The organism is Pseudomonas sp. R38(2017) (assembly GCF_002112395.1).
Lineage (GTDB): Bacteria > Pseudomonadota > Gammaproteobacteria > Pseudomonadales > Pseudomonadaceae > Aquipseudomonas.
Genome location: NZ_NEHN01000002.1, coordinates 282,682 through 340,352, shown reverse-complemented (window position 1 = coordinate 340,352; position 57,671 = coordinate 282,682). Strand labels below are relative to the sequence as shown.

The 57,671-nt window shown below is 59.4% G+C and carries 46 protein-coding genes, 1 tRNA gene and 2 pseudogenes (2 of these 49 only partly in view); 21 read left to right on the top strand and 28 right to left on the bottom strand.

What is annotated here, in order from left to right:
- Both CAF87_RS05165 and CAF87_RS05160 read right to left on the bottom strand, forming a co-directional pair.
- Window positions 1-331 carry the beginning of an MFS transporter gene (locus CAF87_RS05165; RefSeq protein ID WP_085730958.1) on the bottom strand. The gene continues 911 nt to the left of window position 1, outside the view, so the window shows 331 of its 1,242 coding nt (coding positions 1-331); it begins with the start codon at window positions 329-331; its stop codon lies beyond the left edge, outside the window.
- Window positions 332-417: 86 nt separating this feature from the next.
- The gene (locus tag CAF87_RS05160; RefSeq protein WP_085730960.1) at window positions 418-1,095 is read right to left on the bottom strand and encodes an RraA family protein; all 678 of its coding nucleotides are present in this window, start codon (window positions 1,093-1,095) and stop codon (window positions 418-420) included.
- A gap of 229 nt (window positions 1,096-1,324) precedes the next feature.
- Between CAF87_RS05160 and CAF87_RS05155 the strand changes: the two genes are divergently transcribed.
- On the top strand, window positions 1,325-2,302 hold the full coding sequence (locus CAF87_RS05155; protein WP_085730962.1) for a hydroxyacid dehydrogenase: 978 nt from the start codon (window positions 1,325-1,327) through the stop codon (window positions 2,300-2,302).
- 79 nt (window positions 2,303-2,381) lie between these two features.
- Window positions 2,382-3,704, top strand: a complete 1,323-nt coding sequence (locus tag CAF87_RS05150) for an MFS transporter (RefSeq protein WP_085730964.1) — start codon at window positions 2,382-2,384, stop codon at window positions 3,702-3,704.
- Window positions 3,705-3,862: 158 nt separating this feature from the next.
- Here CAF87_RS05150 and CAF87_RS05145 read toward each other — a convergent pair whose 3' ends face one another.
- Window positions 3,863-4,576: an IclR family transcriptional regulator gene (locus CAF87_RS05145; RefSeq protein WP_085730965.1), complete on the bottom strand. Its 714-nt coding sequence runs from the start codon at window positions 4,574-4,576 to the stop codon at window positions 3,863-3,865.
- 236 nt (window positions 4,577-4,812) lie between these two features.
- Between CAF87_RS05145 and CAF87_RS05140 the strand changes: the two genes are divergently transcribed.
- Window positions 4,813-5,424 (top strand): DapH/DapD/GlmU-related protein, encoded by a 612-nt coding sequence (locus tag CAF87_RS05140; RefSeq protein ID WP_085730966.1) that lies wholly within the window; start codon window positions 4,813-4,815, stop codon window positions 5,422-5,424.
- Between the two features lie 23 nt (window positions 5,425-5,447).
- Here the strand turns inward: CAF87_RS05140 and CAF87_RS05135 are convergent, their stop codons facing one another.
- Together CAF87_RS05135 and CAF87_RS05130 are read right to left on the bottom strand one after the other, a co-directional pair.
- The gene (locus CAF87_RS05135) at window positions 5,448-5,972 is read right to left on the bottom strand and encodes a nuclear transport factor 2 family protein (RefSeq protein WP_085730967.1); all 525 of its coding nucleotides are present in this window, start codon (window positions 5,970-5,972) and stop codon (window positions 5,448-5,450) included.
- Window positions 5,973-6,134: 162 nt separating this feature from the next.
- Complete coding sequence (locus CAF87_RS05130) at window positions 6,135-6,893, bottom strand: SDR family NAD(P)-dependent oxidoreductase (RefSeq protein ID WP_085730968.1); 759 nt, start codon at window positions 6,891-6,893, stop codon at window positions 6,135-6,137.
- A gap of 331 nt (window positions 6,894-7,224) precedes the next feature.
- Here CAF87_RS05130 and CAF87_RS05125 point away from each other — a divergent pair, with 331 nt between their 5' ends.
- Window positions 7,225-8,679: an MFS transporter gene (locus CAF87_RS05125; RefSeq protein WP_085730969.1), complete on the top strand. Its 1,455-nt coding sequence runs from the start codon at window positions 7,225-7,227 to the stop codon at window positions 8,677-8,679.
- Here the strand turns inward: CAF87_RS05125 and CAF87_RS05120 are convergent.
- Window positions 8,659-9,519 carry a LysR family transcriptional regulator gene (locus CAF87_RS05120; RefSeq protein ID WP_085730970.1) on the bottom strand — a complete coding sequence of 287 codons (861 nt, stop codon included), beginning with the start codon at window positions 9,517-9,519 and terminating at the stop codon, window positions 8,659-8,661. The genes CAF87_RS05125 and CAF87_RS05120 overlap by 21 nt on opposite strands.
- Before the next feature lie 121 nt (window positions 9,520-9,640).
- On the opposite strand from CAF87_RS05120, the gene CAF87_RS05115 reads away from it, so the two are divergent.
- Both CAF87_RS05115 and CAF87_RS05110 read left to right on the top strand, forming a co-directional pair.
- Window positions 9,641-10,519, top strand: coding sequence for an NAD(P)-dependent oxidoreductase (locus CAF87_RS05115; protein ID WP_085730971.1), 879 nt, complete (start codon window positions 9,641-9,643; stop codon window positions 10,517-10,519).
- Window positions 10,520-10,797: 278 nt separating this feature from the next.
- Complete coding sequence (locus CAF87_RS05110) at window positions 10,798-11,460, top strand: hypothetical protein (protein WP_139831706.1); 663 nt, start codon at window positions 10,798-10,800, stop codon at window positions 11,458-11,460.
- Between the two features lie 120 nt (window positions 11,461-11,580).
- Here CAF87_RS05110 and CAF87_RS05105 read toward each other — a convergent pair whose 3' ends face one another.
- The gene (locus CAF87_RS05105) at window positions 11,581-12,090 is read right to left on the bottom strand and encodes a hypothetical protein (protein WP_085730973.1); all 510 of its coding nucleotides are present in this window, start codon (window positions 12,088-12,090) and stop codon (window positions 11,581-11,583) included.
- A 123-nt stretch (window positions 12,091-12,213) separates the two neighbouring features.
- Between CAF87_RS05105 and CAF87_RS05100 the strand changes: the two genes are divergently transcribed.
- The gene (locus tag CAF87_RS05100; RefSeq protein WP_085730974.1) at window positions 12,214-13,098 is read left to right on the top strand and encodes an AraC family transcriptional regulator; all 885 of its coding nucleotides are present in this window, start codon (window positions 12,214-12,216) and stop codon (window positions 13,096-13,098) included.
- Window positions 13,099-13,134: 36 nt separating this feature from the next.
- Here CAF87_RS05100 and CAF87_RS29465 read toward each other — a convergent pair.
- Window positions 13,135-13,429: pseudogene (locus CAF87_RS29465) on the bottom strand (hypothetical protein); the annotation flags it as partial.
- A gap of 134 nt (window positions 13,430-13,563) precedes the next feature.
- On the opposite strand from CAF87_RS29465, the gene hchA reads away from it, so the two are divergent.
- The gene (gene hchA / locus CAF87_RS05090; RefSeq protein ID WP_085730975.1) at window positions 13,564-14,442 is read left to right on the top strand and encodes a glyoxalase III HchA; all 879 of its coding nucleotides are present in this window, start codon (window positions 13,564-13,566) and stop codon (window positions 14,440-14,442) included.
- Window positions 14,439-15,158, top strand: coding sequence for a PA1136 family autoinducer-binding transcriptional regulator (locus CAF87_RS05085; RefSeq protein ID WP_085730976.1), 720 nt, complete (start codon window positions 14,439-14,441; stop codon window positions 15,156-15,158). Before hchA ends, CAF87_RS05085 begins: the two co-directional genes overlap by 4 nt.
- Before the next feature lie 282 nt (window positions 15,159-15,440).
- On the opposite strand, the gene CAF87_RS05080 is transcribed toward CAF87_RS05085, so the two are convergent.
- Together CAF87_RS05080 and CAF87_RS05075 are read right to left on the bottom strand one after the other, a co-directional pair.
- Window positions 15,441-16,100, bottom strand: coding sequence for a carbonic anhydrase (locus CAF87_RS05080; protein ID WP_085730977.1), 660 nt, complete (start codon window positions 16,098-16,100; stop codon window positions 15,441-15,443).
- 125 nt (window positions 16,101-16,225) lie between these two features.
- A pseudogene (locus CAF87_RS05075) lies at window positions 16,226-16,863 on the bottom strand (dTMP kinase).
- A gap of 148 nt (window positions 16,864-17,011) precedes the next feature.
- Between CAF87_RS05075 and CAF87_RS05070 the strand changes: the two are divergent.
- The 4 genes from CAF87_RS05070 to CAF87_RS05055 all read left to right on the top strand — a co-directional run bounded on the left by CAF87_RS05070 (window position 17,012) and on the right by CAF87_RS05055 (window position 24,894).
- Complete coding sequence (locus CAF87_RS05070) at window positions 17,012-18,145, top strand: aminotransferase class V-fold PLP-dependent enzyme (protein WP_085730978.1); 1,134 nt, start codon at window positions 17,012-17,014, stop codon at window positions 18,143-18,145.
- Between the two features lie 271 nt (window positions 18,146-18,416).
- Window positions 18,417-20,822 carry a glucose/quinate/shikimate family membrane-bound PQQ-dependent dehydrogenase gene (locus tag CAF87_RS05065; protein WP_085730979.1) on the top strand — a complete coding sequence of 802 codons (2,406 nt, stop codon included), beginning with the start codon at window positions 18,417-18,419 and terminating at the stop codon, window positions 20,820-20,822.
- A gap of 83 nt (window positions 20,823-20,905) precedes the next feature.
- Window positions 20,906-22,192 carry a carbohydrate porin gene (locus CAF87_RS05060; protein ID WP_085730980.1) on the top strand — a complete coding sequence of 429 codons (1,287 nt, stop codon included), beginning with the start codon at window positions 20,906-20,908 and terminating at the stop codon, window positions 22,190-22,192.
- Between the two features lie 101 nt (window positions 22,193-22,293).
- A complete protein-coding gene (locus tag CAF87_RS05055) occupies window positions 22,294-24,894 on the top strand; it encodes an EAL domain-containing protein (RefSeq protein ID WP_085730981.1) in 2,601 nt (866 codons plus the stop codon).
- Here the strand turns inward: CAF87_RS05055 and CAF87_RS05050 are convergent.
- Both CAF87_RS05050 and CAF87_RS05045 read right to left on the bottom strand, forming a co-directional pair.
- Window positions 24,887-25,561: a DUF3313 domain-containing protein gene (locus CAF87_RS05050; protein WP_085730982.1), complete on the bottom strand. Its 675-nt coding sequence runs from the start codon at window positions 25,559-25,561 to the stop codon at window positions 24,887-24,889. The genes CAF87_RS05055 and CAF87_RS05050 overlap by 8 nt on opposite strands.
- Complete coding sequence (locus CAF87_RS05045; RefSeq protein WP_085730983.1) at window positions 25,561-25,887, bottom strand: hypothetical protein; 327 nt, start codon at window positions 25,885-25,887, stop codon at window positions 25,561-25,563. Before CAF87_RS05045 ends, CAF87_RS05050 begins: the two co-directional genes overlap by 1 nt.
- 146 nt (window positions 25,888-26,033) lie before the next feature.
- On the opposite strand from CAF87_RS05045, the gene CAF87_RS05040 reads away from it, so the two are divergent.
- The 3 genes from CAF87_RS05040 to CAF87_RS05030 all read left to right on the top strand — a co-directional run bounded on the left by CAF87_RS05040 (window position 26,034) and on the right by CAF87_RS05030 (window position 29,465).
- Window positions 26,034-26,759 (top strand): response regulator, encoded by a 726-nt coding sequence (locus tag CAF87_RS05040; RefSeq protein WP_085730984.1) that lies wholly within the window; start codon window positions 26,034-26,036, stop codon window positions 26,757-26,759.
- The gene (locus CAF87_RS05035; RefSeq protein ID WP_085730985.1) at window positions 26,756-28,090 is read left to right on the top strand and encodes an ATP-binding protein; all 1,335 of its coding nucleotides are present in this window, start codon (window positions 26,756-26,758) and stop codon (window positions 28,088-28,090) included. The genes CAF87_RS05040 and CAF87_RS05035 overlap by 4 nt, the downstream gene beginning before the upstream one ends.
- Window positions 28,091-28,169: 79 nt before the next feature.
- Entirely contained in the window at window positions 28,170-29,465 is a 1,296-nt protein-coding gene (locus CAF87_RS05030; RefSeq protein WP_085730986.1) for an OprD family porin, read from the top strand.
- Window position 29,466: 1 nt separating this feature from the next.
- Here CAF87_RS05030 and CAF87_RS05025 read toward each other — a convergent pair whose 3' ends face one another.
- From CAF87_RS05025 to fdnG, 9 genes are all read right to left on the bottom strand, one after another.
- Window positions 29,467-29,838, bottom strand: coding sequence for a phospholipase D-like domain-containing protein (locus CAF87_RS05025; protein WP_256575999.1), 372 nt, complete (start codon window positions 29,836-29,838; stop codon window positions 29,467-29,469).
- 39 nt (window positions 29,839-29,877) lie between these two features.
- Entirely contained in the window at window positions 29,878-33,096 is a 3,219-nt protein-coding gene (locus tag CAF87_RS05020) for a DEAD/DEAH box helicase (protein ID WP_085730988.1), read from the bottom strand.
- An 89-nt stretch (window positions 33,097-33,185) separates the two neighbouring features.
- Window positions 33,186-33,281 (bottom strand) — tRNA-Sec (locus CAF87_RS05015).
- Window positions 33,282-33,287: 6 nt separating this feature from the next.
- On the bottom strand, window positions 33,288-35,207 hold the full coding sequence (gene selB, locus CAF87_RS05010; protein ID WP_085730989.1) for a selenocysteine-specific translation elongation factor: 1,920 nt from the start codon (window positions 35,205-35,207) through the stop codon (window positions 33,288-33,290).
- On the bottom strand, window positions 35,204-36,610 hold the full coding sequence (gene selA, locus CAF87_RS05005) for an L-seryl-tRNA(Sec) selenium transferase (RefSeq protein ID WP_085730990.1): 1,407 nt from the start codon (window positions 36,608-36,610) through the stop codon (window positions 35,204-35,206). The genes selB and selA overlap by 4 nt, the downstream gene beginning before the upstream one ends.
- 48 nt (window positions 36,611-36,658) lie before the next feature.
- The gene (gene fdhE, locus CAF87_RS05000) at window positions 36,659-37,585 is read right to left on the bottom strand and encodes a formate dehydrogenase accessory protein FdhE (RefSeq protein ID WP_085730991.1); all 927 of its coding nucleotides are present in this window, start codon (window positions 37,583-37,585) and stop codon (window positions 36,659-36,661) included.
- Window positions 37,586-37,588: 3 nt separating this feature from the next.
- Entirely contained in the window at window positions 37,589-38,242 is a 654-nt protein-coding gene (locus CAF87_RS04995) for a formate dehydrogenase subunit gamma (protein ID WP_085730992.1), read from the bottom strand.
- Window positions 38,239-39,174, bottom strand: a complete 936-nt coding sequence (gene fdxH / locus CAF87_RS04990; RefSeq protein ID WP_085730993.1) for a formate dehydrogenase subunit beta — start codon at window positions 39,172-39,174, stop codon at window positions 38,239-38,241. The genes CAF87_RS04995 and fdxH overlap by 4 nt, the downstream gene beginning before the upstream one ends.
- Entirely contained in the window at window positions 39,175-42,240 is a 3,066-nt protein-coding gene (gene fdnG, locus CAF87_RS04985; RefSeq protein ID WP_139831707.1) for a formate dehydrogenase-N subunit alpha, read from the bottom strand.
- A gap of 219 nt (window positions 42,241-42,459) precedes the next feature.
- On the opposite strand from fdnG, the gene CAF87_RS04975 reads away from it, so the two are divergent.
- From CAF87_RS04975 to CAF87_RS04960, 4 genes are all read left to right on the top strand, one after another.
- Window positions 42,460-43,614 carry a MalY/PatB family protein gene (locus tag CAF87_RS04975; RefSeq protein ID WP_085730995.1) on the top strand — a complete coding sequence of 385 codons (1,155 nt, stop codon included), beginning with the start codon at window positions 42,460-42,462 and terminating at the stop codon, window positions 43,612-43,614.
- A gap of 90 nt (window positions 43,615-43,704) precedes the next feature.
- The gene (locus CAF87_RS04970) at window positions 43,705-44,562 is read left to right on the top strand and encodes an SDR family oxidoreductase (protein WP_085730996.1); all 858 of its coding nucleotides are present in this window, start codon (window positions 43,705-43,707) and stop codon (window positions 44,560-44,562) included.
- Window positions 44,563-44,584: 22 nt separating this feature from the next.
- The gene (locus tag CAF87_RS04965; RefSeq protein WP_085730997.1) at window positions 44,585-45,928 is read left to right on the top strand and encodes a sodium:proton antiporter; all 1,344 of its coding nucleotides are present in this window, start codon (window positions 44,585-44,587) and stop codon (window positions 45,926-45,928) included.
- Window positions 45,929-45,981: 53 nt separating this feature from the next.
- A complete protein-coding gene (locus CAF87_RS04960) occupies window positions 45,982-46,419 on the top strand; it encodes a hypothetical protein (RefSeq protein WP_256575982.1) in 438 nt (145 codons plus the stop codon).
- 59 nt (window positions 46,420-46,478) lie between these two features.
- Here CAF87_RS04960 and CAF87_RS04955 read toward each other — a convergent pair whose 3' ends face one another.
- The 3 genes from CAF87_RS04955 to CAF87_RS04945 are packed head-to-tail and all read right to left on the bottom strand — an operon-like array spanning window position 46,479 to window position 52,376.
- Complete coding sequence (locus tag CAF87_RS04955) at window positions 46,479-48,398, bottom strand: PAS domain-containing sensor histidine kinase (protein ID WP_085730999.1); 1,920 nt, start codon at window positions 48,396-48,398, stop codon at window positions 46,479-46,481.
- Window positions 48,399-48,408: 10 nt separating this feature from the next.
- Window positions 48,409-50,727: an ATP-dependent DNA helicase gene (locus tag CAF87_RS04950; RefSeq protein WP_085731000.1), complete on the bottom strand. Its 2,319-nt coding sequence runs from the start codon at window positions 50,725-50,727 to the stop codon at window positions 48,409-48,411.
- Complete coding sequence (locus tag CAF87_RS04945; protein WP_085731001.1) at window positions 50,724-52,376, bottom strand: VRR-NUC domain-containing protein; 1,653 nt, start codon at window positions 52,374-52,376, stop codon at window positions 50,724-50,726. Before CAF87_RS04945 ends, CAF87_RS04950 begins: the two co-directional genes overlap by 4 nt.
- 197 nt (window positions 52,377-52,573) lie before the next feature.
- On the opposite strand from CAF87_RS04945, the gene CAF87_RS04940 reads away from it, so the two are divergent.
- Window positions 52,574-52,798 (top strand): YgdI/YgdR family lipoprotein, encoded by a 225-nt coding sequence (locus CAF87_RS04940; protein ID WP_085731002.1) that lies wholly within the window; start codon window positions 52,574-52,576, stop codon window positions 52,796-52,798.
- Between the two features lie 46 nt (window positions 52,799-52,844).
- Here the strand turns inward: CAF87_RS04940 and CAF87_RS04935 are convergent, their stop codons facing one another.
- From CAF87_RS04935 to CAF87_RS04920, 4 genes are all read right to left on the bottom strand, one after another.
- Window positions 52,845-53,219: a hypothetical protein gene (locus tag CAF87_RS04935; protein ID WP_085731003.1), complete on the bottom strand. Its 375-nt coding sequence runs from the start codon at window positions 53,217-53,219 to the stop codon at window positions 52,845-52,847.
- A gap of 163 nt (window positions 53,220-53,382) precedes the next feature.
- Window positions 53,383-55,236, bottom strand: coding sequence for a polyurethanase (locus CAF87_RS04930; RefSeq protein ID WP_085731004.1), 1,854 nt, complete (start codon window positions 55,234-55,236; stop codon window positions 53,383-53,385).
- Between the two features lie 150 nt (window positions 55,237-55,386).
- Window positions 55,387-57,075, bottom strand: coding sequence for a polyurethanase (locus CAF87_RS04925; RefSeq protein WP_085731005.1), 1,689 nt, complete (start codon window positions 57,073-57,075; stop codon window positions 55,387-55,389).
- Window positions 57,076-57,134: 59 nt separating this feature from the next.
- Window positions 57,135-57,671 carry the 3' end of an autotransporter domain-containing protein gene (locus CAF87_RS04920; RefSeq protein ID WP_085731006.1) on the bottom strand. 2,550 nt of this gene lie beyond the right edge of the window, so 537 of the gene's 3,087 nt are visible here — the last part of the coding sequence; its start codon lies beyond the right edge, outside the window; the stop codon is at window positions 57,135-57,137.

The window sequence follows — 57,671 nt, the reverse complement described above, 5'->3', positions numbered from 1 at the left end:
CGAACTGAGTCATGACGGCAAGTGTGAGCGATTGGGCTATCAGCATTATCTGGACGCCGATCAGTAGTCGTTTTTTGTCATGACGATCGATCCAGGCACCCGCGAGCGGTCCGATGAGAAGTTGAGGTGCGAGGGAAAGAAAAGTGATCAGACCGAGCAGTACCGCCGAGCCGGTCAGATGATAGGCCAGCCAGGCCAGAGCGACCTGCTGCACCCATTTGCCCAACGTCGAAATGCCTTGCCCGACGAAATAGATCTGGAAATTTCGACTGGCCAGCGCCCTGACCGGAGCCGGCCAGCGTGTAGAGCGGGAAGAATGCGGGTTGGACAAGAGTACGTTCCTTAAAAGGCCCCGCGACACTCCTGGCACAAGGTCTACCGCGCATCGCAGGGCTGGATGCGCGGTAGTCGCATGGATCAGAGCGGCAGTTGGCAGCCTTTCTTTTTCAAAGATTCCAATACCCAAGAGCGATCGTTTTTGCCTTGGGCGATTTGCTCCATCTGTTTGTGCTCGGCTGCGTATTTCGCCGTCGCACGTTCAAAGACTTCATCGACATGGTCAAACGGTATGCACAGCAAGCCGTCCTCATCGCCAATGACCAGGTCGCCCGGTTCGATCACCATACCATCGATAGCAATCGGCACGTTGATCTCCCCAGGGCCGTCCTTATAAGGGCCTCGATGCGATACGCCGGCAGCGAACAGCGGAAAGTCACCGCTACCAATGTTGGCTGCATCACGAATGGCACCATTAATGACGATCCCGGCGATGCCGCGTTTTACCGCGTAAGCGACCATCATTTCACCGATCAGCGCATTGGTTAAATCGCCACCCGCATCCACCACAATCACATCGCCAGGTTCAGCGATATCGATCGCGTAATGCACCATCAGGTTGTCTCCCGGACGCGCCTTGACAGTCACTGCGGGACCAGCAAGCACGCCTTCGCGGTGCATGGGACGCAGGCGAGAACCGCCTGCCGTCATGCGATTCATGGAGTCGCTGACGTTGGCTACCGGCAGCTCACGATAGCGTGCAACCCATACTGCGCTGACTTTGCGTGCGCGCTCCAGCACCTGAAATCCAATGCTCATGTGACATACCTCTGTTTGATTTTATTCGATCACATCGAATGGCGCCGATGCGTTTTTTAGAATTGCATTTCATTTTAAGAAGCGCAACGGTGATTTTCACGGCCAAAGCAAGATCTGAAGAACGCTCAAATATCTATATTGCAACGTCGTTTCATTATGCTAGGGTTGTCACGTCGCAATCTCTGCACACGCCAGCGTTTGTCTCCACGATAAAAACAAGGTAATGACGATGTCCCTGACCCTTCTGCTGACCGGCCCTGAACTTGCCCCGGAAGCCATGAACCTGGCCGCCGCCTCTGGCGTGCGGGTTATTCCAACCACGCCCTATCTGCCGGCCGAAGAGCTGGAAGCCATCATTCGCGAGCAGCAACCTGATGCGATCATCGTCCGCCAGGGGCAACTGACCGGGTCGATGATCAAAGCCTCGAAAAACTTGAAAGCAATTGCCAAACACGGCGTCGGCTACAACACCATCGACATCGAAACCGCTGCCGCTTGCGGTATTCCGGTCAGCATTGCCGTTGGCGCCAATGCCCAGTCAGTGGCCGAGCACGCCTTCGCCTTGATTTTCAGTGTCGCTAGACAAACGGCGCTGCTGGATGCGCGGATGCGCGACGGTCATTGGGACAAGACCGAGGCGAACGGTGTGGAGTTGTTCGGCAAGACACTGGGCCTTGTCGGGCTGGGCTCGATCGGCAGCATCCTGATGGATTTGGTCGCGCCCCTGCGTATGAAGGTGAAGGTCTTTGACCCCTACCTCAAAGAGCTGCCAGCGCGCGCGCACGTGGAACGCGAGGAAGACTTCAATCGTTTACTGGCCGAGAGCGATGTCATCAGCCTGCACTGCCCGCTGACCGAGACCAATCACAATCTGATCGGCGCGGCGCAACTCGAACTCATGCGTCCCGGCAGTATCCTGATCAATACCGCAAGAGGTGAACTGATTGATACCCAGGCACTGGTGCAAGCACTGAGCGAGCGTAAAATTGCCGGTGCCGGACTGGATACTTTCAATCCCGAGCCACCACCTGCAGATAGCCCTTTGTGGGGTCTGCCTACGCTGGTGGCGACTCCCCATGTCGGCGCCAACACCTCGGAGGCCCGTGATCGCGTCGGTGTTGTCGCGTTGCGCCAGATCCTGGACGTCTGCGCAGGTCGGCCATTGGAGCCACGCAGCGTGGTCAACCGACACCTGCTCAACTGCTGATTGATTGCGTGCTCCTTTGCAGTCAGAAGGAGCCCATCCGTAACGCGACACTCCACAAAAAGAACAAATGGAGAGCCTTATGACTTCCACCGCTTCCACCGTGAGCGAACTCGAACGCAAAACGATGCATCGGGTTGCCTGGCGCTTGCTGCCCTTTTTGATCATCTGTTATCTGATCGCGATCATTGACCGCGGCAACATCGGCATGGCCTCGCTACAGATGAACGAAGACCTCGGCCTGACTGCAAAAGTCTTCGGTTTTGCCAGCAGCCTGTTTTTCTTTGCCTACTTCCTGGTGGAAGTGCCCAGCAACCTGGCGATGCAGAAATTTGGTGCCCGGATCTGGATCGCGAGAATCATGATCACCTGGGGCATCATTTCGGCGGGTACCGCTTTCGTCACAGGGGCCAACTCTCTGTACGTCATGCGTTTTCTGCTGGGTGCGGCGGAGGCCGGTTTTTTCCCGGGTGTGCTTTTGTACCTCACCTACTGGTTGCCGTCGGCCTATCGTGCCCGCATGGTTGCACTGTTCATGGTGGCCATTCCGGCGGCCAACTTCATCGGTTCTCCGCTTTCCGGGCTTTTGCTCAGCCTCGATGGGTGGATGGGCATGCGGGGCTGGCATTGGTTGTTCATCATCGAAGCGATTCCGGCCGTGATGCTGGGCATCGCTTGCCTGTTCGTACTCACTGATCGACCCGAGCATGCCAAGTGGTTGACCGATGAACAGCGCAATTGGCTCACCCGGCGACTGGCAGAGGAGTCGTCGAAGAAAACCGCCATCGGCCATATCTCGTTGTGGAAGCTGTTGCGCCACAAGGATATCTGGGTGCTGGCACTGATCTATTCCGGAGCTTCTGCGGCCGGGAGCACCATGAGCGTGTGGGCGCCTCAATTACTCAAGACTTTCGGTCTCAACTCCATGGAGATCGGCCTGGTCAACGCCATTCCGTACGGCGTCGCGTCGGTGCTGATGATTCTTTGGGGCCGCAGTTCTGATCGTACAGGCGAGCGTCGCTGGCACACGGCAATGACCTTGTTGCTGATTGCGGCAGGCTTGCTCATGACCCTGTTCACTTCAGCTTTGCCGGCCACTATCGTCATGCTGACCATGGTTTTGGTGGGTGCCTATTCGATGAAGGGGCCGTTCTGGGCGCTGGTGTCAGGCTGGTTGTCGTCATCTACTGCAGCAGCTGGACTGGCAGCCGTTGGCGCCATGGCCAACCTGATCGGTGGCGGACTGATGGTGAACGCCTACGGTGCTATTCATGATGCGACAGGCAGCTATGCATTGGCACTGATGCCGTTGGCGTCGCTGTGCACGTTGGCTGGCGTCATGGTTCTGTTCATCGGTCGCAAACGTCAGCGTGAGCGAGGTGATCTGGCAGTCAGCGTCAAATAGAGACGGCTCTGCCTTACGACGATGCCCATTTTCCTTTTTGGGGGGGACATGGGCATCGTTGTTTCAATCGAAGACCAATCGACGCCCCGCTGGACCTGCTTGAAGTTTGGAAGTCGGACAAGAACAAACTCACCTTGATCCTTCGCGACAACGCCGTCTTACTTCAAGGGCGCTGATTCGTCCGCTGGCTTCAGGCCCAGGCTGCGCATCAGTTCACGGGCGGTATCGAAAAAGGTCGTTTTTATGCTTTCGGCGGCTTCCTCAGTCAATCGGCTCGAGGGGCCGGAGATGACCAGCGCGCCCATCAGCTCTTTCTGAGCGCCATATATCGGCAGTGCAATGGAAGACGCATGGGGATCCGTCGCGCCGCGCGAGTAGTACGGTTTTTCCAGCGCGATGCCAACCTGAAACGGTGCCCGCAATGCCTGTGCTCCCGCCGCTTCGTCCATGGGACGCATATCACCTGGCTGCATGTTGAGTCGCAGTCGATGGGAGGAATTCACTCGGTACTGGCACATCCGATAGGCGCCATGGCGCACATAAAATGATGCGGTTTCGCCGGACTGCTCGGAAAGATACTGGAGCCGTGGCATCACATGACGCTCAAGATCCAGGGCTTCCTGATAAACAGCATTAAGCCTCATGACTTCGCTGGCCAACTGATAACGGCCATCGGCCATTCGGTTGATCAGTCCATGATTTTCCAGCGAGACCATCAAGCGCATGACAGTGCTTTTAATCAGCCCGGTACGTTCAACCAGCTCCACCAAACTCAATGCCGTATCGCCGACCTGAAAAGCCGTGAGCACGGTCAAGACCCGGTCAGCCGAAGCCACACCGTTTACCGCTGGACGCGGCCGCGCATTCGCCATCAGAAAAAACCTCTACTATTGGGACCGTTATACAAATCATTGTGAGGGCCGGAAATCCGATTATCCGGCAAGGGCGGTTTTCTAGCCATCCTTGTGACGAATGTATTCGCAAGCTGATGCGCCCATCCTGCGCTGCGAAGCCTTCATCTGCGCTACAGCTGGATTGATCGCCTGATTCCACTACAGCTTACGCGGCAACGTTCATCCGCTCGAGCAACCTGTACAGGGGAATAATTGTGAAGCTACCTGAGATCAGTACGTTTATTGCCCGATGGTCCCTGCTGGGCTCGCTACCACCAGCTGCTTGGCTGATTACTCATGACTGCGAAAATCAGATTCTGGCCTTGCTTGATCGCCTCGGTGCGGGTTATCGACGCAACGGTAGCTGTGCGATTCACGAAAGTGCCTTTGTGGAAGACGGGGCAGTGCTTAAGGGGCCGATCATCATCGGAGAAGGATCATTTGTGGCGGCGGGAGCTTACCTGCGTGGCGGAGTTTATCTCGGCGACAATTGTATTGTTGGCCCAAGCTGCGAAGTTAAAAGCAGCATCCTGCTTGCAGGAAGCAAGCTTGCACACTTCAACTTCGTCGGCGACTCACTTATTGGCGAGCGCGTAAACATTGAAGCAGGTGCAATTATTGCCAACTACCGCAACGAACTGGACGGCGTGGATATCAAAATCCGTTACGCAGACAGTGTGATCGAGACGCGGGTCAACAAATTCGGTGCCTTGGTAGGTGACGACTGCAAAATTGGGGCAAATGCAGTCATAGCTCCCGGAGCAATACTACACCCCCACACCCATGTTCCACGCCTGGGGCTGATTGACCATTTCGCCTACGATTGAACCCGGCCAGAAGTCGATAGCGCTCAGTCGCGCCTGATCGAGGCGCCCTGTTGAACTGCATCTGTCGTTGGCTGTTCAGGATGCGAGTACTGTTCATTACCCGCCACGGGAACCCAGTCTTTTAGAGGTGTCAGGTAATGGAGTTCAAAACGTCTTGATTTGAACGCCCATTTGCCATCACGGCGTTCGAATTTGTCGTGGTACAACCCGCTGACTTGAACCGGACCTTTTTCAATGTCATGGAACAGGCAATTCGCGGCTACGGTTCCCGTTGCATTATCACCTTCGATTTCGAGCATAGGGTTGGCCATCCAATGGTGCATATGCGGCATTTGCCGCCAACTATTTTCAGCCATCGCCAAGATTTCATCTCGATTCAAAGCACTTCCGAAGCCTGGTAAATCCAGCGATGAATCTGCGTGCCAGATTTCCTTCAAGAGAGACGCATCAATGCGGTCAAATGCGTTTGCGTAAGCGGCTATAAGCGTCTCTATGGCGGCACGACTTTCCAATGCTTCAAGTCGTGCGATTAAAACTTCAATATTCATGATGATGTTTCCTGTTTGATCACACCGGGTGCCAGTTGACCGGTTACAAGCGATGGTTAACGGACGATGCACCTGCGCATAAGCACAACTCCCTATCTGAAAATTGCACCGGGGTTGAACCTGAACAGCCCTCGACGAAGGCTGATCAGGTCAAACAACCATTCAGATCTGCGAAAGGCCGCCATCGACCATCAGCTCTACCCCGTTGACATACCTGGCATCGGCAGATGCCAGGAACAGTGCTGACGTGGCGATTTCTTCGGGCTGGGCCATGTAGCCAAGCGGCGTGATCTGCTCGACGTGTTGGCGAAGCGCTGCAATGTCGCTTTCGCTCATCTTCAAGCCGTTGTCCATCAGAGGGGTGCGGGTGAAGCCCGGACTCAATACGTTCGCTCGAATTTTTCGGCCTTTGAGTTCGTTGGCCCAGGTTCGTGCGAAGGACCGCACCGCTGCCTTAGAGGCGTTGTAAAGGCTCAGCCCTTCCATGCCGTTGCTGGAGCAGATAGAAGCCGTCAATACGATTGACGAGCCGTCTTTCATCAACGGCATAAGCGTTTGAACAGTAAAAAAGACACCCTTCACGTTTATGTCAAACATGGTGATGTATGCGGTTTCGCTGGTCTCGCCAACAGGGTTTTTTTCGCAAATTCCCGCATTGGCAAACACTGCATCCAATTGATCATTTCGAGCTTCTATTGTCGCCTTGAGCTTATCAAGGTCCCCTTGGCGCGAGACGTCGGAAACGACTGCGACCGCCTTGGTGCCCAGTTTGGCCACAGCGGCCTCCAGCGTGCCCGTTGAACGGCCAGTGATGTAAACACGTTTGGCGCCCTCGGCAATTAAACCCTGCGCAATCGAAAATCCGATTCCGGTGGATGCACCTGTGACAACTGCGACTTGATTAGCGAATTTACCTGACATGTCTGACTCCTCGGTCCTCGATTTGGATCGTTTGAAACCACGCCGGGACCATTGTGAGAGTTACCGGGGAGACAGCGGCACTGCCATAAATGAACGTTGGTCGTTCATTTATGTGAGGCGTAAGACGGAGTTGAATCGTTTAGTTTGAAGGTGACCGATTCAGTCCAGCTCCATTCTCAGGAAGCCAGATCAGCGCCCCTCAACGGGCCAGTGTGTCCGCAGACGTTTGAACTGGAAGTGGCATCCGGAATGTGATGAGCGCCTGTGGGGTTCGACTGATTTCTAACATACAGAAACGTTGGGACCGAACGGCCCCGTATAGGACTTCCGCATGAACAAGAACGAAGTGGTGCCCCTCGAACGGCGACGCTGGTTGATGTTCGCAATACTTCTGGTCGGCGCGTTTCTCCCGCCTCTGGATTTTTTTATCGTTAACGTTGCCCTGCCCTCAATCCAGGCGTCATTGGGTACGTCCTCTTCCGCCGAACAGTTAATCATCTCCTCTTACGCAGCACTTTATGCCGTGACACTGATCACCGGTGGACGGCTTGGCGACCTTTACGGTCGCGTAAGAATGTTTTTCCTGGGACTGGTGGGTTTTGCAGTCGCGTCACTGCTCTGTGGCCTCGCGTCGACGCCCTGGGCGTTGGTTGCCGGGCGCGCGCTGCAAGGCATCACAGCCGCCGTAATGGCGCCTCAAGCGCTGGCCTCGGTGCAAACCATTTTTCCCGAGTCCGAAAAATCTTTGGCGCTCAGCCTGTATGGGGCGGTGTTTGGGCTGGCTGCCGTAGTCGGACAGGCGCTCGGCGGAGTTCTGATTTCGCTGAATCTGATGGACATGGGTTGGCGGGCTATTTTTCTGGTGAACTTGCCAATTGCTTTGCTGGTGATTGTGTTCGGGATTCCTGTGATAAAGGAGACCCGCGCGCAACAGACCATCAAGCTTGACCTTGGCGGGACCGCGCTGTCGATGGCAATGATTGGCGCATTGATTGTGCCATTGATTGAGGGGCGTGAGACGGGCTGGCCTTGGTGGGCCTTGCTTTCGCTTGCCGCGGCACCGTTGTTGGCGTGGCTGTTCTGGCGGTACGAAACCCGCTTGCATATGGCCGGCGGTGTGCCGTTGTTCAACCCTGCCGCATTGCGGGCGCCAGGCATCGGCCGAGCGTTGGTGGTCGCCCTGACTTTCTATGCGATCGGCGTGTTTTTCTTGCTGCTTTCGATCTATTTGCAGGCGGCCCTGCATATGAGCGCACTCGATGCAGGTCTTGTGTTCCTGCCTTTCGGTGCCGGATTCCTGCTGGGACCACTGTCGATTCGTCAATTCGCACGCGTGTTCGGTGCTTACGTGAATCCCGTTGGCATGACACTGGAGGTCGTGGGGTTCCTGCTTATGGCCTGGCTGATAACCGTGACGCCGACAGCCGCCCCTCCAGCGCCCCTGCTGCTTGCCGTCATCCTGTTTCTGATTGGTTACGGGCAAGGACTGGCCCTGCCGACATTGATGAGAATGATCACAGGGCGAGTCGCGCCAGCCTTCTCTGGCATGATCGCCGGCATTACCAGTTCCACGCTGCAAATCAGCACATCGCTGAGCGTCGCGATAATCGGCGGAGTTTTTTATACCCTGCTCGGAACTCAATCTGATGCAGCTACGATCACACGCGCTTTTACCGCTTCCATACTCTGCATCGCCGCGAGTCTGGCTCTGGGCGCTGGACTTAGCCTCACAGTCGTGCGCCAGCCCACCGTGCCTCGTGAAGCATCAGCCATAAGCCCGACCTGAGCCGATCATGCTGGACGCAAGATCTGCAAGAGCGCGAAGACTGTCCATCTGCCGCATGTCCTGGTGATATCCCATCCATATATCGCGCCCCGGCGGTTCTTCTGTATCAAGCATCCGCAGCGCCGGTAGCTGGTCTCCCAGGACGCGCGGCAATACAGCGACGCCTTGGCCTTTCGCACATAGGTGAGCCTGTACCGTGCGGCTGCTGCTGGTGAACACAGTACGCGCCAGCGGGTAACGCTGCTGCAACCACTGCACATCAGGATAGTGGGCCTGGGCAACGCTCATGGTGATCAAGCCGAGACCTTCACCCTGGGGATGAGGATCAGGTGCTTCAAGGCCTGCGTATACGCCATAACTCAGCGTGGTCAGTTTGCGGTGAACGATGTCGGGCTCGGTGAATGGAATGATGCGAAAGGCAATATCGGCGTCGCGACGAGAAAGGTCAGAAAGGCGATGCCCGGCGATTACCTCAGGCACGATCAACGGGTAACGCCGTCCGAGCTCGCTAAGGACCGGAGACAATACGTAGCAGGCGAACCAGTCAGCCGATGAAATCCGCAACAGGCCCTCCGGCTGGGCGCTGTCGCCCGCAAGACGCCGCTCGATCGCCAACGCACTTTGCTCCATCTCTTGCGCCAGGCTGAGGATCTTCTCACCGCTGTCGGTCAGAACCAGCCCTTGAGCCGTGCGCAGAAAGACGGGCTGGCCACTGGACTGTTCAAGCACCTGCAGGCGCCGCCCCACGGTCGGGTGGCTGACTCCCAACTGCTTGGCAGCCGCCCCCAGCGAGCCGCTTCGAGCAATAGCCAAAAAGACCCGCATATCACTCCAGTCCATGCTGTACCCCGTACAAAAATGAACGATGAGAGTGCAGCAATGGCACTGCCGTAGCAATCCCGCGCCCTACATACTCGATTGCATATATGACCGTGTCACATAGCAATCGGGGGACTGGAAAATGAATATCGGCTTTATCGGTGTGGGAAGCATGGGACGAGCGATCATTCCTTTGCTCGTCCGGGCCGGCCATCGCGTATCTGTCTGGAACCGTAGCCGTGATGCGCTTGCCGGCCTTGAAGGTATTCACATCCTTGAGTCTCCGGCCACGGCATTTCAAGAAGCGGTCGTCATCAGCATGCTTGCCGATGACACTGCCGCAAGAGAAGTGTTGCTCTCCTCCACTGTGCTGGAGCGTGCAAACAAGGCTTGCGTTCACATCGTGATGTCAACGCTGTCACCCGTGATTATGGAGGAGCTGCAAGCCGCCCATGATGACTTGGGCGTCGCACTCGTCGCCGCGCCGGTTTTTGGCGTGCCGGCAGTAGCCGCGAAAGGCGAACTGAATATCCTGACGGCAGGACCACAGTCCGCCATCGCGATGGCACAGCCGCTCTTTGACGTGCTGGGGAAAAAACACTGGCCCCTGGGCGATCATCCCATCCAGGCGTGTATCGCGAAAATCGCCGGCAACATGATGATCACTCAAGCTATACAGTCATTGGGCGAAGCAACCGCACTCGTCCAACGCTATGGCATGAGTTCGGGGGCTTTCGTCGAACTCATGTCACAAACCCTGTTCGCTTGCCCGAGCTATCAACGGTATGGGAAGAACATCATCAACGGCAGCTTTGAACCGGGTTTCAAACTGTCTCTGGGTCTCAAGGATATAAATCTGGCCATCGATGCTGCCCACATCAAGGATCTGGAATTACCTGCCGCCGATGCTGTGCGATCAAAGATGATGGCAGCCGTGGCCCGGGGTGCCGGGAACAAGGACTGGTCTGTTTTTGCCTCGGAGACAGTCATCCGCTCAAATGGGAATGCCCGGCAACCCTGACTAACGACGCCGGCGACACGCTCTCGCCGTGGCATTGTGACGCTACCTTCGAGGTAGTCAGTCATGGCTAAACCGTTGTGTGAGCGCAAAACGTTCAGGAGCGGGATCGTGAGCTATCAGACAAAGACGATTTGTACAGCCCGTTACGAGGACATTGTCCAGCGTCACAGGCAAATCGCGGCAAGGCTTGAGTCTTGCTCACCGACCGGTACCTGTGCATCAAGCGACTTTTGATGTTTTGCATAGCAATCGAACAACCTAACGATGAGAACAACTGCATGAGATGGCCAACGATCGATCAGGTACGCAGCTTTACCGTTCTGCCCTCTGGCTATACGTGGGATTACCTGTCTCACGATGAAATCGATGTCGCGACAGGCTTTTTCAAGACCTGGTTTCCCTCCATCTCGGTCGGGTCTGCAAGCTCATTCATGGATAGGAAGTTTTATGAGGAGCAAGTGGTTCTCGACGATCATGCTGAGCGTGCGGTCTTCGCGGCAGTGGTTCGCTATAACCATGAAATTGTCGCGATTGCGACGTGGGAAAAAATCGACGGTGCCGATGTGCTCTCCGGCCGGGTAGGTGCTGTGGCGAAACCTCATCGACAGTTCAATCTGGCGGTAGCGGCCCAAGAGCTTGGCGAAAAAATGGGTAAGCACATGGGAGCGGGGCTGATCTATGGCATGGCGACCACCCGGGCGCCTTATATGCAACAAGCGCTGGAACACGCCGGGTACACGGCAGTGGGGATAATGCCTGGCTTTGATCGTGAGGAAAGCGAGCCCGGCGTGGTGCACAGGGTTTACGAAGTCATCTATGCAAAACGGCTCGCCCCCCACTCAGACTTTCTGATGCCGTCGGTGCAAAATCTTACCCCGACCGTCGCACGGCTCTATGCAGAAATTTTCCACAGTGAAAAACAGACAACCTTGGTGGATTGAAAACAGGCGAAGGCATTCTGCTCCATAAATACGTTTATCGCTTATCCAGTCATGTTCCCGCTCAGACTGGTGGGTGAGCGAGAACACTGCCTTACTGACTCAACGTTTAAATGTCGCGGCTCAGGACTTGCGTTCGAACCGGGCAATGCATGTGCCTTTCGTCTCTCTACGCAGCGCGAACATCTGGGCTATCACGCCTACAACCAGCACGAGCGCTATCAGGCCCAGAACGCCTTTGAGCAATGGAGAATTCGGATCAGTCACGATGGGGTGGCCATCCGGAACCCGGCGCAATGTCTCCGAGACGGCCGGAACCATCAGGAAGAAGGCGGTCAAGCTCAACAGGATCGTTTCAAGGTACACCCCTGCCCGCCCCAACCAGTTAGCGAATCCAATTCCGTAACCGGCGAGAAGCAATACAAGGGTTATGCCACCGATCACCGGGCTGATCGGCTGATGAGCCACCAAAAACACCGTGCAACTGCCGATCAGCATAAAAATGAAATACGCAAGCCCCGCCCGCGACCGAGGTACGATGCGCCCGTGTTTGATGAACATATAAGCGGCCAGCGGAATGGCTGGCAGGCTACCTAATGTGTGTACCCAGCCAAGGGCAGAGATCCCGAACATGCTGTGGTTCCTTATGTGGTCGGATGATGTGTTAAATACAGTCCACGCTCTGGAAAGCTGATTGATCGCTTCGAAGCGTTTTGATTTACGGGCTCAGACTATTAAAGGAATGACCGTACCGACATGACCGATTCACTGGAAAACTTGACCATTCTTCCGGAAATGAAACTGGAGGGGCTGGCCACGGGGGATCTGCTGTCGCAGGTATTGGCCAATATCCGCTTGACGGGGGATCGCTTCTATTCGGTAACACTTGCCCAGGGCGAACGCCTGAAACTGGATGCGAAAAGCTCACACATCTGCGTCTTGAAACTGGGCAAGGTTCATATCGAAGATGCCAACGGCCAGACCGTCAACATCGAACAGGGGGACATTCTCCTGCTACCCCACGCCCCGTCGTCGATGGAGATAACGGCTTCCCTGGGATCCGCGACCGTCATCCTTTGCCGCTTCTGGTTCGATGCCAACAGTTTCCAGGCGATGCTGTTCGCCCTGCCATGGCTGATTCATATCAAGCGGATCGAAGCGGCGGCCTGGGCGGAAAACATTCTGCATTTCATGCAGATTGAGTCCAATGACACACAGCCAGGCGGTGCATTGATGATTTCGCGCCTGATTGACCTCATCGTCATTCGGATCCTCCGTACCTGGGTTCAACAGGGCATGGCCTCGGGTTGGCTCGGAGGCTTGTCTGACGAGCGTATCGCACGAACCCTGCGAGCCATACACGAAAAACCGGGGAAACAGTGGCGGATCGATGCACTTGCGACGGTCGCCGGGATGTCACGCTCCAGTTTCTGCGAGCGATTCAGCGCATTGGTCGGGCGCTCACCGCTGCGCTACCAGAATGAGTGGCGTCTGGGCCTGGCGAAGTCGATGCTGGCCAAAAAGGACAGCCGTATAGGCGAAGTGGGCTTCGCAATAGGCTATGAATCCGAGGCTGCTTTCAGTCGCGCCTACAAAAGTCATTTCGGCCGTTCGCCTCGAGACGATAAAAATCAGGACTGAGCTTACGCTGCCAGTTCTTGTCAGGCTGTCACGTTCGGCCAGTGCGATGGCCGCCATGATCAGCGGGATGACTGTCAGCGTGCGGTAAAGACCGCCACCGATGAATCGTTCAATCAGAAAGGTGCCGATAAAACCTGCAAGTCCGAGCCCCAGCAGCATGAAAGACAATAGCGTTGCCACCATTGACGATGGCCAGCGCGCGGGAAACCTGATCAGGCGGCACCAGACGCATTGCAGTCGCCGTCGACAATGACCAGAAGCCACCAATTGCAATCCCGATCAGTGCACGTCCAAACATGAATGACGGGTAGCCCGGCGCGATCGCGACGACCACCCTCGGCCAATAGCAGCCGATCGGAGCAGTGTAGTGTGCGGGAAATTTCTTGAGGGAAAACCCTCATTGCCGGGCCTGCGTCACGCTACTAGCATTGACCTCGGCAATCTGCCCATTCATAGGAGAAACCCATGACTACCTTGCAGAGTGACGACAAGCGCCCCACTCCGGATCAGGCGGAGGACAATGCCTTTTTTCCCTCCCCATACTCGCTTAGCCAATTTACCTCGCCAAAATCTGATCTAAGTGATGCGGATTACGCTGATCCCTATAAAGGTGGCCGCTGGAAGATTTTGCTGATCGGCGCCGATGAGCGCTATTTACTGACCGACAATGGAACAATGTTTTCCACCGGTAATCACCCGGTCGAGACGTTGCTGCCCATGTATCACCTCGACAAAGCCGGTTTCGCGTTCGACGTTGCGACCCTTTCAGGCAATCCAGTGAAATTCGAGTTCTGGGCCATGCCTTGCGAAGATACCGAGGTAAAGGATTTCTACGCCAAATACCGGGAGCAGTTCAAAAAACCTTTGAAGCTGTGCGAAGTGGTTGAGAAGGCGCTGGGCCAGGACTCGGATTACATTGGTGTTTTCATACCTGGCGGGCACGGCGCGCTGATTGGACTGCCGGAGAGTGCCGACGTGAAAGCGGCTTTGCATTGGGCAATCACCAACGACAAATTTGTGATTTCCCTATGTCACGGCCCAGCAGCAATGCTCGCGGCTGGCATTGGCGAGTCGAGGGACTCCTACATTTTCAACGGCTACAAAATCTGCGCATTTCCAGACAGTCTCGACGCAAAGACGCCCGACATCGGTTATATGCCTGGGCATCTGACCTGGAAATTTGGTGAGCAATTGAAAGCCCTCGGAGTTGAAATCGTCAATCAGGATATTACGGGTGCAACGCTCCAAGACCGCAAGCTGCTGACCGGCGACAGCCCATTGGCAGGCAATAATTTGGGCAAGTTGGCAGCTGAAGCATTGTTGAAAGAGGTCGCATCGAAGTGAGCGACGGGCCGGCCGAAACAGCGATGCGAGCGGCTCTGGAGATAGAGACGGCGCGTACGCTTGAATCAATCAAGAAAGCCGTCAGGGGTTTCGCCACACCCTACGGCTATGATCGATTCGTGCTGTTTTCTGCATCGACGGCAAGTGAAGAAGTGGTTGAGCATATCTACTGGGTCGAAGGCGATTGGTTCGATAATGGTCAAGCGGTGGACGCCGAGACTTATGTTCGACATTGTCCGGTGACTCGCCACCTTCTGAATGCTCGGCAATCCTTCTTCTGGCAGAAAGAACAGGTCAAGGGAGAAGAACGCTACCGGGTGATTCGTTCTCCAGGTGACCCAGGAATTCAGGGGTTGCAGGTACCAGTTTTCGGCCCGCTGGGGCTTGAGGGTGCGATGAGCTTGGGGGGTGAGCCGGTGGATGGAAGCGCGCGGGTTCGCTTGGGACTCAGCCTGGTTGCGACGGCCGCTTTTTTCGCGGCTCGGCGGTTGCTTGAGGCGCCACTGGACGAAGCGTTAAGAAGCCTTTCCCCGCGAGAGCGCGAAGTCATGGAATGGACGGCTGCCGGAAGACGGCAAGCGGATATTGCAGCAACTCTCGGTTTGTCGGAACGTACGGTTGAAAATCACCTGCGCTCAGCGCGCCGACGTCTGGGCGTGACAACGACAGCACAAGCCATCAGGATGGCCATTCGTAACGGCGAGATCGATGGCTAAGGACGAGGCGAGATCGAGTGCGGGACGGTTTGGACCTCCAAGTAATTTCCTCAATCGGCTGAGCTGAATGTCGGCTATTGGCTGTGGATTCAACCGGTCGATGCAACACAACTAAATTCTGCACGCTGAAGACTGAGCGTTCCTCATCTTGAGACAAGCTCTCATGGATAGGTTGCAGTGAGTCACCATGTCTGACCGCATTACCGGCCGGCTCGCTTCGACCAAATCCCGGGACTGGCTGGCCAGGACGAAGATATCTCCGTCCTGACTCGTCCGTCGCCGTTACACCTGATCAACGTTGCGCGCAGCGACGGCAACGGTGGTCGGTGAATCAGAAAGCTTAACGAAGCGTCGAGTGGCGCCATCCAGCGCATCGATACAACCCGCCTCGATGTCATAGACCCAGCCATGCAGATTCAAGCGCCCCTGCTCGAGTGCCAGTGCCACCGATGGATGAGTCCGCAGATTGGCCAGCTGTGCGATCACGTTTTCACGCACGAGGCCGTCGAGCTTGTCACGTGGCGTATCGAATTCATGCGCAGCATTGATCGCTTTCGCGGCGTCCGAGTGGCGAAGCCAGTTGGCAACGGCCGGAAGATGATCCAGGCACGTGCAGCGTGAAATCGCGCCCATCGCCCCGCAATCCGAGTGGCCACAGATCACGATGTCCTTTACGCCGAGCACGGCAACCGCATATTCGACGGTGGCCGAAACACCACCTGGTTCAGGACCGTACGACGGCACGATGTTGCCGGCGTTACGGATCACGAACAGCTCGCCAGGTTCGCGCTGTGTGAGAAGTTCAGGCACTACACGACTGTCCGAGCAGGTGACGAACAATGCCTTTGGGTTTTGTTCTGTCGCGAGCTGCTTGAAAAGCTCGACACGTTGCGGATAGACCTCGCGCTGGAAACGCAGAAAGCCATCAATGATGTCACGCATGGAATCCTCCAAATCAAAATGCCGGATACCGACACGAGCACTCGACATGCCCTCGCGCCGCAATGGTGGTCATTATTGCAGACGTCGTGCGCGTTAGGTGTACTTGATCGTGGGCTCGCCCCGGCTCAGGCCGAGAAAAAGCCTAACGACGTGTCAGCCAAACAATTACGGATCTCGGTAACCACCTGCATCGTTGCGTCTTCGATCGTGCCTTCATTTCGGCATAAAACCCAGCCGTGATCGAAAGCCGCTTGCTCGAACATCTCCGTACACGCGACATGTTCAGCGTGCTTCTGGATCACCGTACCGCCCAGTCCTCTGGATCGTGCCTTAGCCCTGGCCCATGAAATATCCGGCGCGGTGACGACGCCAACATGCAGGTCAGGCACCCGCACATTACGTCGATATTCAACTGGAGAATCTCTGCAAACGGGACGGTCTGGCGAAACGCGGCGTCCGACGGATACCAGCGATCAATCAATATAATGCTGCCCGGCGGCTGTTCAGTCAGCACGTGCCGGGAGATCCAGCTACGGCTATCAGCAAAGCGCTGACACACCGTCCATTCCAGATCCCGGGAGTGATTTCTGGCAAGTTCGTTGACGAGGGCCATGGTGGCACCCCGGTCCGGATCGCTTTTCCTCTCGCAAAGCCGGATGACTTTCTTGTTGTCGGCCCTCAGTACTGCCGTCACCGCTTCCAGTAATGTGGTTTTGCCGGTTCCTTTTGGCCCATCCAGAGAAACAAACAGCGGACGATTCATTTTTCACACAACGATTGAGGCATTGATGACCACTCTATCCTCATTTCTGCATTTCACTCAGCTCATCCCTGCCCTTTGCCTAAACTTGCTTCCCGATGATGTTCGCCAGACCTTTTGACTGCCAGGGAATCACAGAAGGAGTCACCCCATGTCAAAGCTATACCCCAGTATCGATCCTGAGGGGTTGGTCGAGTACTCCGTGGTCTACACCGACCGCTCGCTCAACCACATGTCGCAGTCATTTCAAGCGGTGATGAAGAACATTTCCAGGACCCTGAAACAGGTCTACAACGCCGAGGCGGTTGCGGTGGTTCCGGGCAGCGGCACCTTCGGCATGGAAGCGGTGGCGCGACAGTTCGCCACCGGCCAGCAATGTCTGGTGATACGCAACGGCTGGTTCAGTTATCGCTGGAGCCAGATCCTTGAGACGGGCAACATCCCGGCGGCTACTACGGTGCTGAAAGCCCGACCGGTCGAAACGGGTCGCCAGGCTGCCTACGCCCCGCCCCCTCTGGACGAAGTCCTGGCAGCCATTCACACGCACAAGCCACAGATTGTCTTCGCCCCCCACGTTGAAACGTCATCAGGGATTATCCTGCCCGACGAGTACCTGCGGGCCGTCGGCGACGCCGTGCATGCGGTCGGTGGCCTGTTTGTGCTGGACTGCATCGCTTCCGGCACGCTTTGGGTTGATATGCACAAATGTGCCGTCGACCTGCTGATCAGCGCACCGCAAAAAGGCTGGAGCGCCTCCCCTTGCTGCGCCCTGGTGATGTTCAGTTCTTTGGCCCTCGAGCGCATCGAGCAGACGCAAAGCAGCAGCTTCGCCTGCGACTTGAAGAAGTGGCTGCAGATCATGCAGGCCTACGAACAGGGCGGACATGCCTACCACGCGACCATGCCCAGTGATTCCCTCGCGCGGTTCAACGACGTAATGAACGAGACGCAAGCCTACGGTTTCGAAAAAGTCCGCAGTGAACAACAGGTTCTGGGTGATCGGGTGCGCGCATTGTTGACCGGCAAAGGCTTCAAAAGCGTGGCCGCAGCCGGCTTTCAGGCCCCAGGCGTCGTGGTGAGCTACACCGATGATGCTGATATCAAAAACGGTAAGAAGTTTGCCAGCCACGGCCTGCAGATCGCCGCCGGGGTGCCGCTGCAATGCGACGAACCGGCTGACTTTCAGACCTTCCGTATCGGTCTGTTCGGACTGGAAAAGCTGCATAACATCGAACGCACGGTCAGCACGCTTGAGCAGGCACTGGATGAGGTGATGGCTCACTAAGTCCACTTCACGCCCGTAGCCAATAGCGTTCCCGCCGATCCTGTTCGGCGGGAACTACCAAGCCGCGATCAACCTGTCATAAATTCCATATCTGCTGGCAAATAAAAGACTTTCCCACCCTTTCAATTGTCCCTGAGGATCCGCGTGGACAAGGCCAGCGTCGATTCGTCGCACCTTTGAGCGCAAAAACCCCTTTCATTCTGAATTATTGATTTAACTAGGTAGTTACCTAACTATATAATGCCCCCCTCATTTCAACGGGACATTCAACGTGAAGCAGAGTCAACGCCTCTCGGGCATATCAACATTCATTCTGGTCGGGCTCGGGGTGATCATCGCCCTGCTCGGCCTGGCACTGGCCGCTGGCGGTGTGAAATTGGTCAGCCTGGGAGGCTCCTGGTACTTCCTGGTGGGTGGTCTGGTCATGACCCTGTCCGGTCTGCTGATCGCTCGCCGCAAGCCTGCCGGTGCGTGGCTGTTCGCTGCGTTTCTGGTGGGGACGGCAATCTGGGCAGTCAGTGACGCAGGCTTGGTGTTCTGGCCGGTGTTCTCGCGTCTGTTCATGTTCAGCGCCGTAGGTCTGGCGGTTGCGCTGGTCTACCCGATGCTCAAGCGTGCCAATGGCGGCGTTGCTGGGCGCGGTGCTTACGGCGTTGCCGCTGTTCTGGCGGTTGGACTGGCCGTGGCTGCCGGCAACATGTTCGTGGCTCACCCGACGGTCGCCCCTACCGGCACCGGCCCGGGCCTGACGCCGGTCGAGCCGGAAAAGGCGCAGAAAGACTGGGCGCACTACGGCAATACCGAAGGTGGCAGCCGCTTCGCCGCGCTGGACCAGATCAACCGCACCAACGTCGACAAGCTGAAAGTCGCTTGGACCTACCACACCGGCGACATCGCCGAGAGCGATGGCAATGGCGCTGAAGACCAGCTGACCCCATTGCAAATCGGCAACAAGGTGTTCATCTGCACCCCGCACAACAACCTGATTGCGCTGGATGCCGACACCGGTAAGGAACTCTGGAAAAACGCGATCAACGCCAAGTCCAAAGTCTGGCAGCGTTGCCGTGGCATGGCCTACTTCGACGCCAGCGCCGCTGTCGCCAAACCGGCGAGCTCACCGGTTACTGAAACCCCGGCCGCTCAAGCCGCAAACTGCACACGTCGTCTGCTGACCAACACCATCGACGCCCGCCTGATCGCGGTCGATGCCGACACCGGCGAGTTCTGCCGGGGATTCGGCAACAACGGCCAGGTTGATCTGAAGGCCGGTCTGGGGGATGTCCCGGACAGCTACTATCAACTGTCCTCCGCGCCGCTGATGGCCGGCACCACCGTGGTCGTTGGCGGTCGCGTGGCGGACAACGTGCAGACCGACATGCCGGGCGGCGTGATCCGTGGTTTCGACGTGATGACCGGTGCGATGCGCTGGGCGTTCGACCCGGGCAACCCGCAGGATAAAAAGGCCCCGGCCGATGGCAAAACCTATGTCCGCAGCACGCCGAACAGCTGGGCGCCGATGTCTTACGACTCGGCAACCAACACAGTCTTCCTGCCAATGGGCAGTTCGTCCACCGACATCTATGGTGTCGAGCGCAGCAAACTGGATCACACCTACGGCGCCTCGATCCTGGCGCTGGATGCCAACAGCGGCGAAGAAAAGTGGGTCTACCAGACCGTGCACAACGATCTCTGGGACTTCGACCTGCCGATGCAGCCGAGCCTGATCGACTTCACCAAGGACGGCAAAACCGTACCTGCGCTGGTGATCGGCACCAAGGCCGGGCAGATCTACGTACTGGATCGCGCCACCGGCAAGCCGCTGACCGAAGTCAAAGAAGTACCGGTCAAGGCTTCGAACATTCCAAACGAACCGTACTCGCCAACCCAGCCAAAATCCGTGGGCATGCCGCAGATCGGTGCCCAGCACCTGACCGAATCGGACATGTGGGGGGCCACGCCGTACGACCAGTTGCTGTGCCGGATCGATTTCAAGTCGATGCGCTACGACGGGCTGTACACCGCGCCGGGTACTGACAAATCCCTGAGTTTCCCAGGTTCGCTGGGCGGCATGAACTGGGGCAGCATCTCGACTGACCCGGTGCACGGTTTCATCTTCGTCAATGACATGCGCCTGGGGCTGTGGATTCAGATGATCCCGTCGCAGAACAAGGGCCAGGCAACTTCCGGTGGCGAAGCGCTGAACACCGGCATGGGTGCTGTGCCGCTGAAAGGTACGCCGTACGCGGTCAACAAGAACCGCTTCCTGTCGGTGGCCGGCATTCCCTGCCAGGCACCGCCGTTCGGCACCCTGACCGCGATCGACATGAAGACCCAGAAAGTCGCCTGGCAAGTGCCGGTCGGCACCGTTGAAGACACCGGTCCCCTGGGCATCCGCATGCACTTGCCGATCAAGATCGGTCTGCCGACCCTCGGCGGCACCCTGTCGACCCAGGGTGGCCTGATCTTCATCGCCGGCACCCAGGACTTCTACCTGCGCGCCTACAACAGTGGCAACGGTGAAGAAATCTGGAAAGCCCGTTTGCCGGTCGGCAGCCAGGGCGGCCCGATGACTTACGTGTCGCCGAAAACCGGCAAGCAGTACGTGGTCATCACTGCCGGCGGCGCCCGTCAGTCGACCGATCGTGGCGACTACGTCATGGCGTACGCCCTGCCGTAAACCGCTGCACCCTCCTTCATTTCACTGCGCGCGACACCTTCGGGTGTCGCGCCGTTTCATGTTCCTGGCTCTGGATTTCAGCAATGTCATTCGTTGTTCGTTTTTCCCAAACGGGTGTTCTGCTCGCTCTCGCCTGCAGCACAGCCCTGCCCGCTTTCGCTGACACCGATTCGAACGTGTTCACCCGCAACACCCTGACCGGCGACTGGGGCGGCCTGCGCCACCAACTCGACGAAGATGGCGTCAAGTTCACCGGCGACTACACCGGCGAAACCGCCTACAACGCCGACGGCGGCCTGCACCGATCCGCCCGTTACTCGCAGAACATCAAGCTCGGCGCGCAATTTGATCTGAGCAAAATCTATGGCGTCGACAACGCCGGCAAGGTCCAGCTGACCATCAACGACCGGCGCGGCAACAGCGCCTCGGAAGATCTGGTCGGCAACCGTCTGCCGATCCAGGAAAACTACGGCGGCCTCTACACCCGCCTGACCGAATTGAGTTACGAACGCACCCTGTTCACGCCGGCGCTGAACGTCAAACTCGGCTACATGGCCATGGGCAACGACCTCGGCGGCCTCGACAGCGGCATTCTCTGCAACTTCATGAACGCCGGTTTCTGCGGTCATCCGCTGAACATGTCCGGTGGCAGCGGCTGGACCAACTACCCCAACGCGCACCTGGGCGTGCGGGTGAAATACGACCTGTCGCCGGAATGGCAACTGCGCGTGGCCGCGTTCAACGTCGATCCTGAAAGCAACGGCAACTCCAGCCGCGCCTGGCACCTGGGACCGAAACACACCACCGGCACCGTGGTGCCTGTCGAACTGGTCTACAAACATGCGGGCACCCTGCCTGGCGAGTACAAGCTCGGTTATTACTACGACAGCTCCGACGTGAAACGCATCGGCAGCGACAAGGAAGTGTCCGGTCGCGGCGGCCATTACCTGCTGATCGATCAGGCCGTGTGGAGCTCGCCAACCTCCGAAGGCCGTAGCCTGCACGCCTTCGGCCAATACTCGGCGGCCAGCGAAGCGGCTTCGCCGTTCAGCAAGTGGTATGGCGCCGGGGTGGTCCTGTACAAACCGTTCGAAGGCCGCCCGCGTGACACCGTCGCCCTGGGTTACGGCCGCGCCGTACAGAACCCGCGCAGCCGCGACGTGCAACAAGATGCCGCACTGGCCAACGGCACACCGCTCTCCAATATCGACGGCGCCGAACAACTGATCGAACTCGGTTACGGCTATCAGGCCACCCAATGGCTGACCTTGCGTCCGAACCTGCAGTACATCGTCGAGCCGGGCGCGTTTTCCGGTCAGGACATCGACAATGCGCTGGTAGTCGGTCTGCAGGTGAAAGCCGCGCTGTAAGCGGTCTTTTGCGGGGGCGGCGAGGAACTGCGCAGAAGATATGAACGTCTTGCGCTCGCCGGTGATCTAGATTGAGTAAACACCGGATCAGGGACGAGCAAATGGACATTTCCAGCGATGCGACGCCTCTCGCCACCCTTCAGGGCGCAATCACCCGACGCCTGGCCCTGGCGGTCGGAGCCCTGTTCATTGCCGGTGTCGCCGCCGCCACGGCGGCACTGTTCAGTATCGCCACGCACCTGGATGAAGATGACGTCAATGACGTCCGCTTTTATTCAGCCCGTGCGCTGGAAAACCGCATCACGGCGTCGAAAAACTACATCACCAGCTACGCCTACTGGACCTCGGCCTATGAACATTTAAACGACCGGGTCGACACGAACTGGGCGTATGTCGAGCAGAACATGGGCAAAACCCTGTTCACCAGCGATGGTTATGACGGTGTATTCGTGCTGGACCGTGAGCGAACCAAATACGCGGTCGTGCGCGGACAGTTGCTCGACGCGCAGTTGCCCGGTTTTCTTCAGGTACCGGCAAAAAAACTGATCGATCAGGTACAGAATCAGCCGGATCTGACCAAACCCGTCAGCACCTACTCATTGTTCGAAGACTGGCCCGCGCTGGTCACCGCTGCAGCGATCATTCCCAACGACGAACGTCCCATCGGCGACCCGCAAAAGACTTCGGTGCTGGTGTTCGTCGACAAGCTCACGCCCACCAAACTGCGCAAGATCGGCAGTGGCTACGGCCTCAACAACCTGACCCTGGCCCCCGACGAAACCATTGATCCGGCGCAGCCCCGGGTTCCGCTGGACAGCACCGGTTACAGTCTGATCGCCGACCTTGACCGACCGGGCCAGCATCTTCTGTGGTCGTTGCTGCCGACGCTTGGCCCCGCCTTGCTGGTACTGATGGCGCTGACGGCCTGGTTTTTTCGCCACGCCATGCGCTCTTCCCAACACGTCGACAAGAGTGTCGCAGCAATGCTGGCTTCGAAGCGGGCACTGGAGGCCAGCGAAGAACGGTTCCGGGCGGTGGCCGAGGCGGCTTCCGACTGGATCTGGGAAGTCGACCGGAATCTGTCCATCACTTACCTTTCGAACCGTTTCAGCGAAGTGACCGGTCATTCTCAGGCGCAGTGGATAGGACAAGACATCGGCCATTTGCTGGTCTGCGATACCACGCCGCTGGCACTGTGGCTGAGAAAACTCGACGAGGGCGGCAACGCCAGCGACCTGCGCTGTACCTATCGTGATCACGCCGGGCAGTTGCGCCACTGTCGCCTTTCAGCCAGACCGTACCTGGAAAACGGCAGCGTCATCGGCTATCGCGGTACGGCCAGTGACATTACCGATGAAGTGGCGGCCCATGCGCAGATCCAGCATTTGTCCTTGCACGACGCGCTGACCGGTCTGCCCAACCGCAACAAACTGGCCCGCTACCTGGACGACGCCTTGTTGCTCAAGGAACACGCTGCGCCGCTGTCGCTGTTGATGATCGACCTGGACAACTTCAAGCCGATCAACGACTCACTGGGACATCCCGCCGGGGACGCCGTGTTACAGGAAGTCGCGAGCCGCCTGCGCGAATGCACCCGCGATCAGGATATCGTCGCCCGGCTGGGCGGCGACGAGTTCGTGGTGGTCCTCAACGGTATGGACACCCGTCAGGAAATCGACAAGTTCTGCACTCGCCTGATCGGCAGCCTGCATCAACCGATCATCTTCGAACAGCATCCCTTGCACATCGGTGCCAGCATCGGGATTGCCCTGAGCCGGCGCCATGGCTTCGTGGCCAGCGAGCTGATCCGTTGCGCGGACATCGCCTTGTATCGGGCCAAATCCGATGGCAAGAACACCTGGTGCTATTTCGAAGCGCATATGAGCGATCAGATCCAGACACGGCGGCAGATGGAGGACGACCTGCGACGCGCGCTGAGCAACCAGGAGCTGGTGCTGCATTACCAGCCGCGCTATACGGTCGATGGCAAGGACATCGTTTCGGTCGAAGCGCTGGTACGCTGGAATCACCCGACCCGTGGATTGCTCGGGCCGGATGTGTTCATTCCGTTGGCAGAACAGACCGATCTGATTGTGCCGCTCGGCCGTTGGGTCCTGCGCGAGGCCTGCGAAACCGCGCTGACCTGGCCTGCCGATATTCTCCTGTCGGTCAATCTGTCCCCTGCCCAGTTCGCGATCAGCGATGTGGTCGAGGATGTTCGCGAAGTACTGGTCGTTACCCGTTTCCCGGCCAGTCGCCTCGAGCTGGAAATCACCGAGAACGTCATGCTCAACGATACCGACGGTGCCCTGACCACCATGAACGCGCTCAAGGAACTGGGCGTGAGGCTGAACATGGATGACTTCGGCACCGGCTATTCGTCGCTCGGCTATCTGCGGGCCTACCCCTTCGACGGCATCAAGATCGATAAACGCTTCATCGCTTCCATCAGCAGTGGCGCTAATGACCGGGCGGTGGTGCAAGCGATTATCGGGCTCGGCAAGGCCATGGGCCTGACCGTCACCGCCGAGGGCGTCGAAACCGAGGAACAACTGGACATTCTCGGCAAGGACCAATGCAACGAGGTGCAGGGTTATTACATGAGCCGGCCCATAGACAAGGAGGCCTTCGCCCGCCTGTTGCAGACATCCAGAAATGCCCACGGCGGACGTCAGGCGGCTCGCAAGAAGCGTGTCACCTGAGCTTTCGCGCAGTGACACAGGTCTGGGTCAGATCGCTGGCCCAACCGTCGAGCACGCCTTTGACGTTCTCGGCGGTCATCACTTGTTTGTCGTTTTCCAGCGGCACGCCCGTGCCCTTGCGCACGACTTTTGCCACCACCTCACCGGTGGATCCGTCCTCGATCGACACTTCCGTGGCGATCTCACTGTCCTGATCACGTATGCCGGCAGCGGTGCTGACGCCGGCCGCGACCAGCGTGATCGGCAGCCATTCGTAGTACCGCAGGCCCTGGGTGCTGGTGGCGACTTGCGTGATGGCGGGTCGCACAACCAGCGTGTTCGGGCCGGGCCCGGATGCCAGCGGCAGCGTTTTGCCCAGTTCCTGTCTAAGGGCTGCGTCGTAGTAGCGGGTCACACCGGACAACGTGCTCTGCGGGATTCGCCCGGTGGGCTGAACCTGCGGATAGAACTGGCTCGGCGCCAGATAAACCCGGGTGTAACGCCCAGTCGCCAACGCCGGACTGACCCAGCTCAGAACGGTCTGCCCCGACGGCGTCTGCTGCTCTTTCAACATGCTGTAGTCGTTGAGAAACCCGGAATACATTTCCGGTTCGACTTTTTTGCTGCTGCAGGCAGACAGGCTCAAAGTCGCTGCCAACAACAGCGCCAGTGAATGAGTGCTTCTCATCAATGCGCTTCCCCAGCGGTCTGAATCTGACCGAACGGCGTGTTTTCAGAGCATTCGATACGCAACTGGCCGTGGGTCATGATCCAGTGGATGAATTCGGTCGTGGGGATGGAGTGGATGTATTCCACCCAATGACTGTCGGCCGGGCTGAAGCGCTCGAAGTAGCGGCGCATGACCAGTTGGCTCTGGTCCGGAGCGATTCCCAGGCAGGTTTCCTGGAAAAAGATCGGCGCGTTGAACACGCTGCTAGTAGTGCGCTGAGTGAGGATCAATGGGCGCACGGCACCATGCCCCTGACTGGAATAAGCGCTTTTCATATCCTTCATATGAACCCCCTTGGATGGAATGCCGGCAGAGTGCCCGAGGTTTTTTGCCCGAGGATGTCCGGCTGATGTCCGCCCGGAAGGAATGTTGCAGGATTGAAATAAATGACCCCGCGATCGAAATGGTTTTAGATGCCCTCTTTTGATTCATGGATCCTGCAAACGTGAGCAGACTGCTGATCGTCGATGACGACGTGGAAATTCTGTCCCTGCTGAAGAAGTTCTTCGTTCAGCACGCCTACGAAGTCGACGTGGTAACGGATGGCCAGGCCATGTGGGCGGCCATTGACCGGGCGCGGCCGGACACGATCATTCTCGACCTGATGCTGCCGGGTGAAGGCGGTTTGAGCCTGTGCCAGAAAATCCGCGCGCAGATGGGGATCCCGATCATCATGCTGACGGCCATGGCCGAGCTGAGTGACCGGATTGTCGGTCTGGAACTGGGAGCCGACGATTACCTGACCAAACCCTTCGCGCCCCAGGAATTGCTGGCTCGGGTGCGTGCACTGCAACGCCGCGCCGGCGAACATGGCCACCGCACCAGCGAGCCCGCACGCCCGGTCATGACTTTCGCCCGTTGGCACCTGGACATTACCTGCCGCGAGCTGCGCTCACCCGAGGGCGTGATGATCCCGATGTCCAGTGGGGAATTTGATCTGCTGCTGGTCTTTCTCGAACATCCGCAACGGATCCTGACCCGCGAGCAACTGATCGACCTGACCCACGGCCAGGGCCACGACGCCTTTGATCGCAGCATCGACGTGCAGGTCAGCCGCTTGCGGCGCAAGATCGAACCGGACAGCAAACGCCCCGACCTGATCCGCACCGTGCGCAATGGCGGCTACATGTTCACCGCCAAGGTCGGCCGCTCATGATCGGTCGACTCTTGCGTCGCGACACCCTAAGTCGGCGGATCGCCCTGACGATTGTCGCGGCCATGCTCGCCTCGCTGGCTTTCAATGCCCTGTTCGTGCAGGTTGCAGGCATCTGGGCCCGCCCGCCCATCGAGCGCACCGGATTGCTGGAACGGATTGCGGCGAGTGCCCGGGTGATCGAGGCCGCCCCCGCGCAATTGCGCCCGCAACTGGCGAGTGCCGCCAGCAGCCCTTCGCTTGAAGTGGTGTGGAACGCGCAGCGCAGCGAATTCAAACTGCCCGGCGACGGCGCAGCGGTCGAGACTTCGAAAGTCCCGGCGTTGGAACAATTGCTGGGCAGTCACCGGGAAATCGAAGTGTTCAACCCCGATGACTGGCCGCCAGGCAGTGTCCAGGCTCACTATGTCGCCCTCATTCCCTTGACCGATGGCAGTTGGCTGTCCTTCACGCCGCCGGAGCGCAGCTGGGGCTTGACCCTGAACGCTCGGATCGCGGTGATTGCTTCCCTGGGCCTGATCGCCACCTTGCTGGTTGCCTGGATCGCCACACGCCAACTGGCCAATCCGCTGCAACGCTTTGCCGGTGCCGCCAGGCGTTTTGGCGTCGACCTGAACGCACCGCCCATCGAGATCGAAGGGCCCCACGAAATCCGCCAGGCCATCATCGCCTTCAACGCAATGCAGGCGCAGATCCAGCATTTCATCGGTGAGCGCACGCATATGCTCGCTTCCATCTCCCATGACTTGCGCGCGCCGCTGACCCGGATGCGCCTGCGCAGCGAATTCATGGAAGACCTGGATCATCAGCAGAAACTGATTCGCGACATCGAAGAAATGCAATCGATGATCAATGCCGCCCTGGCGTTTTTCCGCGAAGGCACACAGCTTGAACAACCCACGGCGTTCGATTTGTCGGAACTGCTGCAAACCATCCTTGACGACTACCGCGACCAGCACGTCCTAATCGACTTCAATGGCCCGGCCCACCTGGTCTACGACGGCCGGCCCCTGAGCCTGAAGCGGGTGATCGTCAACCTGCTGGAAAACGCCGTGAAATACGGCGACCGCCCGCGCATCGCACTCAGCCGCAACGCGCACTCGATCTGCATCGAAGTCTGCGACGAAGGACCGGGCATTCCCGAAGAGGCGTTGCAACGGGTGTTCGACCCGTTCTTCCGCCTCGAAACCTCGCGCAACCGCGAAACCGGCGGCGTCGGCCTCGGCCTCTCGGCAGCCCGTGCGATTGTCCGTGAACAGGGTGGTGAACTGACCTTGAGCAATCGCAAGGGCTCGGGGCTGGTGGCGAGGATCGAGTTGCCGGTTGTCGACTGACTCAGCACATCCACTCAATCATTCAGAGGTAACCCGCACGACAATCCGGCGACATTCCACCATCGCCGGTCACTGACACATGAAAGGTTTCTCGCCCTCGGGTATCACGCTGGCCTTGCTGCTGGGCGGCGTCGCCAACACAGCATTGGCCAGCGGTTTTCTGGATGATGCCAAGGGCGAAGTGCTCAGTCGCAATTTCTTCCTGAGCAATGACTACCGCTCGCCCTCGCCCAGCGGCAAGAACTACAAACAGGAATGGGCTCAGGGGTTTATCGGCACTTTCGCATCCGGTTTCACCGAAGGAACTGTCGGTTTTGGCCTCGACGCCCACGCCTTTTATGGTCTGAAACTGGACGGCGGCCGGGGGCATTCCGGTACCGGTCTGTTGTCGGTGGACAGTGATGGTCGCAGCGAAAGCGACTATTCCAGCGCCGGCGGCGCCTTGAAACTGAAAGCCTCGCGCACCACCCTCGTCTTCGGCGAAATGACCGTCGAGACGCCGGTGTTCGACACCTCGGACAAACGCCTGCAACCGGAATACGCCACCGGGTTTCTGCTCAACAGCCGTGAAATCGATAACGTCAATCTGGTGGCCGGGCATTTCACCGCGTTCAAGAATCAGGACAGCTCATCCGGCCAAGGCGACTTCCAGGGCTACGGCGCCAACACCAAGGCCGGCGGAATCAGCTTCATCGGCGCCGAGTTGTTCAGTGACAGCCCGGTCGGCGGCGCGCTGTACGCTTCCGACCTCAGCGAAACCTGGCACCAGTACTACGCCAACCTGCATTTCAAACAGTCCGGCGTACTGCTCGACGCCAACGTTTACCACACACGCGACACCGGGCAGGCACTGGCCGGGGAGATCGATAACACCGCGTTCAGCCTCTCGGGCAAATACGCCTTTGGCCCTCATGCGGTGATGCTCGGCTGGCAACGCATCAACGGTGACACACCGTTCGATTTCGTCGGCGGCGATTCGATCTATCTGGCCAACTCGATCAAATACGCCGACTTCAACGGCGCCCACGAGCGCTCGTGGCAAGCCCGCTATGACCTCGATCTCGGCGCGTTTGGTATTCCGGGACTCAACTTCATGACCCGCTACGTCTCCGGCAGCCACATCGACGGCACCCACGCGCCCAAGGGTGGCGCCTACAACCCGTTCGACCCGGACAGCGGCCAGTACCAGCCACAGCAAGGGGACGGCGGCAAACACTGGGAGCGCGATATCGACCTGCGCTACATCGTCCAGTCCGGCGCGGCCAAGGACCTTTCGGTGCAGCTGTCCCACGTCTCGCACCGGGCCAACAGTGCTCAGGCGGGGGATGACATTGACCGGATTTATGTGGTGATTCAGTACCCGTTGGGCATTTGAATCAGCGTATCGGCGATGGCCCCTCGTTACGGCTTGCGATACGCGATTTCAATTGATTGATCAACGCGGGGTCCCGCAACTCGACACTTGTTTCCCGACGTAACGCCAGCGGAGTGCCCGTGGAGATTTCGCAGTAGCGGTAATAACTGTGTGATAGCCAGTTCCAGCTTCCAACCATCGCAAGTTGATCATCCACCATCAGGATTTTCTCGTGCGTACCTTCGGGAAGGCGGATAACGTTCTCGGCGCCAAGCTTGTTTCGATAGGCTTTGATCAAGCCGATTTCACCGTCATCGGCATTGGGATGCTCGATATGGTCATGTCCGTAGTAGACCTTCACGTCAACACCACGCTGCTGCGCCGCTTGAAGCAGTTTGAGCGGTGGGTGGTTGGGACTGATGCCCTGGCGAATTCACGGCACCACCGCAACGAAAGAGCGCTGACTGGACGTTATAAGCGATTCGAATGCCTGGATGTGCTCGCAATCGAAATAATGCCGGATGCCACCCGGCGCGACGCCGGTAAACGACGGGCTCTGATGCTCCATGCTGACGAAAAACGAGGCAGAACAGGCTCGCGCCATTTTCTCCAGTGATTTGCCGGCGTTTAACAAACGGTGCTGATTACCGACAACGATAAATTGTTGCTTGGCCCGCGATACGGCGACGTTCAACAGGTTGGGCTTGCCATTCTGGAACTGATCGCGATCGGTTCGTTGAAAAATCACCGGTGAGTAAATGATTACCTCGAAACCCACCCCCTGAAACTGGTGGACCGAGCCGATTTTCAGCGCCTTGCGCTGGGCGAGTCGCTCGCCATAGGTCTTGATCAACAGGTTTTTCTGATTCGAGTACGGAGTGATGATGCCAACGTCTCGGGCAAGGTCGTAGCCTGCGCCCTCCAGTTTGTCCAGCAACAGCCCGATTGCCTCGACTTCATCCTGATTGGTATTGGGCAGCGGCCCCTTACGGCCTTCGACGCCATAGAACATCAGATTGAAACCGCCCATCTTGTCGCAGGCCGCCTGGATTCGCGGTTCAGCGGGCTGGGTACATACCTGGACTCCGTGATAGCCGGCGATTTGCATGAACAGTTCGGCGATGGCCGGTCGGCAACGCCGATGCTCGTCGAGAACAATGCCATCGCCCATATCGTCCACTGCGCCGGAAAAGGTCCCGGCGGCGCGATGGTAGGCGGTCACGAGCATCGGTGACACCGCTTCATACAGGGTGTTGTCGGCGAAGTGTCGATCCTTGAGCTTGCCGGCCATGGCCGAGCCCAGCGTACGGATCGGCTCGATCTGCAGCGGGTCGCCTACGACAATGCTTCTCTCGCTTCGTGCCAGTAAAGGAACTAGCGATTCCGCTGAAACCATCCCCGCCTCATCCACCAGACTCAGTGCGTAGGGAGTGAACCCGTTGAGGTCGGCGAGTTTGTATCCAGGCAGTTTCTGCACCGATGCCAGCGTCGAGGCCATGACCGGATAAGCAAGGCTGATCAACCGATAGAACTCTTGCAGCTTGTCCTTCCATTTGTAAAAGCCGCTGTCAGTCTGGCCGTCGAGCATATTGCACCAGAGCGATAACGCCTGCCCCAGCACGTCTTTCTGCCGGAGCAACTCCTGCCAGAGATAGTCAATAGCGTGTTCGAACAGCGAGCGCTGTTGTGCGATGAAACGCAGCCGCAACACTTCTATCCAGTCGCCTTCCGGGAACTCGGCGTTAAAGCTGTCACGGGCCGCCTCGTAGCGATGCCACTCGCTGGAGCGTTGTATGACCTCGGCAATGGCCTTGATCAGCAGCTTGAGCGACGCCTCCCTCGCGGGTTCGGGCGGCCCCTGCCTCAAGGTTTGAAATACGTGCTCGGCATTGCCGGCACTGAAGACGTCACCTCGATTGCGCGCCAGTTCTGCCAGGTGGGCATGATCAAGGCCATCGAGCCCATAGGCCGTCATGTCAACCGGGCAATTCTTTTTCAGGTGATCACGCGCACGGGCATATTTGCGGCGAGACATCCACGCACGCAGCGATGCCATGAAGCCTCTTGGGTAGTCGGAAAAATGGTAGTGGAGTGTTTCACTGAGTTTGCTCTCGAGCCACGGCTGATAGACCATCTCCTCAAATGGGGCATCAATGAGTTTCGCGTAACTGCGGGACAAGTGGTCTTTGGCTTGCGTGTATCTGACTTTATCGACTGCAAGCGCCTCCAGTGCGCCGTTGCAGTGGCTGGTTAAAACACGGTAATCCAGCGACGGCTCCTGATGGTCGATCATGCCCAACGCTTCGCTGCTTTCGCGCACGTCGCGTATCAATGCGTCCAGTCGCTCGCGAAAGCTTTCGGGCGAAAGTGCCGAAAAGGCTGAGCGGGCATCCTCGAAAGCTGCAAGCAATCGCAGGAACTTGACGTGAACACCATCAATCGTTTGCTTGATCGCGACGACCCGGTCCGCCAGGGCTTCCTGCTTTTCCTTGTCGTAGGATTGCTCGTCGAGCTTGCGTAGAAGCGCGTGCACCCGATCGATTTCAGAGGTGACCTGTGCCTTGTCCCCACACAGGAAATAGAACCACTTGAAATCATTCAGGCAAGGGTCGTCACGCAAATCGTCAATGACGTTCTCCACCGCTTTTTTGGCTGTCGAAGTCACGACCACACCGAGGTTTCGGTCTTCCCCGGCGATACATGCCAAGGCCCTTTCGACGATCCGGCTGGCGATCAATGATTTGAACAAAGTCGTTTTACCTGTGCCAGGCGCCCCTTGTACTGCCACCAACGGTACGCCGCTGGCAACCTGGGTCAACGTTTGCATCTGCCCCCTGCCCAGCGGGTATTTGCGCTCGAACAGGCCGTACGGAAAACGTGAATACTGATGGCGCGACGCAGGGTTGCCGAGCGAACGTTGCAATATGTAGCGCTGCAAGAGCGGTGAGGTTTTCAGGTCAGGCCGTTCAAGCAGAACCTTGTAGTCCTTGAGTTGCTCACGAGAGTTGAAGTCGCTGATCACTGGCGGGCAGATCAGCCCGGTAATGGCTTTTTCCAGGTGCACATCGGCAACATCGTTACGGATGGTCTTCAACCCGGCAAGGCGATGATTGATCCAGGCCAGAAACGTGCGGAACACCGCGACGAAGGTTTCTCCCTGTTTTCCTGTGCAGGCAGCTGCCAGGCTCATCATGTGACGCTCGGCGCCCAACTCCTGAATATCTATGTCGAGATAGGCCCGAAACGCGTCAATATCGGGCACCACTTCAATCCCTTGCTTGACCGGGACACACAGACTGAATTCAGGTTGGGCATGCCAGTCATCAGGCAATGAGTAACGGAAAAGCGGAACAAAGAACGCCTGTTTTCCCTCGATCACACGCAGCAGCGGAAAGCCGAGTTGCAGTGCTTCAGACTGAGTCGTGCCCACCTCGCTCTCTTTGACATAGCGCTCTGCGAGCACTCGTGTCTGCTCGGCGGACAGTGAGAACCGGAATCCCTTGGAGTCTTCTTCGACATTGTCTGCCGAGAGCCTGACGTGTTGTTCCTGATAGACATCGGTTTCTTTCACCCGACTCTTGGCCAGGCCTGTCGCTTCGACAAAAGCACACCAACCGCGAAGTACGTCCATGTCTTGCTGATTGCCTTGCATTGATCCATCCGAACCTGAAGCGAAAAGAAGAGTGATTCTACGGCAGTGGCTTATTGATGGCACCCTCAAGCTTGATTCGAACAGATAATTGGCGGAAGGCAGCCGGAGTCGAACCTGCCCGGGAACGGATGCCGTCCCCAACCGGGTTTGAAGCCCGGCCGCGCCACCGGGCGCGATTGCCTTCCTTGAACTCAGTCGACGCTGGGGTTGGCCAGCGCGTTGTCGTAGCGGATCTGCCGACCCTCGCCGAGACGCCGGGTCAGGCCGAGGCGATCGAAGTATTCGAGGATCTGGATACTGCGTTTGCGTCCCAAGCCTAGCGCATCACGGAACGCCGTGACTTGAATCGGCGGATTTTCTTCACCCAGGCGCAACAACACCGACGCCATCTGCAGCAAGGTGATGTCGGTGAAGAACAGATCTCGCACTACCTGATGCATCATGCCCAATCGCGCTAATTTGCGTAGCAACAGCCGGACAGTGGCGTCTTCCTGGTTCACGGCTTTGGCCACATCGCGCACCCAGGGCGGGTCGAAACCGGCCTGTTCAAACAGCGGCTGCAACGCCTGCCACAGGGTTTCGTCGTCGGCATTCAGGCGCACCTGATGGTCCGGCAAATGCAGCCATGGACCGCTGGCGGTGAGCGAGCCGGCGCTGCGCAGTTCTTCCAGCAGACTGATGAAGGTTGAGTGCTCGATGTTCAAGCCGCTGAAACGCCGCAGACGATCACGATCCGGGCCCATCTGGTCGGGCTCCAGTTCATGGAAACGCGCCAGTTGTTCCAGCAAGGTGAACTTGAGAATTCCCCAGCGCTGGGCGTTGAACAGTACCTGGCCCTGACGGGTTTCGATCAGACGGACGTTGTCCGGCAGGAACCAGCCCTCACGCGGACGGTTGAACTGACGCTCCAGACGCTGCGAATCAATGCCGCTTTCGCTGTTCTCCAGCAGCGTTGGCAGCGCTTGCTCGAGGCTGGAGCTGATCGCCAGCGCCCGCAATTGCGCCAGACGCCCGGGGCTGCGCCGTTGCCGGGCCGGGGCGAACGGGTCGAGCAACTGACCGCCGCCGAGCGTGCGCTGGGCGCTGGGGTCGCGCAGGATCAATCGATCGCCCTTCACGCCGTGTACCGGGACATTGGTCAGCAGTTGCGCGAGCATGCGCTCGCCCGGAAGCAGCCGTGGTCCCTCGAGCAACGCTACGCGGGCGATCACGTCTTGCGTGCCGAGGTGAAGATGTACAGGCTGAAAGTGTTCGAAGGTGCGCGTCTCATCGGGCAGCAGTTGGAAGTCGACGTCCAGGCGTTGAGTCGGTGCGAACAATCCTTCGGCGAGCAGCCATTGCCCGCGATGGATGTGCCCGAGTTCCAGGCGATCAGCGCTGATGTTCAGGGCTACACGTTGGCCGGCAAACGCCAGTTCTGCGGGTTGATTCTGCGCGTGAAGCCCCCTCACCCGCACCGTTTTACCCGACGGCCCGAGGAGCAGTTTGTCGCCCACCGCGACCATTCCCGACAGCGCCGTGCCCGTCACCACAATCCCGGCGCCGGACACACTGAACGCCCGGTCGATGGCCAGACGAAATCCGCCCTCGCGACTGCGCTTCAACACCTCACTTTGCGCCCTTAGCAACGTTTGCCGCAGGGCCTCGACGCCCTCACCCGTCACGCTTGAAATCGCGAGCATCGGCGCACCTGCAAACGGACCGGGCGCCAACAGGTGTTCGATTTGCCGGCGAACCTCCACCAACCTGTCCGCCTCTACCCGATCACATTTGGTAATCGCCACCAGCGCTCGGGGAATGCCCAGCAACTCGACAATCGCCAGATGCTCGCGTGTTTGCGGCATCACGCCGTCATCCGCCGCGACCACCAGCAACACCAGATCAATGCCCTGGGCGCCGGCGAGCATGTTGTGGGTGAATTTCTCGTGGCCCGGCACGTCGATGAACCCGGTCAACCCCGCTCCAGGCGCCAGTTCGGCATAGAGATAACCGAGATCGATGGTCATGCCCCGCTCCCGCTCCTGCGGGCGGCGGTCACCGGATTGCCCGGTCAGGGCCTGAAGCAGCGAGGTCTTGCCGTGGTCGATGTGCCCGGCGGTGCCGACGATCATGTCTGCAACTGCCCGAGTTGCGCCAGCCACGTCGGTTCGTCGTCGAGTTGCCGCAGATCCAGCCATAGCGCGTCATCGTCGATGCGTCCGAGTACCGGGATCGGCAACTGGCGCAACGCGGTCTGCAGATTCAACAGCGAGCGCCCGCGCAGGCGTTTCGACACTTGAGGGCGGGCACACAATGCCGCGCTTGGCAGCCGCGCCACCGGTTGGCTGCCGCTGCCGATCATGCCCAGTGTTTTCTCCGCCGCCACAGTCCAGGGTTCGCCGAGCACCTTGGCCAATGCCGGTTGCAGACGTTCAGCCTGGGCGAAGATGTCATCTTGCGGACGGGTCAGCAGGCGCAAGGTCGGCAACCGCTCGGCCAGACGATCCGGATCGCGATACAGCCCGAGCACCGCTTCCAGCGCCGCCAGTGTCATCTTGTCGACCCGCAAGGCGCGTTTCAGCGGGTTTTTCTTGATCTTCGCAATCAGATCCTTGCGCCCGACAATCACCCCGGCCTGCGGCCCGCCAAGCAGTTTGTCGCCGCTGAAGGTGACGATGTCCGCGCCATCGAGCAGTGCCTGACGCACCGTTGGCTCCGCCGGCAGGCCCCAGCGGGTCAGGTCCAGCAGGCTACCGCTGCCGAGGTCTTCGAGCAGTGGCAGACCATGACGATGGGCCAGCTCCGCCAGTTCAGCTGTTGGCACCCGGGCGGTAAAACCCTCGATGCTGTAATTGCTCGCATGCACACGCATGATCAAACCGCTACGCGGACTGATCGCCGCTTCGTAATCACGGGTATGGGTGCGATTGGTGGTGCCGACCTCGTGCAGACGCACGCCGGCCCGGGCCATGATGTCGGGAATGCGGAACGCGCCGCCGATCTCGATCAGTTCGCCGCGAGAGATGATGCCTTCCTTGCGCGCGCCGAGGCTGTTGAGGGTCAGCAGCACCGCGGCCGCATTGTTATTGACCACGGTCACGGCTTCGGCACCGGTGAGTTCGCGGATCAGGCCTTCGATCAGGTCGTCGCGGTCGCCACGCTTGCCGCTGGCCAGGTCGAATTCGAGGTTCAAGGGATAGCGGGCCGCCAGATGCACAGCGTCGATGGCTTCTTCCGGCAACAGCGCACGGCCCAGATTGGTGTGCAGCACCGTGCCGGTCAGGTTGAACACCCGTCGCACCTGACTGCGCTGTTGCAGCGCCAGACGTTCGGCAATCCTGCCGGCCAAGGCTTCAGGGCTGATCTCGACGGCGGAGAGCTGCCCCGCCACGACCGAATCGCGCAAGTCGTCGAGCAACTGACGCAACATCGCCAGCAGCGCCTCGCGCCCGTGTCGCTCGGCCACGGGCTGAAAGGCGTTGTGACGCAACAGACTGTCGATGGAAGGCAAACGCTGGGCAACACTGGCAGGCATCAGACGCTCCGGATTAAAAGCCGTTGCGCCAGAGTGTAGACGCTCGGCTCATTCGTCTCCGGGTGCCAGCAACAGATTCGGTGCCAGGCGCTGATAACCGTCCTGGGCCAGGCGCATATCCAGCAGCAGACTGCTCAGGTCCGCCGACAAGGCTTCGGCCTCGGCATCGTTCTCCAGATACAGTAGCTTCAAATAGCTGTTGCATCCCGGGCAGACCTCGGCCCGTAGCGGCGCCTGATTGGCAGCGTGGCGGTCATCTTCCAGGCTGAGGTATTCCAGCCCCTTGCTCTGCTCGCAATACACGCATTTGACCCGCACCACATGCCATTCGCAGGCGCACAGCGAGCACACCAGATAACGCAAGCCGTTGTGCTTGCCACGATGGCGGATCACCCCGGCCATGGCCGGTGAACCACAGGCCGGGCACTGGCCGAGGCTGTTGCCGGGCGCCAGTTGCAGGTTTGGTGTGCTCAGCAACCAGTGGCTCCAGGCCGTTTGCAGCGCTGCGCCGAGAAACGGCACCAATGCCGCCGGCACCAGCGAATACTGGCCGCTCACCAGCGCCACCGCCCAGGCCCGCAACTGGCCGGAACTGGCAACCCGCAACGACGTGACCGCATCGGCAACGGCGGGTTGTTCCGGTGTACCGTAGCGTTGCAGCAAGGCATCGAGATACGCCTGCCAGCCGTCCTCGCGGATCAGGGTGTCGGCGGCGAACGGCGGCATGCCGTGTTGCCGGCAGACTTCAAGCCGTTGCTCATCAATCGGGGCGTTTGAAGGCGGATCGTCGAGGACTTGCTGTTGCACGCGGCACAATCCGGCGACCAGACGCAGGTAATCGGCCAGCGGATGCCCGATCGCCAAATGTTCCAGACGTTCGGCGCGCAGCGTGAACAGGTTGCGCGGCGGCAAGTGCAGAAACGGCGGCGCACTGGCCGCCGCTTCGATTTCCCCGGGTTCAAGAATGGTTGGCAAATGTCAGCCCTTTTTGGTGATCGGTCGCTCTGGCGGATCCTGGGATTCCACTTCGCGATACCAGAGTGCGTGATGTTTTTTCGCCCAGGCGCGGCTGACCCAACCGTGCAGCATCGCGTCCACCGAGCCCTTGATCCAGATCCCGGCATAGATGTGCACGATGATGCTGAGGATCAGCACAAACCCGGCCAGTGCATGCAGCAACATCGCCCAGCGAATCGTGGTGATGCCGAAGTAATGACTGAAGTACGCGCGCCAGATCACCAGCCCCGTGAACAACAGCCCCAGCATGCACAGCAGTAAAGTCCAGAACAGCATTTTCTGCCCGGCGTTGTACTTGCCTACCGGCGGCACCGTTTCCTCGTCGTTGACCAGCACCCGGTCAATGCGCCGCAGCCACTTCCAGTCATTGTCGATAAAGAAGTTCGAGCGCCAGAAACGGAACACCAGGCCGAGGAAAAACACGAACATCAGCACGCCCATGAACGGGTGCAGAATCCGCGTCCACGGCCCGCCGCCGAACAGGTTGGTCAGCCAGAACATCGACGGATGAAACAGCGCCAGTCCCGAAAGCCCGGCCATGAAGAACAGAATCGCCACCAGCCAGTGGTTGGTGCGCTGGTTGGCGGTGTAGCGCAGGATCGTCTTGTTGCTCATGGCCGGCCCTCCCCGCGTGGATCGAAGGTGTGCACCGCCGGGTCGACCACGTGTACCGAGGTGTCGGGCGGTTCCGGATGGTCATCCTCTTCGGTGCGATTCGGGCCGATCCGCACGTAATGGAAGAACCCGGCCAGCACCGCAGCGCCCATGGCCAGCAGGCCAAGCGGTTTGCTGATGCCTTTCCACAGGCCCACCAACGGACTGATCGCCGGATTCTCCGGCAGGCCGGCGTAGATCTTCGGCGTATCGGCGTGATGCAGCACGTACATGACATGGGTGCCGCCGACGCCTTCAGGATCGTAGAGACCGGCGTTGTCGAAGCCACGGCTCTTCAGGTCAACGATGCGTTCAGCGGCGTGGGTTTTCATGTCTTCCTTGCTGCCGAAGACAATCGCCCCGGTCGGGCAGGTTTTCACGCAGGCCGGCTCCAGCCCCACCGCCACGCGATCCGAACACAGTGTGCATTTGTAGGCCTTGTGGTCCTTCTGCGAGATGCGCGGAATGTTGAACGGGCACCCGGTGATGCAATAACCGCAACCGATGCAATGGTCCTGATCGAAATCGACGATGCCGTTGGCGTGCTTGATGATCGCCCCCGGGCTCGGGCACGCCGCCAGACAACCGGGCTCGGCGCAGTGCATGCAGCCGTCCTTGCGGATCAGCCACTCAAGGTTGCCGGCGTCGGTTTCGTGCTCGGTAAAGCGCATCAGCGTCCACGACTCCGCGCTCAAATCCTGCGGGTTGTCGTAGGTGCCATGGTTGTGGCCGACCTCGTCGCGCAGCTCGTTCCATTCCGAGCACGCAACCTGGCAGGCCTTGCAGCCGATGCATTTGGTGGTGTCGATCAGCTTGGCGACTTCCTCCTGATTGCGCACCGAGGGTGCCGGCGTTGTCGTGGCCGAGCGGGCAATGATGTCTTGGCTGGCCATTTATAGTTTCTCCACGTTGACCAGGAATGACTTGGATTCCGGGGTCTGTGTATTGCCATCGCCGAGGAACGGCACCAGGGTGTTGGTCAGGTAGCCGTGACGCGTCAGGCCGGTGAAGCCCCAGTGCAGCGGGATGCCGATCTGATGCACGACCTGACCGTTGACCTGCAACGGCCGGATCCTTTTGGTCACCACCGCCACCGCTTCAATGAACCCGCGTTTACAGCTGACCCGTACCCGGTCGCCGGCAGCGATGCCCTTCTCTTTGGCCAGCACTTCGCCGATTTCCACGAACTGCTCCGGTTGGGCAATCGCATTCAACCGGCAATGTTTGCTCCAGAAGTGGAAATGCTCGGTCAGCCGGTAACTGGTGGCGGCGTACGGGTAATCCTTGGCCACACCGAGGCTGTCCCACACCGAATCGAAGATCCGCGCCGCCGGGTTGCTGGTGGCTTTCTTGTTTTCGGGATGCAGCGGGTTGATGCCGATCGGCGTTTCGAACGGCTCGTAGTGCTCGGGGAAAGGCCCTTCGTTCATCTTGTCGACGGCGAAGAACCGCGCCACGCCTTCGGGGTTCATGATGAACGGGTTCATCCCGGCCTCCGGCGGCACGTCGGCCTTGTAGTCCGGCACGTCGGTGCCACCCCAGGCCTTGCCGTTCCACCACACCAGACGTTTTTTCGGGTCCCAGGGTTTGCCCTGCATGTCCGCCGAAGCGCGGTTGTAGAGAATCCGCCGGTTGGCCGGCCAGGCCCACGCCCAGCCTTGGTGCTGATGCATGCCGTACGGATCGGCGTTGTCGCGCCGGGCCATCTGATTGCCGGCCTCGGTCCAACTGCCGCAGAAAATCCAGCAACCGGAGGCGGTGCTGCCGTCATCCTTGAGCTGGGCGAAGGCGGCCAGTTGCGAATTGCCCTTGATCGCCGCGCCCGTGGCGTCGGTGAAGTCAGTGGTGGCGTAGCCGTTGACCTCCTTGGCGATTTCTTCCGGCGACGGTTCTTCCGGGATCTTGTACGGCCAGGAGAGTTTGAGGATCGGATCGGGATAGGCGCCGCCCTCGGTCTGATAACGCTGACGCAGACGCATGAACAGCTCGGTCATGATCCGCACGTCGGTGCGTGACTCGCCCGGGCCGTCGGCGCCTTTCCAGTGCCATTGCAGCCAGCGACTGCTGTTGACCAGCGAGCCGTCCTCTTCGGCAAAGCAGGTGGTGGGCAGGCGAATGACTTCGGTCTGGATGTCGGCGCTTTTCACATCGTTGTACGGCCCGACGTTTTCCCAGAACTGCGAGGTTTCAGTGGCCAGCGGGTCCATCACCACCAGCCATTTCAGTTTGGCGAGAGCAGCCATCACCCGGTTCTTGTCCGGCAGCGCGGCAATCGGGTTGAAGCCCTGGCACATGTAGCCGTTGACCTTGCCCTGCCCCATCAGATCGAACACCTTGAGGATGTCGTAGTTGGGGATGTCGAGTTTCGGCAGGTAATCGTAGGCCCACTGGTTTTCGGCGGTCGCGTTGGCGCCGTACCAGGCTTTCATCAGGCTGACGTGGAACTTGCTGTAGTTCTGCCAGTAGGACAACTGGCCCGGCCGCAACGGCAATTGCGTGCGTTTCTTGATGTAGGCGTTGTAGTCCTGCTCGGCGTCGGTGGGCAGGGTCAGGTAACCTGGCAACGAGTTCGACAGCAACCCGAGGTCGGTCAGGCCCTGAATGTTCGAGTGCCCGCGCAAGGCGTTGACCCCGCCGCCGGGCATGCCGACGTTGCCCAGCAACAGTTGCACCATCGCCGCGCTGCGGATGATCTGCGAGCCGATCGAGTGCTGGGTCCAGCCCAATGCGTAAAGGATGGTCATGGTCTTGCCCGGTTGCGAGCAAGTGGCGATTTCCTCCCAGATTTTCTTCATCGCATCGACCGGCATGCCGCAGATCTGGCTCGCCAGGTCGATGTTGTAGCGGCTGTAATGCTGCTTCATCAATTGATAGACGCAGCGCGGGTCCTGCAGGGTCGGGTCGACTTTGGCAAAGCCGTCCTCGCCCAGCTCGTAACCCCAGCTGGATTTGTCGGTGTAGCTGCGTTTGGCCGCGTCATAACCGGTGAACAGTCCGTCCTCGAAGCCGAAACCGGCTTTCACAATGAACGACACGTCGGTGTAGTTGCGCACGTATTCGTGCTGGATCTTGTCCTCGGTCAGCAGGTAATTGATCAGCCCGCCCATGAACGCGATGTCGCTGCCGGTGCGAATCGGCGCGTAGTAATCGGCCACGGACGCGGTTCGGGTAAACCTGGGGTCGACGACAATCAGCCGCGCCGCATTGTGCGCTTTGGCTTCGGTCACCCATTTGAAGCCGCATGGATGCGCTTCAGCGGAGTTGCCACCCATCACCAGGATCAGATTCGCGTTGGCGATATCGGTCCAGGTGTTGGTCATGGCTCCACGGCCGTACGTCGGGGCAAGACTTGCCACCGTCGGGCCGTGTCAGACACGCGCCTGGTTATCGAACCCCAGCATGCCGAGACTGCGCACCACCTTGTGGGTGATGTAGCCCGCTTCGTTGGACGCCGCCGACGCTGCGAGGAAACCGGTGGTCAGCCAGCGGTTCACCGTTTGCCCCTGGGCGTTCTTCTCGACGAAATTGGCGTCGCGGTCGGCCTTCATCAGGTCGGCGACGCGGTCGAGGGCTTCGTCCCAGGTGATCCGGGTCCATTCGCTGCTGCCGGGCTTGCGCACCTGTGGGTACTGCAGGCGGCCCGGGCTGTGAATGAAGTCCAGCAGGCCGGCGCCTTTCGGGCACAGGGTGCCGCGGTTGACCGGGTGGTCGGCGTCGCCCTCGATATGGATGATGTTTTGCGCAACGTTCTTCGCGGCATCGCCCTGGCTGTACATGATCAAACCGCAACCGACCGAGCAATACGGGCAGGTGTTGCGGGTTTCATGGGTGTGGGCAAGCTTGAAGTGGCGCACCTGCTCGGCGAAGGCCAGCGTCGGGGCCATGCCCAACGCGCCCAGGCTTGAGCCTGCAAGGCCGATACCGGCGACCTTGAAGAACTGACGACGGCTGAGATCCATCGTGCACTCCTGATCAGGTGGAACCCGGTACTTGAGCCGGGTTTTTTCTGGACATTCACGGTGGCGGCAAGCGAGTGCCGACTTTTTCACTGTAGACAACGGCGCCGTGGTCTGTGTGAAAACCGACCGTCGGCCATTCGTCGGTCACAAGTTCGCTCCCGCAGGGGCTGGAGGTTTATCATCGCCGGCACGACCCATCTCCGCCCTCAGAGACCGCGCATGACTTTCGATTTTGATCAGGTATTCGACCGCCACGACACCGGCAGCACCAAGTGGAGCCGCTATGCGGCCGATGTGTTGCCGATGTGGGTCGCTGACATGGATTTCGCGGCGCCGCCGGTGGTCATCGAGGCGCTGCAACAGCGTCTGCTGCACCCCTTGGTCGGCTACAGCGTCGCCCAGGACAATTTGCGCGAGGCCATCGTCGCCGACCTCTGGAACAAGTTCGCCTGGCGGGTCAAACCGCAGGAGCTGATCTTCCTGCCGGGTGTCGAGTCGGGTTTCAACATGGCGCTCAAGGCGCTGGTGCAGCCACAGCAGAATGTCGTGGTGCAAACCCCGAACTACCCGCCGCTGCGCCATGCACCGGGCCATTGGGGCCTGAACAAGGTCGAGCTGGAATTCAACGCCCGGGCCGACGGCACCTACGCCACACCGCTGGATGCCTTGCGTGAATCCCTGACCGGTGGCGGCGCCTTGCTGCTGAGCAACCCGCACAACCCGATCGGCAAGGTCTTCGATCGTGAAGAACTGCAAGCGGTGGCCGACATCTGCGTGTCGCAGAACGCCTGGATCATCTCCGACGAAATCCACGCCGAGCTGTGCTACGACGGTCGCGTGCACATTCCGACCGCGTCCCTGAGCCCGGAAATCGCTCAGCGCACCATCACCCTGATGTCGGCGAGCAAGGCCTACAACATTGCCGGCCTCAAGACCTCGTTCATGATCATTCAGGACACCTCCCTGCGCGAGCGGGTCAACCACGCCCGCTGCGGCATGGTGGACAGCGTCAACCCGCTGGGCATGGAAGCCACCCGCGTGGCGTACAGCGAAGCCGGGCCGTGGCTGAAAGAACTCAAGCACTACCTGCAAGCCAACCGTGACTGGCTGGTGGACGCGGTTCGCAGCCGCCTGCCGGGTGTGACGATCAACGTGCCGCAGGGCACTTATCTGGCGTGGCTCGATTGCTCGGCCCTTGGGCTGGACAATCCGCAGCAGTTCTTCCTCGAACAGGCTCGCGTCGGACTCAGCCCGGGCATCGATTTCGGTGACCAGAGCCAGCAGTTCGTGCGCCTGAATTTCGGTTGTCCGCGTTCGTTGCTGGAAGAAGGCATTGCGCGGATGGAACGCAGTCTGGCCGCACGCCAGGCCTGAATCCCGTAGAGGTCATCGTCAATCCGATCGAACTCATGGCAAAGATGCCGAGTCAACCGGCCACACCTGCCATGAACCCGGAGATTGACGATGACCGACTATCCCACCCCACCGTTTCCGCAACAGGCGCAAGCCGTACCCGGTTCCCAACGCAAGATGGAGCCGTATCCCGATTGCGGCGAGCAAAGCTATACCGGCTCGGGTCGCCTCGCCGGCAAGATCGCCCTGATCACCGGCGCCGACAGTGGCATCGGTCGCGCCGTGGCCATCGCCTTCGCCCGTGAAGGCGCCGATGTAGCGGTCGCCTACCTCAACGAACACGAAGATGCCCGGGAAACGGCACGCTGGGTCGAGCAGGCCGGGCGTCAGTGTCTGTTGCTGCCGTGCGATATCGCACAGAAAGCCCACTGCCAGGCATTGGTGAACCAGACCGTTGAACGCTTCGGCCGCATCGATGTGCTGGTCAATAACGCCGCGTTCCAGATGACCCACGAAACATTCGAAGAAATTCCCGATGACGAATGGCTGATGACCTTCGACGTCAACATCACTGCGATTTTCCGTCTGTGCCAGGCGGCGCTCAAACACATGGGCCGTGGCGCCTCGATCATCAACACCAGTTCAGTCAATTCGGACATGCCCAAACCCACCCTGCTCGCCTATGCCACCACCAAAGGGGCGATTGCCAACTTCACCGGCGGTCTGGCACAAATGCTCGGCCCTCGTGGCATTCGCGTGAACTGCGTGGCACCGGGGCCGATCTGGACCCCACTGATTGTCTCGACCATGCCGGACGAAGAAGTCCAGCACTTTGGCGAGCAAACGCCGCTCGGCCGGCCGGGACAACCGGTTGAAGTCGCGCCGATCTACGTGCTGCTCGCTTCGGACGAGGCCAGCTATATCACCGGGCAGCGCTATGGGGTCACAGGCGGCAAACCGATGCTCTGACGGTCACGGCGGTCCATGAACCATGAGCTTCATTATCTGGGTCACAGTGCTTGGTGCGGTTCTGCTGATCCTTGCGCTGACATCGTCCTACCTGCGCTGGCTGCCGGTCACAACCTCGGCTGTGTGTCTGCTGCTCGGCATCGGTATCGGGCCGGGCGGTCTCGATCTGTTGAAGCTGCCGCTGGAGCAGGCATCCTCATGGATGGAACATCTGACCGAAGTCGCGGTGCTGTTTTCGCTGTTCGTCTGCGGCTTGAAGCTGCGTCTGCCGCTGCGCGACAAACGTTGGCGGATCGCCTTCGGCCTGGCCGGGCCGGTGATGGTGCTGACGATCATCGGCGTCAGCCTGCTGCTGCATTACGGTCTGGATCTGGGCTGGGGGCCGTCGTTGTTGATCGGCGCGATTCTGGCGCCCACCGACCCGGTATTGGCTTCTCTGGTGCAAGTCAATGACGCGCGAGACATCGACAGTGTGCGCTTCGGACTGTCGGGTGAAGCCGGACTCAATGACGGGATTGCCTTTCCGTTCGTGATCCTTGGGTTGTTGTGGCTTAAGGGCGATGGCCTGGCTGCCGAGTGGAGCAACTGGATAACACATGACGTGCTGTGGGCGGTTCCTGCCGGATTGCTCACCGGCTACTGGCTGGGTCGCGGGATCGGACGGGTTACCCTCGCCTTGCAGCTGCGCAACGAAGACAGCACGGTAAGCCCCAACGATTATCTGACCCTGGCCCTGATTGCGCTGGCCTATGTGGTGGCTGACGCCATTGGCGGCTACGGCTTTCTGTCGGTGTTTGCCGCAGGGCTGGGCTTACGCCAGGAGGAAGTGAAATCCACCGGTGCCAGTGAGCCGCCGGCTGAACATCTGGTTCAACCGGTAGTCGGCCATCAGCACGTCGAACCGCAACACGCCGTGCATGGCGATACCGAACGGCTGGAGGACAGCCAAGTGGCCGCCGGGATCATGATGGGCGACATGCTCGCCTTCGGCAGTCTGGTCGAGCGGGCGATGGAAGTGTTTCTGGTCACCCTGCTCGGCGTGGTGCTCGCTACGCACTGGGACTGGCGGGCGCTGTGGGTGGGCGGCGTTCTGTTTCTCGTCATCCGTCCGCTCTGTGTAGCGCTGATGCCGTGGGGAACGCTGCTGAAGTGGCGTCAGCGGAGGCTGATCGGATGGTTCGGCATTCGTGGCATCGGCAGTCTTTTCTACCTGTTCTATGCCCTGAATCATGGGCTGAGCGACACTGTGGCGAGCCAGTGCACTGACCTGACGTTATCCGTCGTGTCGCTGAGTATTTTGCTGCACGGCATCAGCACGCAGCCAGTCCTCACCCGCTACGAGCAGCTGAAGGAACAGGAAACATGATGAGTGCGAGCTACTTGCCTGCACGGAAACATCAAGAATCCTTCTCAAAATAAATGGATCCCTCGCCGTTTGCCCGCAGTCACAACCTTAACGCCTCGTTGATTTCGATCGGCGAGGTTCGACAGGCTCGCTTCTCCTCTGCGGCAATGAATGCCCGGCACGTGGAATCTCGAAAAACAAGGCCAAAGGTCATGAAAGAAGGCTCATCAACATTCGCGAAAATCAAGGCTTGCAGAACCCTCGCGCTGGAACGCAACAGGGCTCTGTTCGAAGAGGCCCGGGCGCTCAATCGCAAGGCCAACGAATTACTGGAAGGTGAGAATCTGGATATCGAGCAATTCGAACGCTATCGGGCCGTGCGCCGCAAAGCCGACCGGCAATTCGAAGACGCGATAGATCATCTGAGCGTGCTGAACGAAGATTTCCCGCCTCTTCAAACATCGTCGCCCAATGCCGGTGGTCCGCGCCGCGAGCTTGAAACCCGGCTCTGAACCTCCCCCTAAAGCCTGGCCTCATGGCCGGGCTTTTCATTGGCAGACGCGATCTGCCTTCACTTCATCGCTGACGCAATGATTTCGACAAGACCTTGCTGATTGAACGGCTTCGACAATCTTGGCAATCCGGCTGCAAATCCCTCGATGCGTTCGGCATAGCCGGTGGCCAGGATGATGGGCAAGTCCGGTTTGAGCAGCCGTACGGCGTGCGCCAGTTGGGCACCGCTCATCTGTGGCATGGCCATGTCGGTGATCATCAGGTCGATGACTTCTCCTTGGTCGAACAACTCAAGTGCCTGGGCACCGGATGTCGCACTGATGACCCGGTGTCCCAGATCCTCGAGCAGGAGATAGGTGCTGGTCAGCACCAGGCTGTCATCGTCCACCACCAGTACGCTGAGTCTTGGCACTGACGCCATGGACGGCTTCGGGTCTAAGGGCTTGGTCGCCGTCCCGTCGGTGGCGACCGGCAGCCAGAGCTCGGCGCAAGTCCCCTGCCCCTTCACGCTTTTGAGTATGAAACGGCCACCCAACTGTTCGATGAAACCATGCACCATCGACAACCCCAGCCCGGTGCCCTTGCCCAGGCCTTTGGTGGTGAAGAACGGATCGGTCGCCGAGGCCAGCGTCGCATCATCCATGCCTTCACCGGTATCGGTCACGTTCAGGCAGACATAGCGTCCCGCCGTGAGGCTTGCATGACTTTCCTGCAGAACCACCCGCGGCTCGGCACCGATGACCACGCTACCGCCCTCGGGCATTGCATCGCGGGCGTTGGTGGCCAGGTTGAGGACCGCCAGTTCGAGCTGGTTGGTGTCGGCGAGCACCGCTTCAAGATCGTCGGGAAACTGCGTTTCGATGCGAATCCCCGGCCCCAGTGAGCTGCGCAACAGACCGGTGATGCCTTGCACCAGTTTCGGGATGTCCACCGGTTCGGTCTTGAGCTCCTGGCGCCGGGCGAAGGCCAGCATGCGCTGGGTCAGTGACACGCCACGCAGCGCGCCCTGGGTGGCGTTTTCCAGCAGGCGGCTGACTTTCGGGTCGTCGCCGACACGTTTGCGCACGATCTCCAAGTTACCGAGGATCACTGTCAGCAGATTGTTGAAGTCATGGGCGATACCACCGCTGAGCTGACCGATGGCCTGCATCTTCTGCGCCTGGAACAGTGCCTCGCGGGTTTGCTCCAGTGCCAGCTGCGCCTGGTGGGCTTCGGTCACGTCACGGGTGATCTTGGCAAAGCCGAGCAACGCGCCGGTTTCGCCGCGAATCGCATCGACCACCACATGGGCCAGGAACCGCGTGCCGTCCTTGCGCAAACGCCAGCTCTTGTTCTCGAAGCGCCCTTCGCGCACCGCGGTTTCCAGCGCCCGCTGCGGCTCCCCGATCTCGCGGTCCTCCGGGGTGTAGAACATCGAAAAATGCTTGCCGATGACTTCGTTGGGCGCATAGCCCTTGATCCGTTGCGCACCGGGGTTCCAGTTGGTCACGCGGCCTTCCGGGCTGAGCATGTAGATCGCGTAGTCGGTGACGCCCTGCACCAGCAGGCGGAACTGCTGTTCGCTTTGCTTGAGGGTTTCCTCGGCCATCTTGCGGTCGGTGAGGTCACGGGTGATTTTCGCAAAACCGAGTAGTTGCCCGTCCGGACTGTAAATCGGGTCGATCACCACGTGGCACCAGAAGTGCGTACTGTCCTTGCGTACCCGCCAGCCTTCGCCTTCGAACCGTCCTTCGCGGATCGCCGTGTCCAGTGCCCGTTGCGGCATGCCGACAGCGCGGTCTTCATCGGTGTAGAAGCGCGAAAAATGCTCGCCGAGAATCTCGGCTTCTTCATAGCCCTTGAAACGTTTGGCCCCGGAGTTCCAGCTTGTGATGATGCCAGCCGGATCGATCATGTAGATCGCATAATCGACCACGGCATCGATCAGCAGGCGAAAGCGCATGTCTTCGATCGCAGCGGACTTCTTGTTCTCGCTCATCAGGCTTGGCTCAAAGCAGATTTTCAATAACAGGAGTATGCGTCAAACCGGAATATTGAAAAGCCGCATCTGCGTGATCGAGCTGCCACCAACGCGGCAACAACTGCTGGATGCGGCTCTCGGCGAAGCGATCGTCGATCAGCATGACCACACCACGATCCTGCTGGGTGCGGATCACCCGCCCTGCAGCCTGCACCACTTTCTGCATGCCGGGGAACAGGTAGGTGTAGTCATAACCCGCGCCGAAGATTGCTGCCATGCGCCGTTTCATCTGTTCGTTGACCGGGTTGAGCTGCGCCAGCCCCAGCGTGGCGACGAAGGCGCCGATCAACCGGGCACCGGGCAAATCGATGCCTTCGCCGAATGCACCGCCGAGTACGGCGAACCCGACGCCCCGGCTGTGCGCCGTGAACTGATCGAGAAACGCCTGCCGCTGCCCCTCAGCCATACCCCGTGATTGCTGCCAGATTGGAAGGTGCGGATGCCGTTCAGCGAGCAACTGCGCGACCTGTTGCAAATATTCGAAGCTGCTGAAGAACGCCAGATAGTTGCCCGGGCGCTCGCCGAACTGGCGAGCGATCAGTTCGACAATCGGCTCCAGTGACGCCTGGCGATGGGTGAATCGGGTGGAAATCTGGCTGACGATCCGCACCTGCAACTGTTCGGCGCTGAACGGCGATTCAACGTCGATCCACACCGTGTCGGCCGGAGTTCCGAGCAGATCGGCGTAATAGTGGCGCGGGCTGAGGGTCGCGGAAAACAGCACGCAACTGCGTGCCGCCTTCAGGCGCGGGCCGAGCAACGCAGCAGGCACCACGTTGCGCAGGCACAGTTGCGACAACGGGCGTTTGCGGTCGAGGTCACGCTTGCTGATGTCGAACAGGTAATGCGCGTCGAACAACTCCGCTACGCGACCGAATTGCAGCATCTCGAAGTAGACATTCTGCAAGCCACTGTCGAGTCCTTGCGGGTGGTCGTTGAGGTAATCACCGATGCTCGCGCTGCATAAAGTGATCGCCTGAAGCAGTTTTTCCGGCGCCTTGTCGTAAGCCTGATACGGCGCCAGTTGCGCGTTGTGCAGGGCGTTCCATTCACGGTTGACCCGCTGCAAGGGCTTTTTCAAGGCCTCGGGTGCGGTTTTGCGTACGCCATTGAAGATCCCCTGATCGAGGGTGGCGCTGTACATCTGCCGCCCACGCTCGACCAGGTTGTGCGCCTCGTCCACCAGCACAGCGACTTTCCATTGATTGAGCTGGGCCAGGCCGAACAGCAGCGCGGTGAAGTCGAAGTAATAGTTGTAGTCCGCCACCACCACATCAGCCCAGCGAGCCATTTCCTGGCTCAGGTAATACGGGCACACCGAGTGTTGCGCGGCAACATCACGCAGCACCGACTGATCCATCAATTGCAATCGGCTGGCCGCTTTACGTGCCGCCGGCAGCCGATCGTAAAAGCCCCGGGCCAACGGGCAGGACTCGCCATGACAAGCCTTGTCGGGATGCTCGCAAGCCTTGTCCCGGGCGACCATTTCCAGCACTCGCAATGGCAGGGTTTCGCTGCGATCGAACAGCACTTGCGCCGCGTCCAGTGCCAGTTTGCGTCCCGGAGTTTTCGCGGTAAGGAAATACACCTTGTCCAGTTGCTGCGGCGCCAACGCCTTGAGCATCGGGAACAGAGTGCCGAGAGTCTTGCCGATGCCGGTGGGCGCCTGAGCCATGAGGCAGCGGCCTGTGCTGACGGCTTTGAATACCGACTCTGCAAGATGACGCTGGCCGGGGCGAAAATCAGTGTGGGGAAAGCTCAGTTGCTGCGCGGCCTGGTTGCGGGCTTCACGGTGGGCCATTTCCTGTTCGGCCCACGCCAGGAACAAGCCGCACTGTTGTTCGAAGAACTCGCGCAAGGTTTCGGCGGAGAAGACTTCGACCAGACAGGTTTCCTTTTCGCTGACGATGTCGAAGTACACCAGCGCCAGATTGATCTGTTCAAGCTGCAATCGGCAGCACATCAGCCAGCCGTAGATTTTCGCCTGCGCCCAGTGCAGCGCACGGTGATTGGCCGGTTGTTTGCTCAGGTCACCGCGATAGGTTTTGACTTCCTCCAGGCAGTTCTGCGTCGGATCGTAGCCATCCGCACGGCCCTTGACCTTCAAGGTGTGGAACTCGCCCTCCAGCGACACCTCGCTTTGATAGGCGTCATTGCGTCGCGAGGCGACGGTACGGTGACCGGCGATGCCCTCCAGCGCGGTGGGCGACGGGGTGAAGCGCAAGTCGAGGTCGCCGCTCTTGGCGGTGAACTCGCACAACGCTCGCACCGCGATGCTGTAGCTCAAGCGCCCTGCTCCGCCCATTGCACGTAACACACGGCTACAGGCATCTGGTGCGTGTGGCAGAACTCCAGCCAGCGCAACTGGTTATCCTGCAAGCGGTCGCCGGGGCCTTTGACTTCGATCATCCGATAGGTTTTATGTTGCGGCCAGAACTGGATCAGGTCCGGCATGCCGGCGCGGTTGGCCTTGATGTCCAGCAACAGGCGATTGAACCAGTGCTTGAGATGTTCGGGCGGCAGACAGATCAGCGCTTGCTCCAGCAGATCTTCATCAAGCGCGCCCCAGAACACGAAGGGCGACTGAATGCCCCACTTGGTGACAAATCGGCTGCGGATGGTGTCGGCATAGCGACCGTCGTCCAGTTCGGCCAGGCAAGCCTCGAACAGCTCGGCCCGCCGTCCCTGGAAATCCTCTTGGAGCAGGTCCGCCGGCCCGCGCTGGAACGGGTTGAAAAACGCCCCCGGCAGCGGCGCAAAAACCGCCGGCCAGCACAGCAAGCCAAACAGTGAGTTGATCAGGCTGTTCTCGACGTAATGCACCGGGCCTGCGTCTTCATGCAGATGCGCCTGCACGTGATACTCCACCGACAACGCCGGATCGAGCCGTGGCAGGTGCAAGTCCAGGCGTTCCACCGGTCTTGGCGCAACGCGCTTGAGCGGCGGCCCGCCAAGCTTGCGTCGCAGGCGTGGCAGCGCCCGCTGCAGGCCCTGCTGTTCGGCGGCGCTTTCCGGTGCCTGTTCGGCCAAAACCGCCAATTCCAGCGCCAGGGCATATTCGCCGCAGCGCTCCAGCACCCGGATCATCCGCAACCGCGCGCCGGGATAGGCGCAGCCGCGATAAAGGTTCAGGGCCAGGGCAAATTCCGCGATGCGTTCGCAGTGCTGGCCGATCTGGAACAACAGCTTGCCCAGCCGACGTTGCAACCAAGGGTTGTCGAAATGCAGTGCGCTCAACTGCTCGGCAATTGGCTCCAGTGCCTCACCGGCCTCAAAACGCTGCTGACAATCGTGCAGGAACAGGCAGGCATCGACGTCGGCACGGCTGCGCAGGCCCCGGGAATCGGCACTGAACTCGACTTTTTCATAGGTGAAGATCCCAAGGTCAGCGAGGACGAACTCCGACCAGTCCTGATAAAGGTTGCCGAAGAACATCAGGCGAAACCGGTCGCACAGGTCCATCAGCGTCAGGCTGAACAATCGGTCTGCAATCGCCGGGCACCAGTCGCTCCAGCGCCGAGATTCAGGAAACTGTTGATGCAGGACCGGCAGCCAATCGACTTTCCGACCCTTGGGTTCTTCGATGGCCGGGCCGAACGCCTGCAGGACTTCGGCCTTCAGCAACAGGTCGAACAGCTCCGGCATCGATAGCAGCGCCTGCTCATCCAGCCAGCCGTGATCGAGCAACGGCTGCGCGGCCAGAGCGATGTCACCAATTTCCGCATAACTGAGCTTGCCCTCACGAAAATGCACGCCCTTGCGCATCACCATCCGCACCAGCAACCCCTGGGACCCGCGAGGCAGTACCTTGAAGTCGCGAATGAAGGCGTGCTCCGTCTCGCTCATCACGTCGGCATAACGAAGCTCAAGCCAGTCAAGCACTTGCCGAAAGTTGTTGAGGTAATAGAACGGATCGTCGAGGGGGCTGGAAGTCACAGTGATAAGGGGCCATGGCGAACGAGTACTGGTTATGCGTACAGATACCAGCTCTGCCCTGCCCTGCGCAAACGGAAAAAGATCAGTGGCGTCCGCGATCGAGGTTTTTTCACCAGACCATCGAACTTTTGCGGGCTATTTGGCACCAACCGCGTTAGAAGACCGACATCAGTCGATTTGCATGAGGAATGCAGGATATGAGTTTCAAGACATTGTGTATGCCGTTGGCGGCCGTCGCGTTGTTGGCGCTGGCCGGCTGCTCCACTCCGACGGTGGTGACGTTGCAGAACGGTACGCAGTACTTGACCAAGGACATGCCAAAGACCAAGTCCGAAGATGGTTTTTATGAGTTCAGGGACATCTCCGGCGCGAAGATCAGAGTGAAGTCCGACGAAGTGGCCACGGTGCGCAAGGAAGATTGACCCCGATAGCGGAGCTGCCGATAAGGCAGCTCCATGAACACAGCGGTTATTGCGGCAGGGTCATACCCGGAATGCTGTTGTCGCAACTGAAGTAATGTTCGCCCCGACGAGCCAGTTCCGCTTGCAATCGCTGGCAGCGTTCCCGTTCTTGCTGGGCCATGCGGTCGATGCTGAGGTTGCCGGTGGTTTCCGGCTGTTTGCCGTCGCCCAGACGTATTGTCACGAACGGCTGTTCCGGCTGGATCTGAAAGCGGCTTTTCTCTTCGACCGGCTCGCTGTTCTCGCTGGGTGCCGGTTTCGGCAAATCATCGGAGCTGACACCGTAGCGGCTCAAAATCGAGCTGTGAGGCAAATCGGCCCAAGCGTTGGCCGAAAGCAGCGCCAACCCGACGATACCGATATACCCCTTGAAACCTTTCACGTTTGAATCTCCTGTACTCAATGGCGGCTTGCCCATACATGACGAGTGCGCATGCGATGGCTTTAGTCCGCGTTTCCTGTTGGCGCAGGGGTTTGAGTCAGGTAGTGGCCAATGAGTCACTTTTGATGTGGAGAGGGAAAGAATTCCCCCTCCACCGTCACCCTCAGGCGATCACGATCCCATCGGCGCTGAGACTGCTCAGCGAAACCCCGACCAGCGTCACCGAATCAGCGCCAAACTTGAGCACCGTATCCTGCCCCACCGACGTGGCATGGGCGCGGAAGTCATCGCCGGGCAACACGCCCTGCACGCCGAGGAACACCAGTTTGTCGTTGCCGTTGAAGCCCACCACCCGGTCCTGGCCGAACGCACCGCTGAACAGGAACGTATCCGCCCCGCCGCCCGACTCCATCAGGTCATTGCCGGTGCCGCCGACGAACACGTCGTTACCGGCACCGCCGATCAGGTGATCGTTGCCGTCCAGGCCAAACAACCAGTCGCCACCGACATGCGCCTTGAGGGTGTCAGCGCCGCTGGTGCCCTTCACGCTCGACTCGTACTGGGTGACGTTGTTGCCGACCTTCAGGCCATCGGCTGTGACGCTGTGGGTCACGTCGTCCTTGAACAGGCCCCAGAGGAAGCCCGGTTCCTTGGTAACGATGCTGCCGATGTCGCGGGTGATGCTGATCCCGCCGTTGGCATCGCGGATGTACAGGTTGCCGGCGCCGTCGTTGGCAAAGTCGAACTTGTTCACCGACTGCTGCAATTCGAGGGTGTTGTTGCCTGAGCCGCCGAGGATGATGTTGTAGCCGCCGCTGTCGCGGAAGGTGTCGTTGCCGGCACGGCCCTCCAGATAATCGTTGCCGCTGCCGCCCTGGATCAGGTCGTTGCCGTCGCTGCCGATAATGAAGGTGCTGCCCTTGTGGGGCTCGGCGTTGCGGTTGAGGTCCTGCACCCAGGTGTTGGCCCGCGCCGGGTCCGACAGGTTGGCCACGATGATCGTCGAGTCACGGCTGGTGAGATCGTAGAACTTCGACTCGATGACCCGGTTCATGCCGTCGCCGTAAGCGGTCGGCAGGTGCGAGATCCAGGTCGGGATGTTGACGATCGAATACGGCAGCACGTTCCACGCGTTCGAGGCGTAGTGGTCGTTGAAGCTGACGATATTGTCGGTCGCCGACACTTTCGACGCGTCGTGCACGCCGAGTGAGGCACCGGTGAAGGTCGAGCCGTCGAGGGCGCGGAATACCGGGTCGTTCTCGTAGCCGACATTGAGCACTTTGTCGGTGCTGCTCTGGGTCGGCGAGGCGTAGGCGATGTAGTTCGAGTCCTGGAAGAACCCACCCCACTTGCTGCTGCTCAGGTCCGCCATGCTGTTGACCGCCAACCCGCCGAGGCTGTGACCGCTGACCAGCACGTCCTTGCCGGTGAGGCCGTTGGCCTTGGCGAACGCCACCACGTTGTTCATCAGGTTGCCGAAGGCTTCGCCGGCGTAGTTCTTGGCGTAATCCTTGGGCCCGAATGCGGCGAGCAGGTCATTGATGGCGTCGGCGATGGAGTCACCAATGAGGATTTCCCGTGGGCCGCTGGTGCCGCGAAAGGCGATGCCGATTTCCGTGAGATGCCCCTGGGCGTCGTACTTGCCGAGGATTTCCACTTGCGCGCTGGTGTAGCCGGGCTTTTCGCCGAAGAAGGTTCCGCGCACGTCGGTCTTGCCGTCATAACCCAGTTGCGAGGCGGTGATAGGCGTCCAGCCGGCCTTCTTCACAGCATCGAGGGCGAGTTTTTCCGAATCGGGGTTCCACGGGATTCCGGGAATAACCCCTTGGGAATCGGTGCCGCCGATCAGCGCACTGATCAGTGTGGCCGGCAGGCCGAGGCCGAAGCCGTTGTGCTGATAGCCGACCGCGAAACCGTTGTCGAGGTTGTGATAGGAGTACAGCGTGATGGCCATGGCATCAGTGAACAATGCCTTGGAATCCGCTGAGCTGAAGTTCTTGTAGTCATACACACCCATTGCTGTTGCCTCTCTCTTTGTTGGAATTATTCAGAGATAGCTCACAACCAGAATGCCCCTCCCGGGGCGCTCCGGAGCATTTCGATACAACACTTCTGTCTTGCAGCCCCGATGGACACCGCCGCAATGCGCAGCGGTGTCCGCAAGGGATCAAGCGAACACGAAACTCGAGTCCGACAGGTTAGCCACCCCCACGCCGATCAGGGTCACGGCATAGTCGCCAATCTTCAGCACGGTATCGGCGCCGGACTGCGAAGCATGTTGCTTGTAGTCGTAGCCCTGCCCTGCGCCCTGCACGCCCATGAACACCAGTTTGTCGCTGCCCTGGTAGCCATGGATCGAGTCGAAGCCGAACGCGCCGCTGAACAGGAAGGTGTTGTTGCCACCCACCGCATTCATCACGTCGTTGCCGGCGCCGCCGACGAAGGTCACGTGGGCCTTGTCGCTGAACAGATGATCGTCGCCGCCCAGGCCGAACAGCCAGTCGCCGTCAGCGGTGGCTTTCAGCGTGTCGCCGAGCGCGCCGCCGTTGAGCGAATGGTTGTACTGGGTCAGCTCCGCACCGTTGGCCAGGCCCTTGCCGGTGACGGTCCAGGTGATTTCCTTGCTGCTCCACATCGAACCGGACTCTTTGCTCACGATTGCGCCGATGTCGCGAGTCATGCTGATGCCGCCGTAGGCATCGCGCACGTACAGCGTGCCGTCGCCGTCGTTGGCGAAGCTGAAGTTCTGCAACGGTTTCTGCAGGTCGAAGGTGTTGTGGCCCTGGCCGCCGAGCAGGATGTTGAAGCCCCCGTCATCGCGGAACAGGTCGTCGCCGGCACGACCTTCGAGGAAGTCGTTGCCCGCCCCGCCCTTGAGCCAGTCGTTGCTGTCGGTGCCGATGATGAAGGTGCTGCCGGTATGCGGCTCGCCGCTGCGGCCCAGATCTTCGACCCAGGTCTTGCCCCGGGACGAGGCTTCCAGATTGGACACGATGATGGTCGAGTCCTGGCTGGTGAGGTTGTAGAACTTCGAATCGATCACCCGGTTCAGGCCATCGGCATAGCCCAGCGAACTGTGAGCCGACCAGTTCAGCGGGTTGACGATGCTGAACGGCACCAGGTTCTGCGCGGTGGACGCGTAGTTGTCGTTGAAGTTGACGATGTTGTCGGTGGTCGAGTCGTGCGGCTTGTCGTGTTTGCCCATCGACGCCGTGCTGAACGTGGTGCCGTCGAGCACCCGGAATACCGGGTCGTTCTCGAAGCCAATGTTCAACACGTTGGCGCCAGTGTTGCTCTGGGTCGGCGAGGCGAACGAAATGTAGTTGGCGTTCTTGAAAAAACCGCCCCAGTCGCTGGCACTCAGTTCCGCTACGCTGTTGACCCCAAGCCCGCCCAGGCTGTGGCCGCTGATCAGCACGTCCTTGGCAGCGATGCCATGGGCCGTGGCAAACGCGGCGACGGATTTGAGCAGGTTGTCGAAGGCGTTCTTCGCATAGTTCTTGGCGTAATCCACCGGCCCGATGGCGGCCAGCAAATTGTTTTTCATGTCGCCGAAGGTGTCGCTGTAACTCAGCCCGCCGGTGCCGCGAAAGGCCACGCCGATACCGATCAGCTTGCCCGCCGCGTCGTATTTGCCGAGCACTTCCGCCTCGGCGCTGGTGAAGCCGTCCTTCTCGCCGAAGAACGTGCCTTTCGCGTCGGTCTTTCCTTGATAACCCAGTGCCGTTGCGCCCAGTGGCGCCCAACCGGTGCCGGGCAAAGGCTGCCCGGTCGGCGTGTAGGAATACAGCGTCAGCGCGATGGCATCGCTGTACAACGCCTTTCCGTCGGCTTTTTTGTAGTCAAACAATCCCATGTTGTGCTCTCTCTTCCTTTCAAAAACGGCAGTTCTTTTTGCCGAACTGCCGCTACACCTTAGAACTGCCAGTCCAGCGTCAGGCCCACACCGTGGTCCTTCTCGTTCGAACCGATCAGTCCGTTGTAGTCCAGGTTCACCCGGACATCGCGATTCAACGCCAGCCCGGCGCGTACGCCGACCACCGCTGCATCTCGATCCATCGACACACTTTGCACCGTAAACGCGCTGTTGCCATTGGCGAAGGCCAGATGATTTTCAGCATCCACGCTGCTCAGGTTGTGCTGCCAGCCCAGTGTCGCGCCCAGTTCCAACTGATGTTTGTCCAACAGGGCAAACGTGCGCTTGGCGCGAACGCCAAGGGTCGACAGTACGGCGTCGCGGTTATCTTCACCGCCCTTCAGTGCGGCGGCATCACCCTTCTCGGTGAAGCTATCGCTGTTCAGGTGCACGTAGGCCAGGTTGGCGAACGGTTCCAGGTTCATCGGTTTCAGCCCTAGATCGTATGCAGCTTCCGTGAACAGTTGTGCAGTGGTCGCATCGCGTTTGGTTTTCTGCTTGCCGCTGACACCGGCAAATTGCAGGTCACGTTTGAC

Coding starts and splice junctions, on each gene's coding strand:
- CAF87_RS05160 (WP_085730960.1), bottom strand. CDS start 1,095: ATGAGCATTGGATTTCAGGTGCTGGAGCGCGCACGCAAAGTCAGCGCA.
- CAF87_RS05155 (WP_085730962.1), top strand. CDS start 1,325: ATGTCCCTGACCCTTCTGCTGACCGGCCCTGAACTTGCCCCGGAAGCC.
- CAF87_RS05150 (WP_085730964.1), top strand. CDS start 2,382: ATGACTTCCACCGCTTCCACCGTGAGCGAACTCGAACGCAAAACGATG.
- CAF87_RS05145 (WP_085730965.1), bottom strand. CDS start 4,576: ATGGCGAATGCGCGGCCGCGTCCAGCGGTAAACGGTGTGGCTTCGGCT.
- CAF87_RS05135 (WP_085730967.1), bottom strand. CDS start 5,972: ATGAATATTGAAGTTTTAATCGCACGACTTGAAGCATTGGAAAGTCGT.
- CAF87_RS05130 (WP_085730968.1), bottom strand. CDS start 6,893: ATGTCAGGTAAATTCGCTAATCAAGTCGCAGTTGTCACAGGTGCATCC.
- CAF87_RS05125 (WP_085730969.1), top strand. CDS start 7,225: ATGAACAAGAACGAAGTGGTGCCCCTCGAACGGCGACGCTGGTTGATG.
- CAF87_RS05120 (WP_085730970.1), bottom strand. CDS start 9,519: ATGGACTGGAGTGATATGCGGGTCTTTTTGGCTATTGCTCGAAGCGGC.
- CAF87_RS05115 (WP_085730971.1), top strand. CDS start 9,641: ATGAATATCGGCTTTATCGGTGTGGGAAGCATGGGACGAGCGATCATT.
- CAF87_RS05110 (WP_139831706.1), top strand. CDS start 10,798: ATGAGATGGCCAACGATCGATCAGGTACGCAGCTTTACCGTTCTGCCC.
- CAF87_RS05105 (WP_085730973.1), bottom strand. CDS start 12,090: ATGTTCGGGATCTCTGCCCTTGGCTGGGTACACACATTAGGTAGCCTG.
- CAF87_RS05100 (WP_085730974.1), top strand. CDS start 12,214: ATGACCGATTCACTGGAAAACTTGACCATTCTTCCGGAAATGAAACTG.
- hchA (WP_085730975.1), top strand. CDS start 13,564: ATGACTACCTTGCAGAGTGACGACAAGCGCCCCACTCCGGATCAGGCG.
- CAF87_RS05080 (WP_085730977.1), bottom strand. CDS start 16,100: ATGCGTGACATCATTGATGGCTTTCTGCGTTTCCAGCGCGAGGTCTAT.
- CAF87_RS05070 (WP_085730978.1), top strand. CDS start 17,012: ATGTCAAAGCTATACCCCAGTATCGATCCTGAGGGGTTGGTCGAGTAC.
- CAF87_RS05060 (WP_085730980.1), top strand. CDS start 20,906: ATGTCATTCGTTGTTCGTTTTTCCCAAACGGGTGTTCTGCTCGCTCTC.
- CAF87_RS05055 (WP_085730981.1), top strand. CDS start 22,294: ATGGACATTTCCAGCGATGCGACGCCTCTCGCCACCCTTCAGGGCGCA.
- CAF87_RS05050 (WP_085730982.1), bottom strand. CDS start 25,561: ATGAGAAGCACTCATTCACTGGCGCTGTTGTTGGCAGCGACTTTGAGC.
- CAF87_RS05045 (WP_085730983.1), bottom strand. CDS start 25,887: ATGAAGGATATGAAAAGCGCTTATTCCAGTCAGGGGCATGGTGCCGTG.
- CAF87_RS05040 (WP_085730984.1), top strand. CDS start 26,034: ATGGATCCTGCAAACGTGAGCAGACTGCTGATCGTCGATGACGACGTG.
- CAF87_RS05035 (WP_085730985.1), top strand. CDS start 26,756: ATGATCGGTCGACTCTTGCGTCGCGACACCCTAAGTCGGCGGATCGCC.
- CAF87_RS05030 (WP_085730986.1), top strand. CDS start 28,170: ATGAAAGGTTTCTCGCCCTCGGGTATCACGCTGGCCTTGCTGCTGGGC.
- CAF87_RS05020 (WP_085730988.1), bottom strand. CDS start 33,096: ATGCAAGGCAATCAGCAAGACATGGACGTACTTCGCGGTTGGTGTGCT.
- selB (WP_085730989.1), bottom strand. CDS start 35,207: ATGATCGTCGGCACCGCCGGGCACATCGACCACGGCAAGACCTCGCTG.
- selA (WP_085730990.1), bottom strand. CDS start 36,610: ATGCCTGCCAGTGTTGCCCAGCGTTTGCCTTCCATCGACAGTCTGTTG.
- CAF87_RS04995 (WP_085730992.1), bottom strand. CDS start 38,242: ATGAGCAACAAGACGATCCTGCGCTACACCGCCAACCAGCGCACCAAC.
- fdxH (WP_085730993.1), bottom strand. CDS start 39,174: ATGGCCAGCCAAGACATCATTGCCCGCTCGGCCACGACAACGCCGGCA.
- CAF87_RS04975 (WP_085730995.1), top strand. CDS start 42,460: ATGACTTTCGATTTTGATCAGGTATTCGACCGCCACGACACCGGCAGC.
- CAF87_RS04970 (WP_085730996.1), top strand. CDS start 43,705: ATGACCGACTATCCCACCCCACCGTTTCCGCAACAGGCGCAAGCCGTA.
- CAF87_RS04965 (WP_085730997.1), top strand. CDS start 44,585: ATGAGCTTCATTATCTGGGTCACAGTGCTTGGTGCGGTTCTGCTGATC.
- CAF87_RS04960 (WP_256575982.1), top strand. CDS start 45,982: ATGGATCCCTCGCCGTTTGCCCGCAGTCACAACCTTAACGCCTCGTTG.
- CAF87_RS04955 (WP_085730999.1), bottom strand. CDS start 48,398: ATGAGCGAGAACAAGAAGTCCGCTGCGATCGAAGACATGCGCTTTCGC.
- CAF87_RS04940 (WP_085731002.1), top strand. CDS start 52,574: ATGAGTTTCAAGACATTGTGTATGCCGTTGGCGGCCGTCGCGTTGTTG.
- CAF87_RS04930 (WP_085731004.1), bottom strand. CDS start 55,236: ATGGGTGTGTATGACTACAAGAACTTCAGCTCAGCGGATTCCAAGGCA.
- CAF87_RS04925 (WP_085731005.1), bottom strand. CDS start 57,075: ATGGGATTGTTTGACTACAAAAAAGCCGACGGAAAGGCGTTGTACAGC.